General features: G+C 59.9%; 55 protein-coding genes (2 of these 55 cut by a window edge). 29 read left to right on the plus strand and 26 right to left on the minus strand.

Features of this window, described 5'->3' with window-relative positions:
* On the plus strand, positions 1-910 hold the 3' portion of the coding sequence (locus APH41_RS15125) for a phage late control D family protein (RefSeq protein WP_054919902.1). It extends 362 nt beyond the left edge of the window; 910 of the gene's 1,272 nt are visible here — the last part of the coding sequence; its start codon lies beyond the left edge, outside the window; it ends in the stop codon at positions 908-910.
* 32 nt (positions 911-942) lie between these two features.
* Here APH41_RS15125 and APH41_RS28840 read toward each other — a convergent pair whose 3' ends face one another.
* The 3 genes from APH41_RS28840 to APH41_RS15135 all read right to left on the minus strand — a co-directional run bounded on the left by APH41_RS28840 (position 943) and on the right by APH41_RS15135 (position 2,465).
* Positions 943-1,107, minus strand: coding sequence for a hypothetical protein (locus tag APH41_RS28840; RefSeq protein WP_156359058.1), 165 nt, complete (start codon positions 1,105-1,107; stop codon positions 943-945).
* A gap of 135 nt (positions 1,108-1,242) precedes the next feature.
* On the minus strand, positions 1,243-2,037 hold the full coding sequence (locus tag APH41_RS15130; RefSeq protein ID WP_054919905.1) for a hypothetical protein: 795 nt from the start codon (positions 2,035-2,037) through the stop codon (positions 1,243-1,245).
* 80 nt (positions 2,038-2,117) lie between these two features.
* The gene (locus APH41_RS15135; RefSeq protein WP_054919907.1) at positions 2,118-2,465 is read right to left on the minus strand and encodes a helix-turn-helix domain-containing protein; all 348 of its coding nucleotides are present in this window, start codon (positions 2,463-2,465) and stop codon (positions 2,118-2,120) included.
* 85 nt (positions 2,466-2,550) lie between these two features.
* On the opposite strand from APH41_RS15135, the gene APH41_RS15140 reads away from it, so the two are divergent.
* The 11 genes from APH41_RS15140 to APH41_RS15190 all read left to right on the plus strand — a co-directional run bounded on the left by APH41_RS15140 (position 2,551) and on the right by APH41_RS15190 (position 10,794).
* Positions 2,551-2,766: a DNA-binding protein gene (locus tag APH41_RS15140; RefSeq protein WP_020302912.1), complete on the plus strand. Its 216-nt coding sequence runs from the start codon at positions 2,551-2,553 to the stop codon at positions 2,764-2,766.
* Between the two features lie 29 nt (positions 2,767-2,795).
* The gene (locus tag APH41_RS15145) at positions 2,796-3,269 is read left to right on the plus strand and encodes a YmfL family putative regulatory protein (RefSeq protein ID WP_014717543.1); all 474 of its coding nucleotides are present in this window, start codon (positions 2,796-2,798) and stop codon (positions 3,267-3,269) included.
* Positions 3,266-3,568: an ogr/Delta-like zinc finger family protein gene (locus APH41_RS15150; protein WP_054919910.1), complete on the plus strand. Its 303-nt coding sequence runs from the start codon at positions 3,266-3,268 to the stop codon at positions 3,566-3,568. Before APH41_RS15145 ends, APH41_RS15150 begins: the two co-directional genes overlap by 4 nt.
* The gene (locus APH41_RS15155) at positions 3,565-3,939 is read left to right on the plus strand and encodes a hypothetical protein (protein ID WP_054919913.1); all 375 of its coding nucleotides are present in this window, start codon (positions 3,565-3,567) and stop codon (positions 3,937-3,939) included. The genes APH41_RS15150 and APH41_RS15155 overlap by 4 nt, the downstream gene beginning before the upstream one ends.
* Before the next feature lie 70 nt (positions 3,940-4,009).
* Positions 4,010-4,255, plus strand: coding sequence for a hypothetical protein (locus APH41_RS15160; protein ID WP_054919916.1), 246 nt, complete (start codon positions 4,010-4,012; stop codon positions 4,253-4,255).
* An 11-nt stretch (positions 4,256-4,266) separates the two neighbouring features.
* Complete coding sequence (locus APH41_RS15165; RefSeq protein ID WP_177333571.1) at positions 4,267-7,065, plus strand: toprim domain-containing protein; 2,799 nt, start codon at positions 4,267-4,269, stop codon at positions 7,063-7,065.
* Positions 7,066-7,127: 62 nt separating this feature from the next.
* A complete protein-coding gene (locus APH41_RS15170; protein WP_054919921.1) occupies positions 7,128-7,439 on the plus strand; it encodes a hypothetical protein in 312 nt (103 codons plus the stop codon).
* A gap of 58 nt (positions 7,440-7,497) precedes the next feature.
* On the plus strand, positions 7,498-7,761 hold the full coding sequence (locus tag APH41_RS15175) for a hypothetical protein (protein WP_054919923.1): 264 nt from the start codon (positions 7,498-7,500) through the stop codon (positions 7,759-7,761).
* Positions 7,762-8,045: 284 nt separating this feature from the next.
* Entirely contained in the window at positions 8,046-10,037 is a 1,992-nt protein-coding gene (locus APH41_RS15180; protein WP_054919926.1) for a DNA cytosine methyltransferase, read from the plus strand.
* Complete coding sequence (locus APH41_RS15185; protein ID WP_054919928.1) at positions 10,034-10,522, plus strand: hypothetical protein; 489 nt, start codon at positions 10,034-10,036, stop codon at positions 10,520-10,522. Before APH41_RS15180 ends, APH41_RS15185 begins: the two co-directional genes overlap by 4 nt.
* Positions 10,519-10,794 carry a pyocin activator PrtN family protein gene (locus APH41_RS15190; RefSeq protein WP_054919930.1) on the plus strand — a complete coding sequence of 92 codons (276 nt, stop codon included), beginning with the start codon at positions 10,519-10,521 and terminating at the stop codon, positions 10,792-10,794. Before APH41_RS15185 ends, APH41_RS15190 begins: the two co-directional genes overlap by 4 nt.
* On the opposite strand, the gene APH41_RS15195 is transcribed toward APH41_RS15190, so the two are convergent.
* Positions 10,769-11,920, minus strand: coding sequence for a site-specific integrase (locus APH41_RS15195; protein ID WP_054919932.1), 1,152 nt, complete (start codon positions 11,918-11,920; stop codon positions 10,769-10,771). The genes APH41_RS15190 and APH41_RS15195 overlap by 26 nt on opposite strands.
* Before the next feature lie 103 nt (positions 11,921-12,023).
* On the opposite strand from APH41_RS15195, the gene dusA reads away from it, so the two are divergent.
* Entirely contained in the window at positions 12,024-13,034 is a 1,011-nt protein-coding gene (gene dusA / locus APH41_RS15200) for a tRNA dihydrouridine(20/20a) synthase DusA (RefSeq protein ID WP_054919935.1), read from the plus strand.
* Between the two features lie 194 nt (positions 13,035-13,228).
* On the opposite strand, the gene APH41_RS15205 is transcribed toward dusA, so the two are convergent.
* On the minus strand, positions 13,229-13,975 hold the full coding sequence (locus APH41_RS15205) for a hypothetical protein (protein WP_054919936.1): 747 nt from the start codon (positions 13,973-13,975) through the stop codon (positions 13,229-13,231).
* 412 nt (positions 13,976-14,387) lie between these two features.
* Between APH41_RS15205 and tal the strand changes: the two genes are divergently transcribed.
* On the plus strand, positions 14,388-15,314 hold the full coding sequence (gene tal, locus APH41_RS15210) for a transaldolase (RefSeq protein WP_019818234.1): 927 nt from the start codon (positions 14,388-14,390) through the stop codon (positions 15,312-15,314).
* A 196-nt stretch (positions 15,315-15,510) separates the two neighbouring features.
* Here the strand turns inward: tal and rssC are convergent, their stop codons facing one another.
* On the minus strand, positions 15,511-15,993 hold the full coding sequence (gene rssC, locus APH41_RS15215; RefSeq protein ID WP_003172602.1) for an anti-sigma factor antagonist RssC: 483 nt from the start codon (positions 15,991-15,993) through the stop codon (positions 15,511-15,513).
* Positions 15,993-17,174 (minus strand): two-component system response regulator RssB, encoded by a 1,182-nt coding sequence (rssB, locus tag APH41_RS15220; protein WP_014717527.1) that lies wholly within the window; start codon positions 17,172-17,174, stop codon positions 15,993-15,995. Before rssB ends, rssC begins: the two co-directional genes overlap by 1 nt.
* A gap of 276 nt (positions 17,175-17,450) precedes the next feature.
* Between rssB and APH41_RS15225 the strand changes: the two genes are divergently transcribed.
* Positions 17,451-17,747: a PilZ domain-containing protein gene (locus APH41_RS15225; protein WP_003189689.1), complete on the plus strand. Its 297-nt coding sequence runs from the start codon at positions 17,451-17,453 to the stop codon at positions 17,745-17,747.
* Between the two features lie 137 nt (positions 17,748-17,884).
* On the opposite strand, the gene APH41_RS15230 is transcribed toward APH41_RS15225, so the two are convergent.
* On the minus strand, positions 17,885-18,574 hold the full coding sequence (locus tag APH41_RS15230) for a VacJ family lipoprotein (RefSeq protein ID WP_003189688.1): 690 nt from the start codon (positions 18,572-18,574) through the stop codon (positions 17,885-17,887).
* Positions 18,575-18,769: 195 nt separating this feature from the next.
* Between APH41_RS15230 and APH41_RS15235 the strand changes: the two genes are divergently transcribed.
* Both APH41_RS15235 and APH41_RS15240 read left to right on the plus strand, forming a co-directional pair.
* On the plus strand, positions 18,770-19,378 hold the full coding sequence (locus tag APH41_RS15235; RefSeq protein ID WP_034126658.1) for a hypothetical protein: 609 nt from the start codon (positions 18,770-18,772) through the stop codon (positions 19,376-19,378).
* A gap of 111 nt (positions 19,379-19,489) precedes the next feature.
* Positions 19,490-19,756 (plus strand): DUF4404 family protein, encoded by a 267-nt coding sequence (locus APH41_RS15240; protein WP_014717525.1) that lies wholly within the window; start codon positions 19,490-19,492, stop codon positions 19,754-19,756.
* Between the two features lie 135 nt (positions 19,757-19,891).
* Here the strand turns inward: APH41_RS15240 and queF are convergent, their stop codons facing one another.
* Entirely contained in the window at positions 19,892-20,722 is an 831-nt protein-coding gene (gene queF / locus APH41_RS15245) for an NADPH-dependent 7-cyano-7-deazaguanine reductase QueF (RefSeq protein ID WP_034126657.1), read from the minus strand.
* Positions 20,723-20,788: 66 nt separating this feature from the next.
* The gene (locus APH41_RS15250) at positions 20,789-21,310 is read right to left on the minus strand and encodes a plastocyanin/azurin family copper-binding protein (RefSeq protein WP_054899085.1); all 522 of its coding nucleotides are present in this window, start codon (positions 21,308-21,310) and stop codon (positions 20,789-20,791) included.
* A 261-nt stretch (positions 21,311-21,571) separates the two neighbouring features.
* Between APH41_RS15250 and APH41_RS15255 the strand changes: the two genes are divergently transcribed.
* Positions 21,572-22,252 (plus strand): heavy metal response regulator transcription factor, encoded by a 681-nt coding sequence (locus APH41_RS15255; protein ID WP_054919938.1) that lies wholly within the window; start codon positions 21,572-21,574, stop codon positions 22,250-22,252.
* Entirely contained in the window at positions 22,249-23,598 is a 1,350-nt protein-coding gene (locus APH41_RS15260) for a heavy metal sensor histidine kinase (RefSeq protein ID WP_054919941.1), read from the plus strand. Before APH41_RS15255 ends, APH41_RS15260 begins: the two co-directional genes overlap by 4 nt.
* Before the next feature lie 128 nt (positions 23,599-23,726).
* On the opposite strand, the gene APH41_RS15265 is transcribed toward APH41_RS15260, so the two are convergent.
* From APH41_RS15265 to APH41_RS15275, 3 genes are read right to left on the minus strand one after another with little or no spacing between them, the layout of a single operon-like run.
* Complete coding sequence (locus APH41_RS15265; RefSeq protein WP_014717521.1) at positions 23,727-24,971, minus strand: lipoprotein-releasing ABC transporter permease subunit; 1,245 nt, start codon at positions 24,969-24,971, stop codon at positions 23,727-23,729.
* A 60-nt stretch (positions 24,972-25,031) separates the two neighbouring features.
* The gene (gene lolD, locus APH41_RS15270) at positions 25,032-25,715 is read right to left on the minus strand and encodes a lipoprotein-releasing ABC transporter ATP-binding protein LolD (protein WP_019818240.1); all 684 of its coding nucleotides are present in this window, start codon (positions 25,713-25,715) and stop codon (positions 25,032-25,034) included.
* A 7-nt stretch (positions 25,716-25,722) separates the two neighbouring features.
* Complete coding sequence (locus APH41_RS15275) at positions 25,723-26,973, minus strand: lipoprotein-releasing ABC transporter permease subunit (protein ID WP_034126653.1); 1,251 nt, start codon at positions 26,971-26,973, stop codon at positions 25,723-25,725.
* A gap of 94 nt (positions 26,974-27,067) precedes the next feature.
* Between APH41_RS15275 and APH41_RS15280 the strand changes: the two genes are divergently transcribed.
* Both APH41_RS15280 and APH41_RS15285 read left to right on the plus strand, forming a co-directional pair.
* The gene (locus APH41_RS15280; protein ID WP_054899069.1) at positions 27,068-27,646 is read left to right on the plus strand and encodes a PilZ domain-containing protein; all 579 of its coding nucleotides are present in this window, start codon (positions 27,068-27,070) and stop codon (positions 27,644-27,646) included.
* Between the two features lie 44 nt (positions 27,647-27,690).
* Complete coding sequence (locus APH41_RS15285; protein WP_054919943.1) at positions 27,691-28,413, plus strand: glycerophosphodiester phosphodiesterase family protein; 723 nt, start codon at positions 27,691-27,693, stop codon at positions 28,411-28,413.
* A 42-nt stretch (positions 28,414-28,455) separates the two neighbouring features.
* Here the strand turns inward: APH41_RS15285 and sthA are convergent, their stop codons facing one another.
* Positions 28,456-29,850, minus strand: a complete 1,395-nt coding sequence (gene sthA, locus APH41_RS15290; RefSeq protein ID WP_003189670.1) for a Si-specific NAD(P)(+) transhydrogenase — start codon at positions 29,848-29,850, stop codon at positions 28,456-28,458.
* 214 nt (positions 29,851-30,064) lie between these two features.
* Between sthA and APH41_RS15295 the strand changes: the two genes are divergently transcribed.
* The gene (locus APH41_RS15295) at positions 30,065-30,598 is read left to right on the plus strand and encodes a chalcone isomerase family protein (RefSeq protein ID WP_054899070.1); all 534 of its coding nucleotides are present in this window, start codon (positions 30,065-30,067) and stop codon (positions 30,596-30,598) included.
* A gap of 171 nt (positions 30,599-30,769) precedes the next feature.
* Here the strand turns inward: APH41_RS15295 and APH41_RS15300 are convergent, their stop codons facing one another.
* On the minus strand, positions 30,770-32,233 hold the full coding sequence (locus APH41_RS15300; RefSeq protein WP_032873405.1) for a glyceraldehyde-3-phosphate dehydrogenase: 1,464 nt from the start codon (positions 32,231-32,233) through the stop codon (positions 30,770-30,772).
* A gap of 340 nt (positions 32,234-32,573) precedes the next feature.
* Between APH41_RS15300 and mfd the strand changes: the two genes are divergently transcribed.
* The 3 genes from mfd to APH41_RS15315 are packed head-to-tail and all read left to right on the plus strand — an operon-like array spanning position 32,574 to position 39,300.
* Entirely contained in the window at positions 32,574-36,023 is a 3,450-nt protein-coding gene (mfd, locus tag APH41_RS15305) for a transcription-repair coupling factor (protein WP_054919946.1), read from the plus strand.
* Positions 36,024-36,033: 10 nt separating this feature from the next.
* On the plus strand, positions 36,034-36,600 hold the full coding sequence (locus APH41_RS15310) for a CsiV family protein (protein WP_054919950.1): 567 nt from the start codon (positions 36,034-36,036) through the stop codon (positions 36,598-36,600).
* Between the two features lie 9 nt (positions 36,601-36,609).
* Entirely contained in the window at positions 36,610-39,300 is a 2,691-nt protein-coding gene (locus APH41_RS15315; protein ID WP_054919952.1) for a DEAD/DEAH box helicase, read from the plus strand.
* Positions 39,301-39,401: 101 nt separating this feature from the next.
* On the opposite strand, the gene nagZ is transcribed toward APH41_RS15315, so the two are convergent.
* Positions 39,402-40,412 (minus strand): beta-N-acetylhexosaminidase, encoded by a 1,011-nt coding sequence (gene nagZ / locus APH41_RS15320; RefSeq protein ID WP_019818244.1) that lies wholly within the window; start codon positions 40,410-40,412, stop codon positions 39,402-39,404.
* A gap of 135 nt (positions 40,413-40,547) precedes the next feature.
* Positions 40,548-41,255 (minus strand): TetR/AcrR family transcriptional regulator, encoded by a 708-nt coding sequence (locus tag APH41_RS15325; RefSeq protein ID WP_034126647.1) that lies wholly within the window; start codon positions 41,253-41,255, stop codon positions 40,548-40,550.
* 263 nt (positions 41,256-41,518) lie between these two features.
* On the opposite strand from APH41_RS15325, the gene lexA reads away from it, so the two are divergent.
* Complete coding sequence (gene lexA / locus APH41_RS15330) at positions 41,519-42,127, plus strand: transcriptional repressor LexA (protein WP_003172575.1); 609 nt, start codon at positions 41,519-41,521, stop codon at positions 42,125-42,127.
* Positions 42,128-42,137: 10 nt separating this feature from the next.
* Positions 42,138-42,611: an SOS-induced cell division inhibitor SulA gene (sulA, locus tag APH41_RS15335; RefSeq protein WP_054919954.1), complete on the plus strand. Its 474-nt coding sequence runs from the start codon at positions 42,138-42,140 to the stop codon at positions 42,609-42,611.
* A gap of 37 nt (positions 42,612-42,648) precedes the next feature.
* Here sulA and APH41_RS15340 read toward each other — a convergent pair whose 3' ends face one another.
* From APH41_RS15340 to APH41_RS15370, 7 genes are all read right to left on the minus strand, one after another.
* On the minus strand, positions 42,649-42,882 hold the full coding sequence (locus APH41_RS15340) for a hypothetical protein (RefSeq protein WP_003189656.1): 234 nt from the start codon (positions 42,880-42,882) through the stop codon (positions 42,649-42,651).
* A 794-nt stretch (positions 42,883-43,676) separates the two neighbouring features.
* Entirely contained in the window at positions 43,677-44,198 is a 522-nt protein-coding gene (locus APH41_RS15345) for a DUF6586 family protein (RefSeq protein ID WP_054898792.1), read from the minus strand.
* 219 nt (positions 44,199-44,417) lie between these two features.
* Positions 44,418-47,039, minus strand: a complete 2,622-nt coding sequence (gene topA, locus APH41_RS15350) for a type I DNA topoisomerase (protein ID WP_003189652.1) — start codon at positions 47,037-47,039, stop codon at positions 44,418-44,420.
* Positions 47,040-47,153: 114 nt separating this feature from the next.
* Positions 47,154-47,390: a DUF1653 domain-containing protein gene (locus APH41_RS15355; protein WP_003189651.1), complete on the minus strand. Its 237-nt coding sequence runs from the start codon at positions 47,388-47,390 to the stop codon at positions 47,154-47,156.
* Between the two features lie 98 nt (positions 47,391-47,488).
* Positions 47,489-48,664, minus strand: a complete 1,176-nt coding sequence (gene fadA, locus APH41_RS15360; protein ID WP_003189650.1) for an acetyl-CoA C-acyltransferase FadA — start codon at positions 48,662-48,664, stop codon at positions 47,489-47,491.
* Positions 48,665-48,693: 29 nt separating this feature from the next.
* On the minus strand, positions 48,694-50,841 hold the full coding sequence (fadB, locus tag APH41_RS15365; RefSeq protein ID WP_003189649.1) for a fatty acid oxidation complex subunit alpha FadB: 2,148 nt from the start codon (positions 50,839-50,841) through the stop codon (positions 48,694-48,696).
* A gap of 558 nt (positions 50,842-51,399) precedes the next feature.
* Entirely contained in the window at positions 51,400-51,837 is a 438-nt protein-coding gene (locus APH41_RS15370) for a hypothetical protein (protein WP_034126644.1), read from the minus strand.
* A gap of 105 nt (positions 51,838-51,942) precedes the next feature.
* Here APH41_RS15370 and APH41_RS15375 point away from each other — a divergent pair, with 105 nt between their 5' ends.
* Complete coding sequence (locus APH41_RS15375) at positions 51,943-52,383, plus strand: universal stress protein (RefSeq protein ID WP_034126643.1); 441 nt, start codon at positions 51,943-51,945, stop codon at positions 52,381-52,383.
* Between the two features lie 182 nt (positions 52,384-52,565).
* Here APH41_RS15375 and APH41_RS15380 read toward each other — a convergent pair whose 3' ends face one another.
* The gene (locus APH41_RS15380) at positions 52,566-54,488 is read right to left on the minus strand and encodes an ATP-binding cassette domain-containing protein (RefSeq protein WP_034126642.1); all 1,923 of its coding nucleotides are present in this window, start codon (positions 54,486-54,488) and stop codon (positions 52,566-52,568) included.
* A 213-nt stretch (positions 54,489-54,701) separates the two neighbouring features.
* Here APH41_RS15380 and APH41_RS15385 point away from each other — a divergent pair, with 213 nt between their 5' ends.
* Complete coding sequence (locus APH41_RS15385) at positions 54,702-56,630, plus strand: transglycosylase SLT domain-containing protein (protein ID WP_054919957.1); 1,929 nt, start codon at positions 54,702-54,704, stop codon at positions 56,628-56,630.
* Between the two features lie 65 nt (positions 56,631-56,695).
* Here APH41_RS15385 and APH41_RS15390 read toward each other — a convergent pair whose 3' ends face one another.
* On the minus strand, positions 56,696-57,238 hold the 3' end of the coding sequence (locus APH41_RS15390; protein ID WP_164919347.1) for an ABC transporter ATP-binding protein/permease. It continues 1,284 nt past the right edge of the window; the window shows 543 of its 1,827 coding nt (coding positions 1,285-1,827); the start codon falls outside the window, past its right edge; it ends in the stop codon at positions 56,696-56,698.

The following is a 57,238-nucleotide window of genomic DNA, read 5'->3' on the forward strand; positions in this document are numbered from 1 at the left end:
AGCAGACCTGCGCAAAGGGCTGAAGACCAAGCGCGAGCGGAGCTGGAGCAACACCACGCTGGGCAAAGTCATCGGCGATATCGCCATGGGAAACAACCTCACCTCGACCGTGGCCGGCGCGCTCGGGGCGTTGCCGATCCTACAGCTTGACCAGGCCAACGAATCGGACGCCAACCTGATCACGCGCCTGGGCGAAGAATTCGATGCGGTGGCCAGCGTGAAGGCAGGGTGTTTGCTGTGCATCCCTGCAGGCGGCGGCAAGACCGCCAGTGGGCTTCCCCTGCCCCACATTACCCTCACACGCGCCGACGGCGATCAACACCGCTACCTGCAGGCGGATCGCGACAGCTACGACGGCGTGCGCGCGTATTTCTACGACGTGCACAGCGCCAGGAAACAGGAGGCGATTGCCGGCGGCGGCGACAACCTCAAAGACCTGCGTCATACCTACAGCGACCAGCAGTCAGCGCTGAGGGCTGCAAGGGCCGAGTTTCGACGCCTGCAACGCGGCAGTGCCACGCTCAGCTACACGCTCGCGATGGGCCGGCCGGATCTGATCCCCGAACTGACCTATACGCTCCAGGGCGTTAAAGCAGAAATCGACGAGATCATCTGGTACGGCGGCAACGTGCAGCACAACCTGAGCCCGGATGGCGGCTATACCGTCAGCTTGGAGCTGGAGAGCAAGTTGCCGGAGGACAACGTGGAAGATCTGGCAGAAGAGAATAAGGGTGATTACACGGGGATAATCGCTTACTACCGCGACCAGAAAACCGGGAAGGAAAAGACGGTTACAGCGGGGGATCAGACGAAGCCGAGGCGGTTGCGTTGGCTGTATGCGAGCGAAAAGACAGCCAAACGAGCGGTAGATCGGGAATGGAAAAAAGCTCAAGCCGATGAGCGTGTATAAACCCCGGAACTTGTCCGGGGCCCGCTAGCTAGTTATTCAGGTGCTTGGGCGAATACCTCCAACAGCCGCAGCACATCTTTCTGCCGTTGATGACTGATCGCTCTGAACATCGCCAGCAACATCACCTCCCGTTCGCTAAGGCCGTTCGCATCTACGACTGACACTTGCTTTTCCAATACACCGCTGTTCTCCATCATGCGAATACTCCTTTCACACTTAACGGAGGACTCGGTGCCTACATAGCACCGGTAAAGTCCCCCAGGGAACAGCTAATTTCCATCACGTTTTGCTGTGTCATCGGGCGGCGGACAAAAAATATGTGTTTCGTTACGTCACTGAACCGGCTTGAACGGAGGGAGCGTCATATACACACCGTTCTCTCCCCAGCCTTGCAAGTTGCCCTTGGCATCGACTACGTAATGTTCATCAAAGCCGCTTTCAGGATCGTCGAGGCGCAACCCGCCATCTGGCAGTTTTTTGCCAACGTAGTGTTCTGTATTTTTCCCACCGCTGGGGAAGACAGCGTCGATCAGATATTTGTCACCCTGCTTGTACAACACCATCACATGACCCAGCGCGCCGTCACGCAGCCAACTACCTATGCGGTCCGTGTAGGCCATGAGATCTAGCGCTTTCAACGTCTCGTAGTCTTCCACACTAAGGCCATACAGTGAGGTCTTGACGTCTGGATCAAAACTCACGTTAGCCCAGTAAGTACTCTCCGATTGCCCTTCGACACGGAAGCCAATGAAGGTTCTGTCAGCCTTGATTTTCGTATTGGCACGAATGGCTTCAGCTACTTCAACCAGGTCTGCTTGATTTAATCGCTTTGGAAGCATGACCTCGACTTTACGTGGTCTACCTTCCCGAAAATCATCTTTGGTGATTGAGTAGGTGGGTGGCGAAACAGTAGTTGGGGCGGCTTGCTTCGCCGTCTTTTCAGAAGGGCTTTTATTACTCGCTATCGAACACATCGAAACGACCACAGCGATAATAAGTAGCAATGTCGCCAGACGAAATACTTTCTGACCCGTACTCAGTCCGGGGTTATTGGTGCCACAGTTGGGACAGGTTTTTGCGGTGGTATCCACAGTATGTTTACAAGTCTTACAGGGCCTCAGCGCCATTCCTCTACTCCTTCAACGTCCATGAAAAAACCGACCTTCTTGGTCGGCGTAAAAAGTCCTCGGCTTCGTTTGATTATCTATTAGTCGCAGTCTCCCTTGTCCTCTATACCTGCTGCGTTCGCAAAAGCCGAAACCATGCGAAACAGGACTTCACGGTCGGCCTCTCTGACGCGCTGATACGCCTTCAAAAACTCCGCAACCTCCGCGCTAATGCTGTCTGTTGGCACAGGTTTCCGCTCACCAGTCACCAGGTACAGGATATCGACCCCCAACGATGCTGCCTGGGCTAAATAGGCCGTATCGGGGTTCCTATCACCCTTCTCATATGCAAGCTGAGTATTTTTGGTTACTCCGCATTTTTCCGCCAACACAGTCTGGTTCACACCAATCCGTTGGCGTTCTTCTTTCAGGCGCTCGCCCATAGTCATAAAAGTTGTACCTTAGGCGTTGACAATCCCAATATTCAGGGACAAAATCACCACATCATCACGCGAAATCACACGAATCCGAACTATGCACGCCACCTACGCACCCGAGCAAGCATGCCAGGCCGCTAGAACACGTCTGGAACTGAGGGGCATGTCCGTCAAGGACTTTGCCGTTCAGTACGGCCTTCATCCCTCAACTGTCTATGCCGTCCTGAACGGGCAAAAGAAATGCCTGCGCGGTGAGGCCCATCGCGCAGCTGTTTTGCTTGGCATCAAGAAAGACGGCGTGATTACAAATTAGGGCCTCTGGCTCCAAGGGGAAACCAGAAGATGAAACGCCCAGTTCTAGCGACCAAGCGCCAGGTAATGAGCGCAGTGATCAACGACTACGAAGGTGGCCGTGAATGCGCTGCAGCCCGCCTTGGATACGAACTCAAGAAGTTCGATAACCACATCTACGAAAACGCCGGCAGTCGGCCCCTGAGCGATGAACAGATCCATCTGTTAGAGCAGGACATGGGCACCACCTACCTGCCGGAATACATCGCGGCGATGTACGGCGGCATGTTCGTCCCCCTCGCCAAGCCTGAAACACTGGACAACGTGGACCTCTACAACCGTTCAGTGCGTGCTGCAGCCAAGCGTGGTGTGGTCGACCAGATCATTGCGAAGGCACTGGACGACGGCGTCATCGAGCGGGACGAAGCCGAGGCGATTTTGCGCGCTCACAGCCACTACATGGCGGCTCGTCACTCCGAAGTCCTGGCAACGATTCTGCTGCACAGCCGGGGGCCAAAGCATTGAGCACCTACAAGCTGGTCTGTCCCTGCTGCGGCAGCTCGATGCGCATTCGTACCTCCGAAGGGCAGACGCCTTGCTTCCGTTCAATGTATTCGGAATGCACCAACCTGCTGTGCGGCGCCACGTTTTCCGGCTCTTTGGTTTGGGAATACCAGCTGAGCCCATCAGGCATCGAGCGCCCCCTTACCGTTCTGCCCATGGCGCCCACCAAAGTGCGCCTCCTTGCTCGACAGAACCTCACGGCAAAGACCGATCAACCCGATTTGCTGGATCAACTGGAAATGGAGGCCGCACCTGTATGAACACCATCGCACTGACTACCAACCCCGCAAGCGATTACCGTGCCGCGATGCAACAAGCGGCCGTGGCCTATCTGTACCGCCACCGTTGCGAGCATCTTGCCGGCGACAGTCAGCTTTTAGAGAACTGCACCCGGTACTTGACCCAGTCGCTTGAGGTACCCACGCACCTGGTGCAGCGCATCGCTGAACTGGCGGTGGCCGAGTTCGAAAGCATGACCTGCAAGCGTGTGGCCTGGCTGGGTATTCATCCCACCAGCGGCCCTTTCCGCCCGGTGATCTTGCTGCTCGACAACTGCACCCAGCAGCGACATCCCGTTTCAGCACGCTTGCTCCCCACACGCCTGCTGCTGACTCGCAACCTCCCGCACTAATCCAAAACCCTCCCTGTTAGATGCCCGCACCGCGTGGGTAGGGGAAATTTGCAACTTACTGGTGGCCGAAATGAGCAAAATCACCATAAAACTGGAGCTGGACGAGCAACAGGCGCAGCACTACCTGTTGTGGTTGACCAGTCAGTACGAAGTCACCATGGCTGATATTTGGTACTCCGACCGCTACCGGAATGTGCCGAGTGGTCAGCGGGCGCCCAAGGTGCTTGAGGACTTGCCCTACCTGGCAGGCATCTGCAAGACACGCAGCGAGCTGAAAAAGCAGCTCGTTGTTGCTGTCGCGGAGCATGTGCAGTGATTCGCAAGCCCATGGAAGACAAGATCCGCGCTGATGTACTTCAACGCCTGGAATCTGATTACGGCCTTCAGCACATGAAAGGCACGCATTACATGCGTAAGGGCACCTGCCCGCAGTGCAATCAGAAACGTTTATTTTCGCGCCACGATGAGCCCTGGTTCATCCGCTGTGGCCGCGAGAAAAACTGCCGGTACATGGCTCCGACCAAAGAGCTGTACCCGGACCTGTTCGACGACTGGAGCAAGCGCGCCCCGGCCACCCGTGACGAACCTGCCGCCAGCGCAAAAGCGTACCTGACGTTTGCCCGAGGTTTCCGCGTTGAGCTGATAGAAGGCTGGTACACCCAGGAGAGCTACTTTGATCGCGACCTGAATATTGGCTCTGCCACCGTGCGCTTCCCCCTGGAGCACGGTGGGTACTGGGAGCGCTTGATTGATCAACCATCACGGTTCGGTAAGAAGAAGGCCCGCTTCCAACCCCTCAAGAGCTACAGGGGACACTGGTGGTGCCCGCCGTGCGTGGATCTGCTGGAAGTAAATGAGCTGTGGATCGTTGAAGGCATCTTCGACGCCATAGCCCTCATTCAAAACGGTATCTCTGCGGTTGCGGCGCTGTCCTCAAACGCCTTCCCAGAGGAATCACTCAAGGCCCTGATCACCGCTCGCGGCGGTAAAACCCCGAAGCTGGTTTGGGCTCTGGATAACGAGCCAGGCGCTCACAAGTACACCCGTATGTGGGTCAACCGTGCCCGCGAACTCGGTTTTACCTGCGAGGCTGCTCAGCTGTCCCAGCCTGACGCCCGCAAAGTTGACTGGAACGATCTGCATCAACGCTGGGCGTTTATCGACGACGAAAAAGCCCGCGCTGATCGCATCGAAAGTGACTTGAAAGAAGCCCGCCACCAGGGCGCCCTGCTGATCGCAGAAAGTGCCAGCGACAAGGCATTGCTCATGTACCAGTGGCGTGAACGGGAGGAATTCCACTTCTGTTTCGACTCCCGCCTGTACTGGTGGAAGTTGGACCTGGCGAAATACAACAACGCCAAGCAGGCCCTCGAAAAGAGCGATGGTCACGAAGCCCAAACACTCAATGAAAAGCAGCTGCGGGAGAAGGCACTGAACGTCGCCGGCTGCGTCGTCGAGATCGCCAACTGCTACCCCAAAGCCCTTTATTTCCAGCGCAACGAGATTACCGACGAGTCCTGGTACTTCTTCCGCGTCGACTTCCCGCACGACGGCGGCTCAGTGAAAAACACCTTCACGGGCGGACAGGTCGCCGCTGCGAGCGAATTCAAAAAAAGACTTCTCGGCATGGGTGCCGGAGCCGTGTTCACCGGCAGTGGACAGCAATTGGACAAACTCATGAAAGACCAGCTTTTCGGCATCAAGACGGTTCAGACCATCGACTACGTGGGCTACAGCAAGGAATACCACTGCTACGTGTTCAACGACGTCGCCATCCGTGAAGGCCAGGTGATCCACATCAACGAGGAAGAGTTTTTTGAGATGGGCAAGTTGAAACTCAAGACTCTGCAAAAGGGTGTGAAGATCGATCTTGAAAAGGATGGCAAAAAATACGATGACCAGTGGCTAGGGCTTCTGTGGCAGTGCTTTGGTGCCCAGGGCATCGTGGCGTTGACCTTCTGGTTTGGCTCGCTGTTCGCCGAACAGATCCGCGGCCGATACCAGTCGTTTCCTTTCCTTGAGGCCACTGGCGAGGCCGGCGCCGGCAAGACCACGTTGCTCACGCTGCTATGGAAACTCGCGGGCCGCGACGGATACGAAGGGTTTGACCCGTCCAAATCCACCAAGGCCGGCCGCAGCCGCTTGATGGGCCAGGTCTCCGGCATGCCCATCGTACTACTGGAATCAGACCGTAGCGGCGACGACAAGGCCCACGCCAAAACCTTCGAATGGGACGAACTCAAGGATTACTACGGCGGCGGCACCCTGGCGACGAAGGGCGTTAAAACCGCCGGTAACGAAACCTACGAACCGCCGTTTCGCGGCACCATCGCCATCAGCCAGAACGCCCCTGTAGTGGCTTCAGAGGCGATCATGACCCGCATCGTCAAACTGCACTTCGTGCGCCCCAGCGTCACCGCTGAAAGCCGTGCGGCGGCGGATCGGCTCAACGCGCTAGAAGGTTCGACACTCAGCAACTTTGTGCTGCAGGCCGTGCGTAAAGAACTGGAGGTGATGGATCTGTTCGCCCAGCGGGTTGCGGGCTACGAGGCGAAGTTGCGCAACCTGCACTCCCATTGCTTTGCCTGCGACACCCCATTCAAAGACGAGCATGGCGAATGTAGCCACTGTGGCAACAAGCTGCGCGGCTACATCCGCGTGGAGCGGATCAACAAGAACCACGCCCAAATGCTCACCCTGCTGGACTGCCTGTGCATGGTGGTGCCGCTCACCAGCGCACAGGTCGAGCACACCCGCTCGCAGATCATCCGCATGGCAATTGAGCGCCAGGCCTCGATCAGCTCCGACCATCCGGTGGTGGCTGAATTCTGGGAAGTTTACGAATACCTGGAAGGCCTGGACGCCGATGGCCCGGTGGTCAACCACAGCAAGAAAGACCACGTGATCGCCATCAACCTCAACGACTTCGTGAAGTGCGCGGCAGAAAACCGGCAAAAAATCGCCGACGTCAGCGAGCTGCGCGAGCGCCTGAAGGACTCCCGCTCGCGGAAGCTGCTCGACGTCAACAAGGCGACCGACAGCGCGGTACGGGCTCACCAGGCCAGCAAGACCAATGCTGTCGTCACGAAGCAACCCATCGTGAAGTGCTGGCACTTCCAGGCCTGATTCATCAACGGCAATACCTGCCAGGCGCTGCAACGTCTGACACCACCCAAAGGAGAAGCACCATGCACGTACAAGTGATCACCGCCGAGGGCCGCCAGGGGCAACCCAACCACATGCGGTACCTGAAGGAGCTGAAGGCATGGTTTAACGAGGCCGGGAAAACTGTTCACGCCGAAGCCTACGACCCAGCCGGGCTGGTCGCAATCTTGGAAGTTCTGGCTGTAAGCGACAAAGAAGTCCTGGTGCTGGAGTGCAGCTGGGACCAGATCCAGGCAGTGCTGGAATGGCAATCAGCGACAGATGACGCTACCGAGTTTGAAAGCCTGCAACTGCACCTGGTGCGGAAGCAAAACCCAACCGGCGAAAGCCAGTAAGAAGGTGGTGCCGAGGGGCTGCAACCCCTCGACACCGACCACCCAAAGGAGAAGCACCATGCAAGTGAATCAACCCCAAGGCGGCATCGCAGAGGCTACCACAACCCCGCTGGCAATCGGCGACACGGTCAGCTACGTCGTAATGAGCGGCGGTGGCCGGGAATATCGGCTCAGCGCCCGTACAGGTGTGATCCTAGGGATCGAAGGCAACGTTGCCACCCTGCGCGCGGCCAACGGCCGCAGCGTTACGCAGCCCCTCGATAAGCTGACGCCCGAAGGCCAGCCCAATGCACTGACACGCATGGTTATGGGAGGGCTGTGACCAATGCCTGAGCACGTTGGCCCTGAACGCGAGCGTCCGACCATGGCAAGTCATCGGCTTGACCTGCCCAGCCGCTGCGATATCTGCGGCAAAGCACGCTCCACCCGCAAACACCAGGCATGTAGCCGTATTCGCCAACAGACCAAAACGGCGGAATGGGCGGCTTTCATGGCTGAGAGAGAAGCGGCCAGACAGAACAAACCGCGTCGATACGCGCACTGATACACAACACAGGCGGGTCTCGGGGAGCTGCAACTCCCCCACTGCTTGAAAGGAGAAGCACCATGCTTAAACGTACACTCACCCACTTCCACCTCTGCTGCGGGCTCGGCAGCGGGGCGGCCGGCTTCAGCGACTCCAAACCCGTCCTGGGCCCCGTGCAGGCTGAATGGCGCTGCCTGGGTGGCGTCGACGTCGACCCCGCCGGCTTGCGCGACTTCCAGATGATGACCGGTGTGCCTGGCACGCTGATGGACCTGTTCACACGCGAACAATACGCGGCGTTCCACGGTCAGCAGCCGCCCGCCGGTTGGATCGAGGCCACCGCCGAGGATCTGCGCCGCGCCGCCGGCAACGAAGACCCGGACGCGGTGTTCATCAGCAGCCCCTGCAAGGGCGCATCCGGTCTGCTTTCCGAGACAATGAGCCAAACACCGAAGTACCGGGCGCTCAACGAGCTGACGTTGCGGTGCGTATGGCTGATGTGCGAAGCCTGGAAACACAAACCGGTGAAATTGATCGTGTTCGAAAACGTGCCGCGCCTGGCGCCCCGTGGCCGCTACCTGCTGGACCAGATCACCAAGCTGCTCCGCCATTACGGCTACGCGGTGGCGGAAACTACCCACGATTGTGGCGAAATCGGCGGGTTGGCACAGAGTCGCAAGCGTTTCTTGCTGGTGGCCAGGCACGTCGAGCAGGTTCCAGCATTCCTGTATGAACCTGAAAAACGCAGCCTGCGCGCTGTCGGTGATGTGCTGAGCCGCATGCCGCTGGCTGGCGATATCGATCAGGCAGGGCCGATGCATCGGGTACCGGCGTTGCAATGGAAAACCTGGGTGCGCCTCGCCCTGGTTGAAGCCGGGAAGGATTGGCGCAGCCTGAGCCGATTTGCGATTGAGGACGGTCACCTTCGTGACTTCGTAATCGTGCCGGAATATCACAACGGCGTACTCGGGGTTGTCGACTGGGACGACACAGCCGGCGTGGTTGCAGGTGCGAGCCGGCCTATGAACGGCAAGTTTTCCGTGGCAGATCCGCGTCCGACAAGCAAATTCGAATACACACAATATGGCGTTCTGCCTTACAACCGGCATTGCGGCGTAGTCACCGGCCAACGCAGCCCAGGGCAAGGGACGTTTAGCGTTGCTGACCCGCGCATGAGCGGCGAGCGGCACAACAACGTATTCCGGGTGGTTCGCAACGACCAAGCCGCCGGCACTGTCACCGCAGGGCACGGCCCCAGCTCCGGCGGGCAGGCTGTAGCCGACCCTCGGCAACCGTCCAAGGGCTTCGGCAAGTACCTGGTCACCGACTACAGTAAGCCGGCCGGCACCGTCATCGCCGGCAGCACCACCGGACAAGGCGCTTTCGCTGTCGCAGATCCCGCGTACAAAAACTGGCACCCGAACGCCAGTACGCAAAAGCTGCGGATCACGCCATGGAGTGAAAGCGCCAAGACAGTCACTGGTTCGCAGCAGGTTGCAAGCGGGGCGTTATCTATCGCAGATCCTCGCCCCGGCATGTCACGCACTAAGGGCGACGCCTACCTGACCGGCGGACATTACGGCGTAGTCGACTACAACACCCCGGCCGGCGCCGTTTCCGCCAGTGCATGCCACGACAACGGCCGGTGGTCGGTCGCAGATCAGCGCATGCCGGCGCCCAACGACCGGTTGACCTGCATGATTACCAGCCTCGACGGTACCTGGCACCGACCGTTTACCACCCTGGAGCTGGCTGCGCTTCAATCGCTGTTTGATCCGGAGGAATACTGGTCAACCGATCCTCAGACGGCCCAGGAAATCCAGCGGATGCAGCGCGTACGCAGGATTGCGCATGCGGGTATTTTCCGCCTTGACGGTATTAACGACGGCAACCACCGAGAACGCATCGGCAATGCGGTACCACGCGCGGCGGCAAGGGCAATGGCGGATGTTTTCGGCATGACGCTGCTGCTTTCCGAGGCAGGAGAAACGTTCATGCTCAGCAACGTGTCGATTTGGGTTCAACCGGTGGCGATTGCCCTGAGCGTGGCTCAGCAGGAGGTTCAGCTATGAGCACCGTTGCAGAAAATGCTCGTAAAGACTTCGAGGCCTATGTCGCATCGACGCTTGGGTTACCGATAGCAATGATTAGCGCGCATTGGAATGGCGAAAGATACAACGACACGTCAGATCTGGAGCCTTACTGGCGGTGCTGGACCGCCGCGCAGCAAGCCATCCTTCGATATTTCAGCGAGCCGATTGCGTGGGCAATCTTTTCCGGCCGGCACATCGATGATCAAACTACGGATATGGAGCTTGCCGCGTATTGGCGCGCGTATTGGCACGAAATCGGACACGATATGACGGCGCATTGCCGCCCCTTGACTGCAGATGAGGCTGCAGCCCAGCGGAAAGAGGGAATTAATGGCTTGGTAAAAGTCTTGAATCCGTTTGTCGGTGCTTGCCTGACCATCACGCAAAGCGCTGAAGCGCTGTACGACGCGGGTTATCGCAAGCTGATAGATATGACCGCCGCTCAGTTGGAGCAACAACCATGAACACAGCCTTTATCCTGATGGCTCAGTACGACGGCCAGGCGGTCATTCCGTTGGAGCTGGTCTGCCGGGACTACTTCACGCATCTGACGCCGGACATGTTCCAGCGCAAGGTGATGAGCGGTCAGATCAAGTTGCCCATCACCCGCCTGGAACCGAGCCAGAAGTCGGCCAAGGGCATCCACCTCACCGACCTGGCCGCGTACCTGGACCTACAGCGCGCAGCCGCGGTTAAAGAGCACAACCAGCTCAACGGGATAAAACACGCCGTTTAAGCCACTTCTGCGATGCGGCGCCCAATTGGACGGGCGCCCTCAGAATCTTTTCGTGCCACTCCCAGCCCAGATAGCGGTCGCCCCGACCGCGAAGGTGGGTGTAACGCCTCATTGAATTCCAATCCCGGTGGCCGGAAACGCTCGCCACACGCGGAATATCCCAGTCCATTTCGAACAAGCGGCTGACACCTTCGTGCCGGAGGTCGTGGAAGTGCAGATCCGCGATGGACAAGAACTTGCAGGCCTTCGTCCAGGACGTGGAGATCGACTCAGGGCTGTAGGGGAAGATGTCTTCGCCGGCCTTCGGCATCGTCTGGAGGATATGCCACGCCTCGTCCGGCAGGTAACACCAAACATCGTTGCCGATCTTCTGCCCTGGGTTTTTCATGTCGCGCACCAGCACCCGCTGGCCAGCCTCGTCTACGTCTGCCCAGCGAATTCGGGTTATTTCATCGAGCCGGCGCGTGGAGAACAGGGCGAAGCCCACGACCTTCAGCATATTTATGACGGTCGGGCGCCTCACTTGCATGGACTGGTAGTGCGTCAGCACCCGTCCCAGCTCATCCAATGTCGGTCGGCGGTCACGCTCACGACTTTTCAAGTTGTAGCCCAGCTTGCGTAACACACGCCGCGCACCGCCCATGGCGAGCGGATCGACCTGATAGCCCCACGCGTCTTTGGCAATTGCCAGCACTGCACCGAGGTGCGCCAGGTCATTGCCGGCGGTTTGTGGCTGAACGCCACCGCCCTCACCGCTCATTCGCCAAAGTGCATAATCGACCAAGCACTGGCTGTTGATATCCGTATCGGTCAACTTGCCCAGGTAAGTTTCGCCAATCGCATTGAGTGTGGCGCGCTTGGTCTTGCCCAGCGGCTTGGCTTTCTCAACTTCGACCAGGTAGCGATCGGTCATATCTTTCAGCGTGGCGCCCTTGCGGTTTGCGCGCTCGATCGCACCAGGCTCATCCAGCTCCGACCCGCGCTTGCGTGCCCAAGCCTGAGCAGCCTGTTTTCGGGCGAAGGTCTGGCTCTCTTGGTAGACTTGCACTCCGTCGCGCTTGATGCGGATCTGTGCGGTGTAGCTCACAGTCCCATCCGCCAGTTTTCTTGCCCTGATAGTCGCCATATTGAAAGTGGTACGCGTCAGTTTTGAAGTGGTACATCGTACCACCGAGCCTTTAAAAACGCCTGAAAACGCCCCAAAACACGCCAAGAACACGTTGAGTAAAATGCTAGATAAACAGACCTTTAGCCCCGTAAACGCAAGGCCCACGCTGTCTCGGCGCTTTAGTGTTGCCCCCATGATGGACTGGACCGACCGCCACTGCCGGTTCTTCCTACGCCTGCTCTCCAAACACGCCCTGCTCTACACCGAGATGGTCACCACCGGTGCTATCCTCCATGGCGATCACGACCGCTTCCTGCGCCACAACGAAGCCGAGCACCCGCTGGCGCTGCAGTTGGGCGGCAGTGTTCCGGCTGATCTGGCCGCCTGCGCCCGAATGGCCGAGGCCGCCGGTTACGACGAAGTGAACCTGAACGTCGGTTGCCCCAGCGACCGGGTGCAGAACAACATGATCGGCGCGATCCTCATGGCGCACCCTGCCCTTGTGGCGGACTGTGTGAAGGCCATGCGCGATGCGGTGTCGATTCCGGTGACGGTGAAGCACCGTATCGGCATCAATGGTCGGGACAGTTATGCCGAGTTGTGTGACTTCGTCGGGACGGTGAAGAACGCCGGTTGCACCAGTTTTACCGTGCATGCGCGGATTGCGATTCTGGAGGGGTTGTCGCCCAAGGAGAACCGGGACATTCCGCCGTTGCGTTATGACGTGGCGGCGCAGTTGAAGCGGGATTTTCCGGAGTTGGAGATTAATCTCAATGGTGGGATCAAGACGCTGGAGCAGTGCCAGGAGCATTTGCAGACGTTTGATGGGGTGATGCTGGGGCGGGAGGCTTATCACAATCCGTATCTGTTGGCGGAGGTGGACCAGCGGTTGTTTGGCAGTGAGGCGCCGGTGATTAGCCGGGCGGAGGCGTTGGCGCAGTTGCGGCCTTATATTGCTGAGCATTTGGCCAGTGGTGGGACGATGCATCACATTACTCGGCATGTGTTGGGGTTGGGCACGGGGTTTCCAGGGGCGCGCAAGTTCAGGCAGTTGTTGTCGGTGGATATTCATAAGGCGGCGGATCCGTTGGCGTTGCTGGATCAGGCGGGGACGTTGTTGGAGGGGCGGTGATTGGTCGAGTGTCAGGTAGATGCTCATTGGGCGTACCGACGTTATCGCAGGCAAGCCAGCTCCCACATTTTTTCCTGGTGAGTGTCAGGTAAGTGCTCACTGGGTGTACCGGCGCTATCGCAGGCCAGCTCCCACATATTTAGCGGTGATTGCAAGGGCGCGGCAGGTGCTGCCGGCCCTTGCTGCACTGTTGCTTAGTTTTCCGGCACTGTTCCTTTGGGCACAGTTACCCATTGGTCGGTGTCGCGGTTGTACCTTTTCCAATCTTTATCGGTCCTGACTTTTCGGTAAAGCGTGTTGAATGTGGTGCCGCCGAGTATTTGAAATTGAACTTCACCGCCTGGCGTTTTGCAGTTAACCAACCCCAGAATGGGTGAGTTCGGGTTTACTTGCAGTGCATACACGGCGTCTCCAAAGGTTCCTGTGGTGGCGTAGTCCAGTGCAAAACTCACGAACTGACTTTTCGGGGTGTCGCTGGACTGTAAGGCGAGCAGTCGCATTGTCGTGTAGGTGGCACCGATAAAACCCAGCGCGTGTAGGTCAGGCCCATCGATGGCCCAGTATTTTTCGGGTGTACCACCGTCCCTGAGGTATTTGTCCAGGTCGTTCTGCGCTTTGGAGTAGATCACCCCGGCCTTGAGTTTCTGGACGTGCCAATTGTTGGTGTCCGCGCTCTCATACGCGCGGTACACCCAGGTGGCAGGCGCAGTCACTCTGGTATCGGTGATCTTGCCGCCGTAGGATGAGGTCAGTTCGTTTTCCTTTTCCAGGGTGCGGCTCCCCATGGGTTTACCTGCCTTGGCAGTGTCAATGATGCCACGCATTTCCTGGGTATCGTAACAACCGGCGCTGAGGGCCTGCTGTACCGTCACATCGGCAAATACCGTTGTTGAACAAATAAAACCCAGGGCGGCGAATAGTGTTGATATATTCCGTTTCATTACATCTCTCCTTTGCTTTCAAACTAACGAACCAGCAGATTTTAATGCACAGACGCACACACTTCGCCGCGGACAGTTATGTCATCAGAGTTTTTATCGGCCCAAGTTAGCGCTTGCCAGTCAGGTATAGCACAAGTAAAAACGGCAACAACTAAAGAGCTGGAAAATAAACTTTTCACAACTTCAAAACATTGATATTGCCTCTATCAACTGGCTTGAAACCAGTGGCGCAGGACGGGTGGAATCCAGTTGAACCTAGCTGCGATTTTGCCCTCCAATTGAGCACCACGGCCGGTGATTCAAACGGCCGTTTCCAGGTTATTGCCCTCGCAAACGACCTAACGCATTTGCGCCCTTGAGCGCCTGCCAGCGCTCGGGTAATGTCACTAGACCCACAGGACAGAGCACGCCCATGACTTCCAAGCTGGAACAACTCAAGCAATTCACCACCGTCGTAGCCGATACCGGCGATTTTTCCACCCTCGCCAAGCTCAAGCCGCAAGACGCGACCACCAACCCTTCCCTGCTGCTCAAGGCTGCGTCGATTCCTGGCTATGCCAAGCTGCTGGATGAGTGCGTGCAGGACTGCAACGGCGATGTGGGCCTGGCCAGTGACCGCTTTGCGGTGGCGGTGGGTCAAGAGATTCTCAAAGTCGTGCCGGGCCGTATTTCCACTGAGGTGGATGCGCGTCTGTCGTTCGACGAGGCCGCGATTCTCAAGCGTGCGCACCGTCTGATCGACCTGTACGACAAGGCTGGGGTTGGCCGTGACCGCGTGCTGATCAAGATCGCCTCCACCTGGGAAGGCATCCGCGCCGCGGAGAAGCTGGAAAAAGAAGGCATCCAGACCAACCTGACGCTGCTGTTCTCGTTTGCCCAGGCCGTGGCTTGTGCTGAAGCGGGTGTGTTTTTGATTTCGCCGTTCGTGGGCCGTATCTACGATTGGTACAAGAAGGCCAACGGCAACGACTACACCGGCTCCGATGACCCGGGCGTGCAGTCGGTGACGCGCATCTATAACTACTACAAGGCTAACGGCTACAAAACAGTAGTGATGGGTGCGAGCTTCCGTAACCTCAGCCAGATCGAGGAACTGGCCGGTTGTGATCGCCTGACCATCAGCCCGGACCTGTTGGAGAAGCTGGCAGCCGATGAAGGCAAGCTGGAGCGCAAATTGGCGCCAGGCCATGCCGGTGAGGCCCGTGTGCATATGACTGAAGCGCAGTTCCGTTGGGAGTCCAACGAGGACGCGATGGCGACTGAGAAGCTGGCGGAGGGGATTCGTCAGTTTGCTCGGGACCAGGAGAAACTGGAGGCGTTGTTGTCGGCCAAGCTGTAAAAGCAGATAGCAGCAAAAAGGGCGGCACCTGTGAGGGTGTCGCCCTTTTTTGTGCGTCGGTGTCACCGCCGTCCGATGTGGGAGCTGGCTTGCCTGCGATAGCGGTGGGCCAGCCAACACTTCATCGACTGACACTGCGTAATCGCAGGCAAGCCAGCTCCCACATTGGACTGTGTGTGTTTGGGCAGGGAGGCCGTCAGTGCCGCTCGAGGGCGTTGACGAGGTCGTGGAAGGCTTCGCGGTTGGACTCATTCAAGCCCATCAGGATTTTGTGCGCTTCCAGCACCTTGACCCGCACCACTTCCTCGGACTGGTCCTGGGACGGCAGGTCGGTCAGGCACTCAGGGCACGGGATGGGGCGGTCAACGATGTTGAACACCTGGTCAAAGCCCATGGATTGCAACAGACGGGTGATGTCTTCGTGGGTGGTGACCACGGTCGGCAATAGGCCGACCTTCTGCCGAGACAGAATGGACAATTTGGCCAACAGGCCCAGGGTGGTGCTATCGATGCTGCGCGTTTCGGTCAGGTCGATCACGATCGCCGAGAAGTTCAGCGCAGTGAAGATCCGCTCGATCGTCGCATCCAGGGCCGAACACAAGGTCAGGCGCACTTCACCGACAAATTTCAGGACGAAGGTCCCGTCTTGCTCGGCGAATTGGATTCTTCCGGTACTCATCAAAGATTCCTGCTCAACACCAATAGGGCGATATCATCCGGCATCTCCCCTAGCGTGGCCAATCCAAAAACCTGCCGCAGGCCATCCAGGCTGCCGCCCGCCGACTTGACCTTTTGGGGCAAGGCGGCTTCTTTCTCTTTGAGTGTAGGCTCTGGAAGAAGGTCCAGAATACCGTCAGACATCAGCGTCAGGCTGAAGGTCGGCGGCAGTTCCAGGATGTGGTCTTCGTAGGTGGCTTCGTTAAACAAGCCTACGGGCAGGCCACGCCCTTCCAGATAGCGCACACTGTCAGGAGTGTACAAAACAGGCATCGGCAGGTGGCCGCCAATGCTGTAGGTCAAAAGACCGGTTTCTTCGTCGATCACGCCGCCGACCATCGTCACGTGCTTGCCCAGCTTGCAGCTGATCAGGCCCCGGTTGATGTGGCCCAGCACCTCGGAGGGGGTGAACTCCGGCAAGGTGCCGTTGCGCTTGGACTCGAACAACAGCCGTGTGGTCATGAACTTCAACAACACGGTAACAAAGGCAGAAGACGCGCCGTGGCCGGAAACGTCGGCCAGGTAGAACGCCACGCGGCGCTCATCGACACGGAAATAGTCGACAAAATCACCCGACAGGTACAACGACGGGATGATCTGGTGGGCAAACTTGAACTCGTCAATCGTCCAGGGGCTCACCGGCAGCATGTTCATCTGCACCTGGCGCCCGGCGTTCTGGTCTTCCTGCAGCAGGTTCAAGCTGGCTTCGAGCTCGCGGTTGGCGGTCTCGAGCTTTTCGCGGTAGCGCTGGTTTTCCAGGAGCAGGCGTGCACGGTCCAGGGCGCGGCGCACCGAGTGCTCCAGCACGGCCAGGTCTTCCAGGGGCTTGATCAGGTAATCGGCGGCGCCCAGGCGCAAGGCTTCAACGGCATCGTTCATGACACCGGCACCGGACACGACAATCACCGGCGTTTGCGGGGCAAGGTCGGTCACCTGGCGAATCAGCTCCAGGCCGCCCATCTGGGGCATGCGCAGGTCGCAGATCACAAGGTCGGGCTTGTCGCGCTCGAATACCTGGAGACCCTGTTGGCCATTACTGGCCTGCAGGACGCTGAAGCCACTGTCTTCCAAGTAGGCCGCGAGGCTCGCGCGCACTACTTCGTCGTCATCGATAATCAGCAGCGTGGCACTGGTTTTTTGCATGTGGGCAAACGGCGCCAGAATTAGGTTGGCGTAGGCGGCTCGGCAATGGCCGGGCTCACGTACTGGATTCGCTTTCTAGCCTCTCTGTCCTACAAAGCAATGGGATTTGGCCCATGCACAACGGTAAAGCAGAGGTGCCCTTCTAAGGCGCAGACGGTACTCCCATCCGTGAGGGGTTTCAAGCTCATGCCGATGGTCGCCGGGCGTCTTTACACCGCAAATCACCCGGAGTTATAAGAACCCTCACAACCACAACGCAAAGTAAGGATGGATGCTGTGAGCGAACACGAGCGCGACTACGCCGAAAAACGCGATTTCATCCGCATGCGAATAGATGCCGATGTGTCTTTGATCCATGCCGGGCAGGAGATTGCCGGCACCTGCGTGGACCTCTCCAGTTCCGGCATGCAGGTGCAGGCACCTCGCCAGTTCACTGTGGGCGACCTGCTGACCGTGCGCATTGATTCAGAGCACGCCGCGCTCAGGGGTCTTGAGGCGGATACCGAGGTGGTGTGGACCAAGGCGGTAGGCGATGACCAGCATCTGGGCCTCAAGATTCTGAAAATGCGCTAACGCAACATCCCGCCCCTGCGCAAAGGTGACGCGGAGCGTCACGGGATGCATTCCCACGCGGAGCGGGGGGAACGATCAGCGCGCACAAAAAAGGCGACCCTATAAAGGTCGCCTTTTTCATTTCAAAACGTCACAGCTTAAAAGTCGTCGACGACCTTGCCGTCCTTGACCTTGAACTCGCGGTTCTGCAGGTAAGCGTTACGAATGAAGGTGTACTTGTCGCCGCTGATCAGCTTCTCGCTGTCGAGCAGGCTGGCGCGTACGTCGACAACGTTGAGGCCGAAGGTGCTGTTACGCCAGCCGATGTCGTTCATGTAGCGGTACGGTTGGGTGTAGCTGTCGACGTATTTGGACGGCGCATCACGCAAGGTGCTTGGGCCCAGCAACGGGATCATCACGTACGGGCCACTGCCCACGCCCCAGTAGCCCAGGGTCTGGCCGAAGTCTTCGTCGCTGCGCTGCAGCCCCATTTTGGTGCCGACGTCGATAAAGCCCAGTACGCCAAATGTGGTGTTGACCAACAGGCGGGCGGTGTCGACGCCTGCATTGTGCGGCTTGAGTTGCAGCACGTTGTTGGCCAGGTTGCCGACATCACCGATGTTGCGGAAGAAGTTGTGAACGCCGTCCTGCACAAATTGTGGGGTGACGAACTGATAGCCCTGGGCGATTGGCTTGAGGGCATAAGTATCAACGGTATCGTTGAAGGTGAAGATGGGGCGGTTGACGCTTTCCCATGGGTCATCTTCCGAGGCCGCCTGGGCAGCGAAAGGTGCCAACAGGATGGTGGCACACACCGATAGCTGAGCGAAGTACTGGCTCCAGCGCATAGCTTTTGCTCCTTGAATGGTCTGTCATGGGCGCTATGCCCTGAATAAGGCTGTCAGTATATGACGGAAGTGTCGATTTAGGCAGCTACCTAGAATCGTCTTAGGGAAAATGCACAAAATTCCTACAAATACCGACAGTGTCATCCCCTTGTCATGCCGCCCCGATAGCGTGGCAGCTATTTCAGGGACGTTCAGATGCCACACGCCGAGATTGCCGTCGCCGCCGCCCCCTCATTGACCGCCGTGTTATTTGGCCTGAGTGGCTGCCTGGTGGATTTTGGTTCCCTGGCGCGCACCGACTCACCTTGCGCCGACGCCGAGGCCACGCCAGGCGCATTGAAAATCCTGCGCAGTCTCAAAGAACAAGGCGTGCCCTGCGCCTGGCTGGACGAACTGCCTCCCGCCGTGACCGCGCCACTCTGCGCCGGCCTGCCGGGCTGGCTCAAGGCCGCCTCGCCCTCCTCCATTCGCTGGCCTGCGCCCCACGCCTGCTGGCAAGCGCTGATGGAGTTGAACATCGAACGTCTGGAAGGCTGCGTACTGGTCAGCGGCGAGCCGCGTCTGCTGCAATCGGGCCTGAATGCCGGTTTGTGGACCATCGGCCTGGCCTCCTGCGGTTCGCTCTGCGGCCTGTCGCCCCGGCAATGGCAGGCACTGACCGAGCAGCAACGCGAACACAAGCGCGGCAAGGCCACGGTGGCGCTCTATGGCCTGGGCGTGCACTCGGTGATCGACCATCTCGGCGAACTCGGCACCTGCCTGGCCGACATCCGCCTGCGCCAGCTCAAGGGCGAGAAGCCCTGATCGAGATCATGCACAGTTGACCCCAGTGGATTAATCTACAGGTCAGCCCGTAGACCTTTCGCCGTGCGCCGTGGTCTATGCCAGTGCCTATCGATAAAAGGAAAGAACGTCATGCCTGATCGCGAGAAGTTACAACAGCAGGCCGATATTGTGCGTGAGCAACTGGAGAACCATCCCGAGTTGCCCGCCGAGAAACGTCAAGCATTGGAAGAGTTGATCGCCAAGTTCGAAGTCCAGTTGGAAATGGAACCGGCCACCCAGACGCCCAGCATCGCTGACGATGTGAACCGGGCAGTGGAAGGTTTTGAACTGGACCATCCAGGCATTGCCGGGACGTTGCGCAATATCGTGCTGACCCTTGGCAATATCGGCATCTAACCCGAGCCCAAGCCAAACACAAAACCAAATGTGGGAGCTGGCTTGCCTGCGATAGCGGCGTATCAGTCACTTGATGAATGACTGAAAGATCGCAATCGCAGGCAAGCCAGCTCCCACAGTTTTTTGTATGAAGGCTTACTGACGCGCCAGCCGCACGTTCAGGAACTGGGTGTTCTCAGTGCTGCGATACGGATTGATATCCAACCCACCCCGACGCACATACCGTGCATACACGGTCAATTTCTCCGGCTTGAGCAAGCGCTGCAAGTCCAGGAAGATCCGCTCCACACACTGTTCATGAAAGTCCGAGTGCTGGCGAAAGCTGACGATATATTCCAGCAGGCTGGCGTGATCCAGCGCCGCACCACGGTATTCCACCACCACGCTGCCCCAGTCAGGCTGGCTGGTCACCGGGCAATTGGATTTGAGCAGGTGGCTGTGCACGCTCTCCTCCACCACGCGCGAATCATCGCAACGCAGCAGTTCCGGGCGCGGGTGTTCGTAGCTGCTGACGTTGATATCCAGGCCGTCAATGCACACGCCCGGCAACGCCATCACGCCTTCTGCCTCGATGTCGGCCAGGCTGCGAATGCGCACGCTCACTGGCTTGCCGGCCGCAGAGCTGAGGTCGGTGCGCAAGGTGGCTTCAAGGCTTTGCGTATCGGCAAACGCGGTCTGGTTCAGCGAGTTGAGGTACAGCTTGAACGACTTGGACTCGATGATGTTCGGCGAGTCGGCCGGAATGCTGAACTCACCGATGGCCACCACCGGCTTGCCCGAGGGCAACAACCAGGACAGTTCGAAGCAGTTCCAGAAATCCACGCCCTTGTACGGCAGGGTCTCGGCGCTCAGGCCCAGCTCGGCCCACTTGGCGGCGCGTGGAATCGGAAACAGCAACGAAGGCGTGTAGGTGCTGATGTATTCACTGGACTTGCCCAGCGGCGAATGTTCGGCTGCGGGATGCATGGCGGAAACCTGGCTAAATAAACCGCGCCAGTCTACCAGCCTTTGCTCGCCCCCTTAACAAACGCCTCACTCAACGGTCAGTTTACCGACCATGCCCGCCTGGTAATGCCCGGGCAGGTTGCAGGCGAACTCAAGGCCTGTGGCCTGCTTGAACGTCCAGGTCAGTTCGGCCGTCTTGCCCGGCTCCACCAACACACTGTTGGGATCGTCGTGCTTCATGCCGCCCATGTCGCCGTGGCCCATGGCGCTGTGATCCATCTTGCCCATGCCGGTAGCGGTGAGCATTCCACTGGCTTGCATCTGCAACATCTCTTTCTGGTGGGCGGCATGCATGGCCGCGTCTCCCAGGTTGAACTCATGCAGCAACTGGCCTTTGTTGACCAGCACAAAGCGCACAGTTTCACCGGCCTTGACGTCCAGGGACTTGGGCTCAAAGGCAATGTCCCGCAGCGTGACTTCAACGGTGCGCGTGGCTTTATCCGCCGGGGCCGGCTGGCCGAACGCGTAGGTGTGAGTCGCATCTGCCAGGGCATTGAAACTCAACGCCATCAGGCAGCCTGCCAATAACAGAGGTGTACGCAACGCCATCTTTCACTCTCCAAAATAGGTATCCAGCTTGGGCAACACTTTAAGATGGCCTCGCTGCCAGCCAGCTGACTGCTAGATTACAACTTTGTCAGCTTGCGCCCATCCCCTGACGAGCACGGTATAAAGCCCAATGTTTTTTTGTAGGAGCGAGCTTGCTCGCGAAGGGCTTAAGCACAACGCGTCAAGCCTGACAGCCCGCGTTACCGTTGGCGTTTTTCGCGAGCACGCTCGCTCCTACATAGCCCCTATCAAGAGCCCGATATGAAACTGCTGATCGTCGAAGACCAACCCAAAACCGGTCATTACCTGCGCCAGGGCCTGGCCGAAGCGGGCTTTACCACCGAACTGGTGGCCGACGGCACCAGTGGCCAGCAATTGGCGCTGACGGGCGACTATGACTTATTGATCCTCGATGTGATGCTGCCCGGCCGCGATGGCTGGCAAATCCTGCAGGCGGTGCGCAGTGCCGGCCTGGACATCCCGGTGCTGTTCCTCACCGCTCGCGATGCCGTAGAAGACCGAGTACATGGCCTGGAGCTGGGCGCCGACGATTACCTGGTCAAGCCCTTCGCCTTTTCCGAACTGCTGGCGCGGGTGCGCACCTTGTTGCGCCGTGGCAGCAGCACGCCGCAGGAGACCACGCTGCAACTGGCCGACCTGAGCCTGGACTTGATCCGCCGCCGCGTCGAGCGCAGCGGCCAGCGCATCGACCTCACCGCCAAGGAGTTCGCCCTGCTGGAGCTGCTGCTACGCCGCCAGGGCGAAGTGCTGCCCAAGACGCTGATCGCCTCCCAGGTGTGGGACATGAATTTCGACAGCGACACCAACATCATCGAAGTCGCCATTCGCCGCCTGCGCCTGAAAGTCGACGACAATTTCCCCAATAAGCTGATCCACACCGTGCGCGGCATGGGTTACGTGCTGGAGGAACGGTTCACGTGATCAAGCGCCTGTCCCTGACCAGCCGCCTGGCGCTGCTGTTTGCCGCCTGCACGGCGGTGGTCTCGTTGATCGCCGGAGTGTTGTTCAACCGGGCCAGCGAGGCGCACTTCATGGAGCTGGACCAGCAACAGCTCGAAAGCAAACTGGTAGCCCTGCGCAGCACCTTGCAAGGTGTCGCCTCACCGGAAGACCTCGCCCGGCGAACCCCTCAACTGCGCGCCGAACTCGATCACCAGCCCGACCTCACCTTGCGCATCACCGGGGCGGGTCAACGTTGGCTGGACGGCGCGCCACACCTTCCCTTGCCCCAAGCACCCGGCCTGCACAGCCTGCAATACGCAGGCACCGACTATCGCGTATTCATCGCGCCCTTGACGCCCAGCCAACTGGATTCGCCACAACTGACCCTGATCCTCGACATCACCCACCACCAGCACTTTCTGCAACGCATGCAACGCTTGATCTGGCTGACCGTCGGCCTCTCGGCCCTGGCCACTGCCCTGCTCGGCGCCTGGGCTGCGCGCAGTGGCTTGCGACCGCTGCGGCGCATGGGCGAAGTGGCCGCCAGCGTCTCCGCCCACTCCCTCACGCAACGCTTACCTCAAGAACAAATGCCGGTGGAGCTCGCGGAACTGGCCCAAGCCGTCAACGCCATGCTGGCGCGCCTGGATGACGCGTTCCAGCGCCTGTCTGCCTTCAGCGCAGATATCGCCCACGAACTGCGCACACCGCTGTCCAACCTGTTGACCCAGACCCAAGTCATCCTCACCCAACCGCGCCCGCTGGAGGATTACCGCGAGGCGCTGCACAGCAATCTGGAAGAGCTGCAATGGATGGCGCAACTGGTCAACGACATGCTGTACCTGGCCAAAGCTGACCACGGCTTGCTGATGCCCAGCCGAGAAGCTCTGGATTTGGGCGATGAGGTCGACGCACTGTTGGAGTTCTTTACCCTGCTGGCGGAGGACGCACAGGTGACGCTGGTGCGCGAAGGCACCGCCCAGACGATGGGCGATCGCGGTATGTTGCGCCGGGCCTTGTCGAATCTGCTGGATAACGCGCTGCGGTTTACCCCACCGGGCGGTGAAGTGCGGGTGCGGATCGAGAGTGGCGTGACACTGACGGTTGAGAACAGCGGGGAAGGCATTCCTGCGTCGTTACTGCCGAGGCTGTTTGACCGGTTCTACCGAGCCGACCCGTCGAGGCGAGCAGGCAGCAGTGAACATGCGGGGCTGGGGTTGGCGATTACCCAGTCGATTGTACGCGCGCATGGCGGGAGGATTTATTGTGAGTCGCAGGCGGGCTGGACAAGGTTTGTGATTGAGTTGCCCAAGGGCGACTGCTGATCGTTCCCACGCTTTGCTGATCGTTCCCACGCTCCGCGTGGGAACGCATTCCGGGACGCTCTGCGTCCCAACAGCGAACGCGGAGCGTCCGGTGAGGCATTCCCACGCGGAGCGTGGGAACGAGCAGGTTACGAATACCTGAGGGCGTGCGCCGGCTCAATCTTCGCCGCCCGATACGCCGGGTAAATCGTCGCCAAGAAGCTCAACACAAACCCCGCCGAGCAAATCAGCAACACATCCCCACCTTGCAGCTCCGAAGGCAGGTTGCTGACAAAATACACATCCGAACTGAAGATATGCTGCCCGCTCACCCGCTCCAGCCAGCCCACCAGCTCACTCACGTTCAGCGCCGCAATCACCCCCAGCACGCCGCCGATCAAGGTGCCGACCACGCCAATCACGGTGCCCTGCACCATGAAGATCGCCATGATCTGCCGAGGTGTAGCGCCGATGGTACGCAGGATGGCGATGTCCGCGCCCTTGTCGTTCACCACCATGATCAAGGTGGCGATGATGTTGAACGCGGCCACGGCGACGATCATCAGCAACAGCAGGCCGATCATGGTCTTTTCCATTTTCATCGCGCTGAACAGGCTGCCCTGGGTGTGGGTCCAGTCATCCGGCTTATAAGCCGCGCCCAGGCTGGCGGCGATATCTGCCGAGACTTTGGGCGCTGCATACAGGTCCTTCACCGCCAGGCGCACGCTTTGCACCTGGTTGGGCTGCCAATGCTGGATTTCAGCGGCGTCGGCCATGTGGATCAGGGCCATGGAGCCATCCAGTTCGGCGCCGACCTTGAAGATGCCCACCACATTCAGGCGCTGCATGCGCGGGGTGATACCGCCCGGGGCGCTGCTGAGTTCCGGCACGATCAGGGTCAGTTTGTCGCCCACGTTCAGGCGAAAACGCCGTGCAGTGATATCACCGACCACCACCCCGAACTCGCCGGGCTTGAGGTCGTCGAGTTTGCCGCGCACGATGTGCTGGGCCACGATCGACACCTTGCCTTCCTGAGCCGGGTCGACGCCGCTGATCTCGATGGGCTGCATCGCGCCCTTATAGGAAAACATGCCATCCATCTGGGTGAAGGGCACAGCGGCGGTGACTTGCGGATTCTTCATCGCGGCCGCGGCCACCGGCTGCCAATCATCAATCGGCTTTACGCCGACGATGGTGGCGTGGGGCACCATGCCGAGGATGCGTGAGCTCATTTCACGCTGAAAGCCGTTCATCACCGAAAGCACTACGATCATCGCCAATACGCCCAGGGCGAGGCCGATCATCGAGGTCATCGAGATAAACGAGACAAAACGGTTGCGGCGCTTGGCGCGGGTATAGCGCGTGCCGATAAAAATCGATAACGGTCTGAACATTCGCGGGCACCGTTGGAAAAATGAAAAAGCCCGACCTCAAAAAACCGGGCTTGCAACAGGTCAGATAGCGACCAGATGACCTTCCTGCAAATGCAGTACGCGGTCCATCTGCCGGGCCATGCTCATGTCATGGGTCACCACCAGGAACGCGGTGCGCATCTGGGTGCTCAGTTCCAGCATCAAGTCCTTGATGCCCTGGGCGGTGTGGGAGTCGAGGTTGCCGGTCGGCTCGTCGAGCATCACCAGGCCGGGGTTGTTCACCAGGGCACGGGCAATCGCCACGCGCTGGCGCTCACCACCGGACAACTCCGCTGGCTTGTGCTCCAGGCGGTGGCCGAGGCCGACGCGCTCGAGCAAGGCCGTGGCACGCTGACGCGCTTCAGGAATCGCGGTCTTGCCAATCAACAGCGGCATGCACACGTTTTCCAGGGCGGTGAATTCCGGCAGCAAGTGGTGGAACTGGTACACAAAGCCCAACGAGCGGTTGCGCAGTTGGCCGCGGGCCTTTTCATTCAAGGCCGAGAGTTCTTCACCGGCCAGCCATACGCTGCCCTGGGACGGCGTGTCGAGGCCGCCCAACAGGTTGAGCAAGGTACTCTTGCCGGAACCGGAACTGCCGACGATCGCCACACGCTCGCCAGGGTGCAGTTCAAGCTGCAGGTTGGACAGCACCACCACCGACTCCGGGCCTTCCTCGTAGGATTTGCCCAGGTTGCGGCAGCTCAGGATTGCTTTTTCACTCATGCCCGATTCACTCATAACGTAATGCCTGTGCTGGCTGGGTACGTGCCGCGCGCCAGGCTGGATACAGGGTGGCAAGGAAGCTCAGGACCAACGCAGCGCCGCCCACCATCAGCACGTCCTGGGTTTGCACCTGGGACGGCAAGTAATCGATGAAGTAGACGTCGGCGTTGAGAAACTTGTGGCCGATCACCTTTTCAAGCAGGGCGATGGCGGCGCTGACGTTCAGCGCGGCCAAAATGCCCACCGCCGTGCCGATCAAGGTGCCAACCACGCCGATCACGGTGCCCTGCACCATGAAGATCGCCATGATCTGCCCCGGCGTGGCGCCCAACGTACGCAGAATGGCGATGTCGCCCTTCTTGTCGTTCACCACCATCACCAGCGTGGAGATAATGTTGAAGGCCGCCACGGCGACGATCAGCAACAACAACAGGCCGATCATGGCTTTTTCCATGCGGATGGCCTGATACAGGTTGCCGTGGGTGCGGGTCCAGTCGCGGGCGTAGTACTCGGTCTCACCCAGGTGCTGGGCAATTTCCCAGGCACCGCGCGGCGCATCGAACAGGTCGTTGAATTTCAGGCGCAGGCCCTGCACCTGGTCGGGCTGCCAGCGATGCAGGCGGGCCAGGTCAGTGAGGTTGGTCAGGCCGATGTAACCGTCGATCTCACCAGCGCCGACGTGGAAAGTGCCCACCACGGTAAAGCGCTTCATGCGCGGGAACATGCCGGCCGGGGTCACGGTGACTTCCGGGGCGACGAAGGTCAGCTTGTCGCCAACCCCCACGCCCAGCTTGGCCGCGGCCTTGTCACCGATGACGATGCCAAAGCTGCCCGGCGACAGCTCGTCGAGCTTACCTTGCAGCATGAACTTGTCGATGATCGAGACGTTGCGCTCCTGGGCCGGGTCGATGCCGTTGAGCAGGATCTTCTGCACTTTGCCGTCATTGGTCAGCAACCCCTGCATCTGGGTAAACGGCGCTACCGCCACCACCTTGGGGTTCTGCTGGACCTTGGCGGCCAGGCTTTGCCAGTCGTTGATGGGCGCATCGCCCTCGATGGTCGCGTGGGGCACCATGCCCAGCACGCGGGTGCGCATCTCATGATCGAAGCCATTCATCACCGACAGCACCACGATCATCACGACCACGCCCAGGGCGAGACCGATCATCGAGGTCAAGGAAATGAACGACACAAAATGATTGCGACGCTTTGCACGGGTATAACGCGTGCCGATAAATACGAAGAGAGGTCTGAACATGTCGGGGCTTGTTCGGAGGAAAAGAAGACGTCCCGGTGGCGGGGTCTGGTCAGCAGCTTTACACTCAGACCATTACCGTTACCTGGGGTTCGCCATGTCGACATTAGATGAAGAAGAGCGCCGCGAATACTACCGTATCGACGACATGATCGCACTTCAAATCAAACCCCTGTCGGGCCCCGACGCGGCGAGCAAGGAAGTGTTGCTGGATGATTCACCGCTGTTCAATCTGCTCAGCGAGCTGCACTTGAGCGAATTCGAAGCCCAGCACCTGCTGCGCCAGATCAGCGAGAAAGACCGCAGCCTGGCGGCCTTCCTCAAAGTGCAGAACAAACGCCTGGATCTGCTCAGCCAGGTCATGGCTCGCGGTTTGCTGAACGAGGTGGGTGCGCCGCAACCGGTGATCCTCTCCGAGGGCGGCATCGACTTCCAGCACCCGACACCGCTGGCCGCCGACACTCACCTGGCGGTCAAGCTGGTGCTGATGCCCCAGGCGCTCGGCCTGTTGCTGCGCGCGCGGGTGACCCATTGCGACCCCAAGGGCGACGGCTTTGATGTGGGCACGGAGTTCGAGTCCATGACCGACGCCCAACGCCAACTGCTGGCGCGCTATATCCTGCAGAAACAGGCCCAGGAACGCCGCCTGGCGCGAGAACAAAGCGAAGACCTCTGAATGCGTATTCACGACGCCAGCCATCCTGGCGCAAAGGAGCAACTGTGACCCTGATTTACGGCCACCGCGGTGCCAAAGGCGAAGCACCGGAAAATACCCTGACCAGTTTTCAGGAATGTCTCAAACACGGCGTACGTCGTTGCGAACTGGACTTGCACCTGTCCATGGACGGCGAGTTGATGGTCATCCACGACCCGACCCTCAAGCGCACCACCGACCGGCGCGGCAAGGTCGTCGAGTACTCGGCGGCTGATTTGGTCAAGATGGACGCGCGCAAAGGCGGCCCAGGCTGGGTAAGCCCCTGCCCGATTCCACGCCTGGAGGAGTTGTTCGAACAGTGCGACTTCGATCACTGGCAACTGGAAGTCAAAAGCGCCTCGCGCACCCGTGCCGCAACCACTGTGCTGGCGATTCGCGAAATGGCTGTGCGCTTTGGCTTGATGGACAAGGTCACGGTCACGTCAAGCTCGCGGGAAGTGCTCAAGGCCGCCGTGGAACTCACCCCGGACCTGTCACGCGGGCTGGTCGCCGAATATGCCTGGCTCGACCCGCTGAAGGTCGCGCAGAACTACGGCTGTGAGTATTTGGCATTGAACTGGACGCTGTGCACCCCCGAGCGGCTGGAAAAAGCCCAGCGCCAGGGCTTGCATGTGTCCGTGTGGACAGTCAACGAACCTGCGCTGATGCGCAGGCTCGCCGACTTCGGCGTAGATAGCCTGATTACAGACTTTCCCGGTTTGGCCACTGCCACTCTCGGGAATTACTGAAATCGGTCTCCCCGGCCGGCTCAGGCCACCGGCCGGAGCCGCTCAAAAAAGCCGGTTGAGGCCGTCGTAGGCCGCTACCCGATAGGCTTCGGCCATGGTCGGGTAGTTGAAGGTGGTGTTGACGAAATACTTGAGGGTATTTTGCTCACCTGGCTGGTTCATGATCGCCTGGCCGATGTGCACGATCTCCGAGGCCTGGTAGCCGAAGCAATGCACGCCGAGTACTTCCAGGGTTTCGCGGTGGAACAGGATTTTCAGCATGCCTTGCGGCTCACCGGCAATCTGCGCACGCGCCATGCTCTTGAAGAACGCCTTGCCCACTTCGTAAGGCACCTTGGCCTTGGTCAGTTCGTGCTCGTTCTTGCCGATCGAGCTGATCTCGGGAATCGTGTAGATCCCGGTCGGCACGTCGTTCACGTAGCGCCAGCTGCCATTGTCGACAATGCTGCCAGCGGCCGAGCGGCCCTGGTCATGGGCGGCACTGGCCAGGCTTGGCCAGCCGATCACGTCACCGGCGCCGTAGATGTTCGGCACGCAGGTGCGGTAGTTCTCATCCACTTCGATCTGGCCACGGCTGTTGACCTTGACCCCGATGTTTTCCATGCCCAGCTTGTCGGTGTTGCCGGTACGGCCGTTGCACCACAGCAAGGCGTCGGCCTTGATCTTCTTGCCGGACTTGAGGTGCAGGATCACCCCATTGTCCAGGCCTTCGACCCGCTCGTACTCTTCGTTGTGGCGCACGGTGATGTTGTTGTTGCTGAAGTGGTAGCTCAACGCCTGGGAGATTTCCGAGTCGAGGAAGCTGAGCAACTGGTCGCGGTTGTCCACCAGCTCGACCAGTACACCCAGGCCACTGAAGATCGAGGCGTATTCACAGCCGATCACGCCGGCGCCGTAGATGATCAGTTTGCGCGGGGTATGGCCCAGGCTCAGGATGGTATCGCTATCGTAGATACGCGGGTGGTGGAAATCGATGTCCGCCGGGCGATACGGGCGCGAACCGGTGGCGATGATGATGTGCTTGGCCACCAGTTTCTCGACCACGCCATTGGCGCAGACCACTTCGACGGTTTGCTCATCGGCAAAACTGCCGGTGCCGAAGAACAGGTCGACGCGGTTACGGGCGTAGTAGCCGGTACGCGAGGCGACTTGCTTGGAGATGACTTTTTCAGCGCTTTTCAGTACGTCCGGGAACGAGAACCAGCGCGGCTCACCAATGGCCCGGAACATCGGGTTGGTATTGAACTGCATGATCTGCCGTACCGAGTGACGCAACGCCTTGGACGGGATGGTACCCAGGTGGGTGCAGTTACCGCCGACCTGGCGACGGCTATCAACCATCGCCACCTTGCGCCCTGCTTTGGCAGCGTTCATCGCCGCACCTTCTCCAGCTGGGCCGGAACCCAGTACCACCACGTCGTAGTTGTAGACAGCCATGCGTACTCCTCAGAACAGGCCAGGCGTACGATTGGACGCCGGGCTAAATCATGCCGCGGCCAGCGAGCATGAAGGACAATTTGGCTCAAGTGTGTGAACCGGGGCACAGTCTATAGAAGGCCGAGCGCCGCGAACATTAACCCTTGGTCGCGTCGTAGGCCAGTGTTGCCATACTACAGGACGCACATCAGCGCCGAATTCAGGATGAGCCATTATGCGACAACTATTTTTCTGTTTGATGCTGATGGTGTCGCTCACGGCGCACGCCAACGACGCACAGCGGCTCAAGCAGGCAAGCTTCCCCGCACAGGTCGAGGGGCTGGCCCTGAAAAACCAGGCGGTGTTCAACTATCTCTGGGCGGAGGTGTATGCCGCCGCGCTGTATGCACCCGCTGACCTGCCGGCAAAGCAGGCCTGGGACCAGCAGAAGGCTGTGCGCCTGGCGCTGTATTACTTTCGCGACATTGACCGCGATGATGTGATCAAGGCGGCCACCGTCACCTTGGAGCGCCAGCAAGCCAATGCCGGGTTGAACCCAGAGATAGCCAAGCTGCACGCGCGCTTTCGGGATATTCGCAGCGGTGATCGCTACGCCCTGGATTTTCGTCCGGGGCGCGGGTTGAATCTGGAGATTAATGGGCAGGTGGTGTTCAGCAGCCCGGACGCTGAATTAGCGAAGGCCTACCTGGGTATCTGGCTGGCGCCCAAAGGGCTGTCGGACAGTTTGCGCAACACGCTATTCAAGTGATGGCGGCGTGGACGGTTCCATCGTCATCGCAGGCAAGCCAGCTCCCACAGGTAAATGCAGTTCAACTGTGGGAGCTGGCTTGCCTGCGATAAGGCCCTCCCAGACACCACAAAACCCACGGCCATAAAAAAGCCCCGAACCAGTCGGGGCTTCTTCATTCAGCGCAAAGGCTTAGCGCGGAAACGCAGGCGGGTTGACCCCAGCCATGTCTTCCATCACGCGAACCACTTGGCAGCTGTAGCCGAACTCGTTGTCGTACCACACGTACAGCACAACACGGTTGTCCTGGGTGATGGTCGCTTCCGCGTCCACCACACCAGCATGGCGCGAGCCAACGAAGTCGGTGGAGACCACTTCCTGGGAATTGACGAAGTCGATCTGCTTATGCAGGTCGGAGTGCAGCGCCATGTAGCGCAGGTACTCGTTCATCTCTTCGCGGGTGGCGGCTTTCTCAAGGTTGAGGTTGAGAATGGCCATCGAAACGTTCGGCGTCGGTACGCGGATCGCGTTACCGGTCAGCTTGCCGGCCAGCTCAGGCAGAGCCTTGGCAGCGGCAGTGGCAGCACCGGTCTCGGTGATCACCATGTTCAACGCGGCGCTACGGCCACGGCGATCGCCTTTGTGGAAGTTGTCGATCAGGTTCTGGTCGTTGGTGTACGAGTGAACGGTTTCAACGTGGCCGTTAACGATGCCGAACTTGTCATTCACAGCCTTGAGCACCGGCACGATGGCGTTGGTGGTGCAGGAAGCGGCGGACACGATCTTGTCGTCAGCGGTGATTTCAGCGTGGTTGATGCCGTGCACGATGTTCTTGAGCTTGCCCTTGCCAGGCGCGGTCAGCACAACGCGGTCGACACCCGGGCAAGCCAGGTGCTGGCCCAGGCCCTCGGCATCACGCCATACGCCAGTGTTGTCCACCAGCAAGGCGTTCTGGATGCCGTACTGGGTGTAATCCACCTCAGTCGGGTTCTTCGCGTAGATCACCTGGATCAGGTTACCGTTGGCGGTGATGGTGTTGTTTTCTTCGTCAATGGTGATGGTGCCATTGAACGAGCCGTGTACCGAATCGCGACGCAGCAGGCTGGCGCGCTTGGTCAGGTCGTTCTCGGCGCCTTTGCGCACCACGATGGCACGCAGGCGCAGGCCGTCGCCACCACCGGTTTTCTCGATCAGGATGCGCGCCAGCAGGCGGCCGATACGGCCAAAGCCGTACAACACCACATCGGTGCCTTTGCGGGCGGCAGCGTTTTGCTGGCCAACCACATCGGCCATTTCTTCACGTACGAACTGCTCGGCAGTGCGGCCGGCACCTTCTTTACGGAATTTGTAGGCCAACTTGCCCAGGTCTACCGAAGCCGCGCCGAGCTTGAGCTCGCTCATGGCTTTGAGCAGTGGGAATGTTTCGTGGACGGAGAGTTCGCTGTCGTCGGCGGAGCGATGGCGTGCAAAGCGGTGCGCTTTGAGAATCGCGATGACAGACTGGTTGATCAGGCTGCGGCCATAGATCGAGCTCACCACATTGTTATTGCGGTACAGCTGACCGATAAGCGGAATCATCGCTTCAGCGAGTGCTTCACGGTCGATCCATTCACCAAGACACTGGTCGGGCTTCTGAGTCACGGGAACCTTCCACATGTAGGGGCAGAAAAAAGGGGCTACATTATGTCGCCCGACTGAGCGTTGAGCAATGCGCGAAGGGCAACAAAAAGCCCTTGCAAAAAAATACCACCGCGCTACAGCCCAGGAAACACGCGGGTTCCAGAAGGCCACTAGTTTGGCGAGCAGGCCGACTTGTCCGTAACTCTCCTAAACATTCGCGCTTTTTGGCACTACATATTGAGTCAAAACCCGCCATTGTTTGTCTTAGCCACTACATTTCCTGCAAACCGTAATAGGCACAGTCAGCAACTGACAGGCGGCACCTGGGGCCGTTACAATTACCGACTTTGTCGCAACGCTTGGAGCTCAACCTTCCGTGCCCGTTCTGCGTCTACCGCTACTCCCTGCCGCGGCAGGTAAACAGCACTGGGGCAACCTGCCCGGTGCCGCCCTGAGCCTGGCCATTGCCGAGGCTGCCAGCGCAGCCAAGCGCTTTACCCTGCTGCTCACCGCCGACAGCCAAAGTGCCGAACGGTTGGAGCAGGAGCTGAGCTTCTTCGCCCCGGATTTGCCGGTGCTGCATTTTCCCGACTGGGAAACCCTGCCCTACGACCTGTTCTCGCCGCACCAGGACATCATCTCCCAGCGCATCGCCAGCCTGTACCGCTTGCCGGAACTGGCCCACGGCGTGCTGGTGGTGCCGATCACCACCGCCCTGCACCGCCTGGCACCGACCAAGTTCCTGCTCGGCAGCAGCCTGGTGCTGGACGTGGGCCAGAAGCTCGACGTCGAGCAGATGCGCACGCGCCTGGAAGCCAGCGGCTACCGCTGCGTCGACACGGTGTACGAGCACGGTGAGTTCGCGGTGCGCGGCGCTTTGATCGACCTGTTCCCGATGGGCAGCAAGTTGCCGTACCGCATCGACCTGTTCGATGACGAGATCGAGACGCTGCGCACCTTCGATCCGGAGAACCAGCGTTCCATCGACAAGGTCGACTCGATCAAGCTGCTGCCGGCGCGGGAATTCCCGTTGCAAAAAGACGCGGTAACACGCTTCAAGGCGCGCTTTCGTGAGCGCTTCGATGTCGACTTCCGTCGCTGCCCGATCTTCCAGGACTTGAGCAGCGGGATTACACCTGCCGGTATCGAGTACTACCTGCCGTTGTTCTTCGACGAAACCTCCACCCTCTTCGACTACCTGCCCCAGGACACCCAGGTGTTCTCGCTGCCGGGTATCGAACAGGCGGCGGAAAACTTCTGGAACGATGTGCGCAACCGCTACGAAGAACGCCGCGTCGATCCATCACGGCCTTTACTGCCGCCCGCTGAACTGTTCCTGCCAGTTGAAGACTGCTTCGCGCGCCTGAAAAACTGGCCGCGTGTGGTCGCCAGCCAGCAGGACGTGGACGCCGGCAGCGGCCGCGAGCGTTTCCCGGCGAGCGCGTTGCCCGATCTGGCGATCCAGGCCAAAGCCACGCAACCGCTGGAGGCGCTGTCTAACTTCCTCGGTGACTTCCCGGGCCGCGTGCTGTTCACCGCCGAATCCGCCGGGCGTCGCGAAGTGCTGCTGGAGCTGTTGGAACGCCTGAAGCTGCGGCCGAAAACCGTTGACAGCTGGCCTGACTTTGTCGCCAGCAAAGAGCGCCTGGCGATCACCATCGCGCCGCTGGACGAAGGGCTGCGGCTGGATGACCCGTCGCTGGCCTTGATCGCCGAAAGCCCGCTGTTCGGTCAGCGCGTGATGCAACGCCGTCGCCGGGAAAAACGCGCAGACGCCAACAACGACGCGGTGATCAAGAACCTCACTGAGCTGCGCGAAGGCGCGCCGGTGGTGCATATCGACCATGGCGTGGGCCGCTACCTGGGCCTGCAGACCCTGGAGATCGACAACCAGGCCGCCGAATTCCTCACCATGGAATACGCCGAGGGCGCCAAGCTCTACGTGCCGGTGGCCAACCTGCACCTGATCGCCCGCTACACCGGCAGCGACGACGCCTTGGCGCCGTTGCACCGACTGGGCTCGGAGACCTGGCAGAAAGCCAAGCGCAAGGCCGCCGAACAGGTGCGCGACGTGGCCGCCGAACTGCTCGACATCTATGCCCGCCGTGCTGCCCGCGAAGGTTATGCCTTCGCCGACCCGAAAGCCGACTACGCCACTTTCAGCGCCGGCTTCGCCTTCGAAGAAACCCCGGACCAGCAAACCACCATCGAAGCGGTGCGCGCCGACATGCTCGCGCCCAAGCCGATGGACCGCCTGGTGTGTGGCGACGTGGGCTTCGGCAAGACCGAAGTGGCCATGCGTGCAGCCTTTATTGCGGTGCACGGCGGTCGCCAGGTGGCGATCCTGGTGCCAACCACCCTGCTCGCCCAGCAGCACTACAACAGCTTCCGCGACCGCTTTGCCGACTGGCCGGTGACCGTGGAGGTGATGAGCCGCTTCAAGTCCGCCAAGGAAGTGAATGCCGCCGTGGCCGATCTGGCCGAGGGCAAGATCGACATCGTCATCGGTACGCACAAGCTGCTGTCGGACGATGTGAAGATCAAGAACCTGGGCCTGGTCATCATCGACGAAGAACACCGCTTTGGTGTGCGCCAGAAAGAACAGCTCAAGGCCCTGCGCAGTGAAGTCGACATCCTCACCCTCACCGCCACGCCAATTCCGCGCACGCTGAACATGGCGGTGTCGGGTATGCGCGACCTGTCGATCATCGCCACGCCACCGGCGCGTCGTTTGTCGGTGCGCACCTTCGTGATGGAGCAGAACAAGAGCACGGTCAAGGAAGCCCTGCTGCGCGAACTGCTGCGCGGCGGCCAGGTGTATTACCTGCACAACGATGTGAAAACCATCGAGAAATGCGCCGCCGACCTCGCCGAGCTGGTGCCGGAAGCCCGTATCGCCATTGGCCACGGCCAGATGCGCGAGCGCGAACTCGAACAGGTGATGAGCGACTTTTACCACAAGCGCTTCAACGTGCTGATCGCCTCGACCATCATCGAGACCGGCATCGACGTGCCGAGCGCCAACACCATCATCATCGAGCGTGCCGACAAGTTCGGCCTGGCGCAGCTGCACCAATTGCGCGGTCGCGTCGGGCGCAGTCACCACCAGGCCTATGCCTACCTGCTCACACCGCCGCGCCAGCAGATCACTTCCGATGCGGAAAAACGCCTGGAAGCGATCGCCAATACCCAGGACCTCGGGGCTGGCTTTGTATTGGCTACCAATGACCTGGAAATCCGGGGTGCCGGTGAGTTGCTCGGCGACGGCCAGAGCGGGCAGATCCAGGCGGTGGGTTTCACGCTGTATATGGAGATGCTTGAACGCGCGGTAAAAGCCATCCGCAAAGGCGAACAACCGAACCTCGACCAACCCTTGGGCGGCGGCCCGGAAATCAACCTGCGCTTGCCGGCGCTGATTCCCGAAGACTACCTGCCGGATGTGCATGCACGGTTGATCCTGTACAAGCGCATCGCCTCGGCGGCCGACGAAGAAGGCCTCAAGGACTTGCAGGTAGAGATGATCGACCGTTTCGGCCTGCTGCCGGAACCGACCAAGAACCTGGTGCGCCTGACCCTGCTCAAGTTGCAGGCCGAGCAGTTGGGCATCAAGAAAGTCGACGCCGGGCCGCAAGGCGGGCGTATCGAATTCGAAGCGCAGACACCGGTCGACCCGTTGGTGCTGATCAAGCTGATCCAGGGCCAGCCCAACCGCTACAAGTTCGAAGGGGCTACGCTGTTCAAGTTCATGGTGCCGATGGAACGTGCCGAAGAACGCTTCAACACCTTGGAGGCGCTGTTTGAACGCCTCATTCCGAAATCCGTTTAAGGACGCCCCCATGCGCGTGTTCCGCATTTTGAGCCTGTTGTTGGTGGTACTCGCACCTTCGGCCTTTGCCGACAGCCTGTATCAGGTGGAAATGATCCTGGTGCGCCAGAATGCAGAACCGGTGATCAGCAGCCGCGCCGCCCCGGAAGACTGGGATGCCGGAGCGCCGCGCCTGGGTGAGCGGATGAGCCCGCCGCGCCTGGGCAATATCGTCGACAAGCTGCACGCCGACACCAACTACACGGTGCTCGCCCACAAGGCCTGGGAACAGAACCTGGGCGAGCAAGCGGTGAAGGTGGCGATCACCGACGGTCAGGAGCAGTTCGGCCAGTTCCCTATCGAAGGGGTGTTGAGCCTGCAACTGGGGCGCTTTACCGATATCGACGCGGATTTCTGGATCAACCAGTTCGACGACAACGGCAGCGTGATCGCCAGCGAACACTTGAGCCAGAAAGACGTGCGCACCAAGAACAACCAGCTCAACTACCTGGACGGCGGCCACCTGGCGCTGCTGATCAAGATCACCTCGCTGACCGCCAAGCCACCCAGCGCACCACCGCCCGACCTTCAGGACTGATTGCGCGCCATGCCCCTGACGTCGTCGTTGACCAAACCCCTGGCCCCTTCGTGGGCCAATCGCTTCAAAGAGCAAAGCCTCGAGCGCGGGCGACGCTACGCCCTGGAGAACCGCGTGCGCATCGTCGAGTGCGGCGACAGCACCATCACCGCCAGTTGCGAAGGCTCGGGCGGTAATGTTTACCGCCAGACCATCTCACTGCGCGAATCGGCCAAGGGCCTGCTGATCCTGGTGGACAGCCGCTGCACGTGCCCGGTGCACACCAACTGCAAACACATCGCGGCGGTGCTGCTCAAGGTTCAGGAAACCCTGGCCTACCCGGCAGCGGCCCAGGATGCGCAACTGCTGGAAAAACTCCAGGCCGTGCTCGATAACCGCGTTGTCCTGCCGCAGGTGGTGATGGACGAAGTGCAGCCGGTGCCACGCCTGTGGCTGGCCAGCGTGGAATTCAGCGCGTTCGAGCCGCGCAACGGCAAGATGCAGCGCTATATCCAGCACCGTGCGGCGCTGTCGTTCAACTACCTGGGCAACTATGTCAGCGGGCAAAAAAATGCCGACATCATTGTGCGCCAGGAGACGCAGAGCCTGCGGATCAAGCGGCAACCCGAGCAAGAGCAGGCCTATCGCGAACACCTGCGCCTGCTTGGCTTCAAGATCGCCACGCGCCAGAGCAAGGCCCTGCCGGAAAGTGCCGGCGAGCTGTTCGAGATGGTCAATGACAGTGCCTGGCTGAACTTCACCCTCAATGTGTCGCCCACTTTGCGTGCCGAGGGTTGGGAGCTGCAGATCGATGAAGACTTCGGCTTTGACCTCAGCCCCGTCGATGACTGGTATGCCACGGTCGATGAAGGGCCGGAACGCGATTGGTTCGACCTGGAGCTGGGCATCATCGTCAACGGCGAACGCTTGAGCCTGCTGCCGATCCTGCTGAACCTGATGCGCTCTCATACCGAGATCCTCAACCCGGAGAAACTGGCGCGGCGCCGCGATGAAGAGCTGATCCTGGTGAACATCCCCGGCCTGCCCAACGGCCACGGCCCGCTGCAAGTGGCGCTGCCCTACGGCCGCTTGAAGCCGGTGCTGGCAACCCTCGGCGAGTTTTACCTGCAGGAAGCCGGCACCACCGCGCTGCGCTTGGCCAAGGCCGACGCCATACGCCTCAACCCGCTGGAAGACCTGCCTCTGCAATGGGAAGGCGGCGAGAAGATCCGCAACTTCGCCCAGCGTCTGCGCGATATCAAGGATTTCACCTGCGTGGCGCCCGAAGGTCTGAATGCGACCTTGCGCCCCTACCAGCTGGAAGGTCTGAGCTGGATGCAGTCGCTGCGCCAACTGGAGGTGGGTGGGATACTCGCGGATGACATGGGCCTGGGCAAAACCTTGCAGACCCTGGCGCACATCCTCACCGAAAAAAACGCAGGGCGCCTTGATCGGCCGTGCATGGTCGTGATGCCTACCAGCCTGATTCCGAATTGGCTCGATGAGGCGGCGCACTTCACCCCGCAGCTGAGAGTGCAGGCACTTTATGGCGCAGGACGTAAGAAACATTTCGCCAACCTGAATGACTACGACCTGTTGCTGACCACCTACGCCCTGCTGCCCAAGGACATTGAACAGCTCGCCGCCCTGCCCTTGCACGTCTTGATCCTCGATGAAGCGCAGTACATCAAGAACCCGTCCAGCAAGGCGGCCCAGGCCGCACGCGAGCTGAATGCCCGCCAGCGCCTGTGCCTGAGCGGCACGCCTTTGGAAAACCACTTGGGCGAACTGTGGTCGCTGTTCCACTTCCTGTTGCCGGGTTGGCTGGGCGACGTGAAGAGCTTCAACCGTGATTACCGCGTGCCGATTGAAAAACGTGCCAGCGAGGTGCGATTGCAGCACCTAAACGGTCGGATCAAACCCTTCCTGCTACGCCGCACCAAGGAACAAGTGGCAACCGAACTGCCACCCAAGACCGAAATCATCCACTGGGTCGACCTCAACGAGGCCCAGCGCGACGTGTACGAAACCATGCGCCTGGCCATGGATAAAAAGGTCCGCGACGAGATCACCCGCAAGGGCGTGGCTCGCAGCCAGATCATCATCCTCGAAGCCCTGCTCAAACTGCGCCAGGTATGCTGTGACCTGCGCCTTGTCAACGACGCCACCCTGCCCGCGCGTGGCAGCAGCTCGGGCAAGCTCGACAGCCTGATGGACATGCTCGACGAGCTGTTTGCCGAAGGCCGCCGGATCCTGCTGTTCTCACAGTTCACCTCGATGCTGAGCCTGATCGAGGCCGAACTGAAAAAGCGCGGCATTGCCTATGCCCTGCTGACCGGCCAGACCCGGGATCGACGTACACCAGTGAAGGATTTCCAGAGCGGCAAGCTGCAGATCTTTTTGATCAGCCTGAAGGCCGGCGGCGTCGGCTTGAACCTGACCGAAGCCGATACGGTTATCCACTATGACCCCTGGTGGAACCCGGCCACGGAAAACCAGGCCACCGACCGTGCGTACCGCATCGGGCAGGAAAAGCCGGTGTTCGTGTACAAGATGATTGCCCGGGGCACAGTGGAGGAGAAAATCCAGCATTTGCAGAAGGAGAAGTCCGATCTGGCTGCGGGCGTGCTGGATGGGCGAACCACGGGGGATTGGCAGTTGGGCAATGACGAGATTGAAGCGTTGTTTGCGCCGTTGCCCAACAAGCAAGAGAAGCGCTGACTGTTCGGCCGCCTTCGCGAGCAAGCCCGCTCCCACACCTGACTGTATTCACAAATCAAAATGTGGGAGCTGGCTTGCCTGCGATGGCCGCGCTTCGGTTTTCAGTCGATCAACTGCGCATCGCGCAACGCAGTAAGCGCTGTCAGCCAACGCGGATCCTGTTTGTAATCAGTCGACGCAACCGCCTGCCCACGCATACGCGCAATCCGCGCCGATGGCGTGACCTTCATCCGCTGTGCTGCACTGAGCGCCAGCTCGGCCGCCGCACGGTCATTGCACACCAAGCCCATGTCACAACCGGCGGTCAGCGCCGCTTCGATACGACTGGCCGCATCGCCGACCACATGGGCCCCGGCCATGGACAGGTCATCGCTGAAGATCACCCCGTCGAACTGCAACTCACCGCGCAGGATGTCCTGCAACCAGCGACGCGAAAAACCAGCAGGCTGGGCATCGACCTGCGGGTAGATGACGTGCGCCGGCATCACGGCGGCTAATTGCTTGCTCAGGCGTGCGAAAGGCACCAGGTCGTTGGCGCGAATCTGCTCCAGGCTGCGCTCGTCATTGGGAATGGCGACGTGGGAATCGGCCTCGGCCCAACCATGGCCAGGGAAGTGCTTGCCGGTGGCGGCCATGCCGGCGCTGTTCATGCCACGGATAAAGGCACCCGCGAGCACGGCAGCGCGCTCGGGGTCGCCTTCGAAAGCACGGGTACCGACCACGGCGCTGCGTTGGTAGTCGAGGTCCAGCACGGGGGCAAAACTCAGGTCCAGGCCCACCGCCAGCACCTCGGTGGCCATGATCCAGCCGCACTGCTCAGCCAGGTATTCAGCGTTGGGGTTATCCGCCAGCGCACGCATGGCCGGCAGGCGCACGAAGCCTTGGCGCAGACGCTGTACGCGGCCGCCTTCCTGATCCACAGCCAGCAGCAGGTCCGGGCGCACTGCGCGAATGGCTGCGCTCAATTCGCGAACCTGACGCGGGTGCTCGATATTGCGCGCAAAAATGATCAGGCCGCCCACTTCCGGTTGGCGCAACAGATGACGATCCTCGGCCGTGAGCCAGGTACCGGCGACGTCGACCATCAAAGAACCTTGCAGGGCAGCAGTCATAAACCTTCCTTAAATAACGCACACAACCCGTGGTCCCTACCAGGCAGGGCAAGGACGACGGGTTGTGAATAAATAGCTGAAATCGGCATGGCGGCTAGCTTAGCGGATGCAAGCGACCGCGCCCACCCGCAGCGATCAAACCTTGGCGGCGACCGGTACGGTTTTACTGCGCGGGCGCAACTGGGCGGTGGCCATGGCCGGGTCGGTGACGCCGGTTTCGGCGCGCATGCCAGCGGCAAGGAACGGCACCATCAGGCGCATGACTTGCTCGATGGACGTGTTCACACCGAAATCGGTCTCGGCAATTGCCCGCAACGCCTTGATACCCGACATGCTGAAAGCTGCGGCACCGAGCATGAAATGCACACGCCAGAACAGTTCGATAGGCGGAATACGCGGCGCCGCTTCGTTGACCAGCAGCATATAGCGGCGGAACACCTTGCCGTACATGTCTTCCAGATAACGGCGCAAGTGGCCCTGGCTCTGGCTGAACGCCAGGCCAAGCAGGCGCATGAAGATCGATAAATCGTTGCCGCTACGGGGCTGCACGACCAACGCTTGCTCCACGAGGATTTCCAGCAGCTCTTCCAGGCTGGGCTTGTGATCGGCCTTGGCCTGGCGGCGTTCCAGCTCACGGTCGAGGCTTGCGCAGAACGGGCCCAGAAAGCGTGAGAACACCGCCTGGATCAGAGCCTTTTTCGAGCCGAAGTGGTAATTCACGGCGGCCAGGTTGACCCCAGCCTTGCTGGTGATCAGACGCAATGAAGTTTCAGCAAATCCTTTTTCCGCGAACAATTGCTCGGCAGCATCGAGAATGCGTTCAACGGTTTCCGACTGGGCCATGGCTACTCCGCCTGACAAACACTTGTTTGAAACATACGTTTCAGAGTGTGTCTTGTCAAGCCTGCGGGTCCGCTTTGCGGCTGGTCGGTCATCTGTTTCACCGCTATTTAATCATATCCTCGCAGCTCTGTAGGCAGCGCCGCTTCTGCTCTGTAGGACGGCTGACGGATGACCGTCCAGCGGAGCCGCCAAAAAGGATGATTGCCAAGCGCAGTTCACTGTATATAATCCCAGTCACTGTATAAAAAGACAGAGCGATCAACATGCTAAAACTGACGCCACGCCAAGCTGAGATTCTGGCTTTTATCAAGCGCTGCCTTGATGACAATGGTTACCCGCCTACCCGTGCGGAGATTGCCCTGGAATTGGGGTTCAAGTCCCCGAACGCCGCCGAGGAACACCTCAAGGCACTCGCTCGCAAAGGTGCGATCGAGATGACCCCCGGTGCTTCGCGGGGTATTCGCATCCCTGGCTTCGAAGCCAAGGCAGACGAGTCGACATTGCCGATCATCGGTCGCGTCGCCGCAGGTGCGCCGATCCTGGCGCAGCAGCACGTCGAGGAATCCTGCAACATCAACCCGACCTTCTTCCATCCGCGTGCCGACTACCTGTTGCGTGTGCACGGCATGAGCATGAAGGACGTGGGCATCTTCGACGGTGACCTGCTGGCCGTGCATACCACCCGCGAAGCCCGCAATGGCCAGATCGTCGTTGCCCGTATCGGCGACGAGGTCACGGTCAAACGCTTCAAGCGCGAAGGCAGCAAGGTCTGGCTCCTGGCCGAAAACCCTGAGTTTGCCCCGATCGAAGTCAACCTGAAAGACCAGGACCTGGTGATCGAAGGCTTGAGTGTCGGCGTCATTCGCCGTTAAAGGAGGCATCATGCAGCTCGTGCGCACCCCACAACACACACAACTGTCGCTGTTCGAGGCCTTCATGGCCCAGCCCCTTGCGCCAATCCTCAAGGAAACGGTCGAAGCCCCCTGGGGCGGCGAACCTGAGGCGTTCAGTGAATTGTCGTTGCGCGGTGCGGCTGAGAGCTGCCTGAACCTGCTGGCACCTATCCTGCGCGAATTGAGCGAAGATCAGGACGCCCGCTGGCTGACCTTGATCGCCCCGCCCGCCAGCCTCACCCAGGCCTGGCTGCGGGACGCCGGACTCAACCGCGAGCGTATCCTGTTGCTGCAACCACGCGGCGCACAAAGCGCCCAGCAACTAACCTGCGAAGCCTTGCGCCTGGGCCGTAGCCATACGGTGGTGAGCTGGTTGAACCCGCTGAATGCCAGCGCCAAGCAGCAACTGATCAGCGCTGCGCGCACGGGTGATGCACAGAGTTTGAATATTCGATTGGGGTAATGATGGGCGCGCCACAGAAGCAGCCTTCACGAAGGACTCAGTGAAGAACGCGCGGCCCTTCTTCTTTCTCCGGCTCGCCTTCGGCAAGGCGACCTGCCATCTGCACACCCACGCTCAACATGGCTTTAGCCACTTCGACGTGCTGGCCTTGCAGGAAGACTTTGGCGTCTTCGGAGAAATCCAGAATAACCAGAGAACCCTCGTCCTCCGCCCGGCGCAGTTCGATTCGGCCGTCAGGCAGTTCAACAATTTCCAGAAAGGACGTTGGCATAAAAGTCTGTTCTCCACGAAAGGCCTGGGATTATATCAGTCATCCACCCAGCCTCGCAGGAGATATGGACAGGTTTGTTGACGGCTTGATGAATGGTGCCCTGGCAAAACGCTAATCAATGTGGGAGCTGGCTTGCCTGCGATGGCGGTGGGTCAGTTATCTCAGGGCTTTTCTGACTCGCCTCTATCTCAGCATGGGCATCACAGAACTTTGCAAGCTGTAGCAGCCAACGGTAACCACGATGCGAAGCGAGCCGCTCTTGATCTTGATCTGCTTGTGATCTTGATCTGGCTTTAGACGCCCCGTTAAACCACGCTGGCCGTACGCAGGCTTGAATTCGTGGGTAACCCGGCAGGACGCCGGGTTAGCCGCCCCGCGCCATGGATGGCGCGTGGCGGCGGCCCACGGATTCAAGGCTGTGTTCGGGCACACCGAGCCTAAGCGAGGTGCCGAGTGGTGGGGCAAGAGCGCTTTGGTTACTTTCGCGCTTTTCGAAAGTGACCCCACGTCAGGCGGAACCCTAAGTGGCCGTTACCGCAGGAATGGATATGTACTCGGTATAACAGGGTCGCCTGTCAGGCCGCCATCGCAGGCAAGCCAGCTCCCACAGTTTGATCGCAGGGAATCAGGTAGATAGGTGTCGCCTGGCAGGCCGCCATCGCAGGCAAGCCAGCTCCCACATTTGGATCCTAGGGCGTCAGGTAGATAAGCGTCGGCCGTCCGGCCGTCGCGGGAGCAAGCTCCATCGCCACAGGTTCAGCGTCGCTGCGCAGCCAGCCCCCTCATTTACTCCTTCAACACTCGTTGAGCCCTTCACGAAAGCGCAGCGCCATCTTCTTCAACTCCTGGCGCCAGCCTTCCAACTCTTCGCGGCTCAAAGGCTTGGGCTCATCCTGTTCCAAGGCCACGGCGACGATCAGCGGCTGGGTGACATCCCCCTTGGGCACATGGGGAATACGCGGCGGCTGAAACATATCCGCATGTGCTTTGAGCAGCCGCGCCACCCAACTGTCGGGGCTCTGGGCCATTTCCACCAGTTCGGCCAACTCGGGGATCGCCATGGCGTCCAGCACTTCACGATTCATGATCATTTCTGCACGCGGCGCACCGGCCTGGGGTAGGCGGTAGAACCCGGCGATTTCATGGCACAGCCCCAGCAAGGCACCGTACAGGTGGAACAACGCCGCTTCGCGCCCCGCCTGTACCAGCGCGATGGCGTTCATCTCTTTCCCTTCCTCGGCACGGCCAAGGGCCTCCAGGGATAAACCCGCGAAGTAAATTTTCTGATTGGTACGGGTATAGAGTTCGTTGGCCATGACGGCAATCTCCACAACGAATAGGCGTGATGCTGACTGCGTAGGAGCGAGCTTGCTGTGGCGAGGGAGCTTGCTCCCGCTCGACTGCGTAGCAGTCGCCAGCTATTGGGGGCGCTTCGCACCCCAGCGCAAGCAAGCTTGCTCGCCACAACAAACTCAATCCTACAGTAAGCAAAAGCCGTCTATACAGACGGCTTTTGGCGTTAACAGACTAGCGGATCAAGCGCCCTGGCGCTTGTCCTCGACCTTCCACTTGCCGCCGTCGTAGAACGCTTTCCAGCCAGTAGGCTTGCCGTCCACTTCGGTCTGCACGTACTGCTCCTTGGTCTTGCGGCTGTAGCGGATCACGGCTGGACGACCATCCGGGTCCTTCTTCGGCGCTTCACACAGGAAGTGGTACTTCGGATCGATCTCGTCCTTGTGCGGCACGATCTCCATCACCAGTGGCGCACGGGTCTCGCGGTTTTTCGGGAACTGGCTCGCAGCCAGGAACAGCCCCGAAGCGCCGTCACGCAGGATGTAGGTGTCGTTGACCTTCTCGCACTTGAGCTCGGGCATTTTCACCGGGTCCATCTTCGGCGGCGCCGCATCACCGCTTTTCAGCAGTTTGCGGGTGTTCTTGCAGGTTGGGTTGGTGCACCCGAAGAACTTGCCGAAACGGCCAGTCTTGAGCTGCATCTCGCTGCCGCACTTGTCGCATTCCAGGCTCGGGCCTTCATAGCCCTTGATGCGATAGGTGCCCTCTTCGATCTCGTAGCCGTTGCAATCCGGGTTGTTACCACAAATATGCAGCTTGTGCTTCTCGTCCAGCAGGTAGGCGTCCATCGCCGTGCTGCAGATTGGGCAACGGTGCTTGCCACGCAGTACCAGCGACTCGGACTCACCCTCGTCGTCAGCCGCGATTTCATCGCCCGGCACCAGGTTGACGGTCGCCTTGCAGCGCTCTTTGGGCGGCAGGCTGTAGCCCGAGCAACCGAGGAACACGCCAGTGGAGGCGGTACGGATCTGCATGGGGCGACCGCAGGTGGTACACGGAATATCCGTCATCACCGGCTGGTTGGCGCGCATACCGTTTTCAGGGTTCTCAGCCACTTCGAGTTTTTTCTTGAAGTCGCCGTAGAACTCGTCCAGCACGTTTTTCCAGTCGCGTTCGCCCTGGGCCACGTCATCGAGGTTCTCTTCCATGCCGGCAGTGAAGCCGTAGTCCATCAGGTTGGAGAAGCTCTCCGACAGACGCTCGGTCACGATGTCACCCATCTTTTCCGAATAGAAACGACGGTTGTGCAACGCAACGTAGCCACGGTCCTGGATGGTGGAGATGATCGCCGCGTAGGTCGACGGACGACCGATACCGCGCTTCTCCATCTCTTTCACCAGGCTGGCTTCGGAATAACGCGCCGGTGGCTTGGTGAAGTGCTGGGACGGGTCGAGCTTGATCAGCTTCAGCGTGTCGCCCTGGGCCATGTCCGGCAGCACATCATCATCGCCAGGCTTGGCGATCTGCGGCATCACACGGGTGTAGCCGTCGAACTTGAGGATACGGCCCTTGGCACGCAACTCGAAATCGCCCGCGCCCACGCTGACGGTAGTAGACAGGTATTGCGCCGGCAGCATCTGGCAAGCCAGGAACTGGCGCCAGATCAGCTCGTAGAGGCGCTCAGCGTCGCGCTCCATGCCGCTCAGCTTGGCAGGCGTGGTGTTGGCGTCAGAAGGACGAATCGCTTCGTGAGCCTCTTGTGCGCCTTCCTTGCTGCTGTAGACGTTCGGCTTCTCCGGCAGGTAGGTCTTGCCGAATTCGCTTTCAATATAGGTACGCGCCATCGCCACCGCGTCTTGCGAGAGGTTGGTGGAGTCCGTACGCATATAGGTGATGTAGCCAGCCTCATACAGACGCTGGGCCATCATCATGGTCTTCTTCACCCCGAAGCCCAGGCGGTTGCTCGCGGCCTGTTGCAGGGTGGAGGTGATGAACGGCGCCGACGGCTTGCTGCTGGTCGGTTTGTCTTCACGCTTGACGATGCTGTAGCTGGAAGCCTTGAGCTTCTCCAGCGCGGCCATGGCCTGGGCTTCGTTCAGCGGTTTGAAGGCCTCGCCTTTCTCACGGGCCACTTCAAAGCGCACATTGGCGCCCTTGGCAGTGCCGAGGTCGGCGTGGACTTCCCAGTATTCTTCAGGAATGAACGCACGGATCTCGCGCTCACGTTCCACCACCAGCTTCACCGCAACCGATTGCACACGGCCGGCGGACAGGCCACGAGCGATCTTCGCCCACAGCAGTGGCGAGACCATGTAGCCGACGACGCGGTCGAGGAAGCGACGGGCCTGCTGGGCGTTGACACGGTCGATGTCCAGCTCGCCCGGCTTGGAGAAGGCTTCCTGAATGGCTTTCTTGGTGATTTCGTTGAACACCACGCGCTTGTAGCGGCTGTCATCACCGCCGATGGCTTCGCGCAGGTGCCAGGCAATGGCTTCCCCTTCGCGGTCCAAGTCCGTCGCGAGATAGATGGTGTCAGCATCTTTGGCGAGCCGGCGCAGCTCTTCGATGACCTTTTCCTTGCCCGGAAGGATTTCGTACTTGGCCTTCCAGCCATGGTCCGGGTCCACACCCATGCGCGAAACCAGTTGCTTGCGCGCTTTTTCTTTAGGCGTGAGTACCGGACCCTCGCCCGCGGCGGCCTTGCCGCGCTTGGCGGCAGGCTCCTTGCTGGCGCTAGCCGAACCGCTGGTGGGCAGGTCTCGGATATGGCCGATACTCGACTTCACCACGTACTCGTTGCCCAAGTACTTGTTGATGGTCTTGGCCTTAGCCGGGGATTCCACAATGACCAGCGATTTGCCCATGGATCGGAAAATTCCTGAATTCGAGAAGTGAAAGGCAGTTGGCGCCTGACGCGGCAACGCTATATATAGTGGCAACCGGATGAGGTCAAGCGCAGCATTCTGCGCGACCTGCCGTTATTGCCCTGTAAAAAGACTGGGTTCGGCCGTGACCAAAGCAAAGCGCGGGACCTGCTCGCCGTCAACTTCGACGGTCTCCAGGAACATGCTCAAAGGGCGCACCCAAAAGCCGTATTCGCCATACAGCGCTTGGTAAAACACCACTTCTTCTTCGGTTTCAGAGTGGCGCGCCACGCTGAAAACACGGTACTGCGGCCCCTTGTAATGCTGGTAGAGCCCTGGTTCGACTTTCATGCTCTGGCCCTCATGCAAAATTTGTTGAAAAAAAATATTTAAAAGTTCCAAAAAACAAAAACCGGGGCACTGGGCCCCGGCTTCCGTCAACCGAACGTTTAGACGCGTTCGAAGACGGTAGAGATGCCTTGGCCGAGACCAATGCACATGGTTGCAACCCCAAGGTTGCCGCCATTTTGCTTCATCACGTTAAGCAAAGTGCCAGAGATACGTGCACCGGAGCAACCGAATGGGTGGCCCAGGGCAATCGCACCGCCGTGCAGGTTAACCTTCTCGTTCATCTTGTCGAGTACTTTCAAATCTTTCAGCACTGGCAGGGCCTGTGCGGCGAAAGCTTCGTTGAGCTCGAAGAAGTCGATATCGGAGATGGAAAGGCCTGCGCGCTTCAAGGCTTTTTGTGTGGCCGGTACTGGACCATAGCCCATGATCGCCGGATCCACACCCGCCACTGCCATCGAACGAATCACCGCCAGCGGCTGGATACCCAGGTCCTGGGCACGCTGTGCCGACATCACGATCATGCACGAAGCACCATCGGTGATTTGCGAGGAAGTACCGGCTGTCACGGTGCCGCCCTTTGGATTGAAGGCTGGCTTGAGGGCCGCCAGGCTTTCCAGGGTAGTGTCCGGACGAATGGTTTCGTCGTAGTCGAACAGTTTCAGGAAGCCATTCTCGTCGTAGCCGTTCATCGGGATGATTTCATCCTTGAACTTGCCTTCCACAGTCGCCTTGTGGGCGAGCTGGTGGGAGCGCAGGCCGAAGGCGTCCTGGGCTTCACGGGTGATGCCGTGCATTTTGCCGAGCATTTCCGCGGTAAGGCCCATCATGCCCGAGGCTTTCGCCGCGTAGAGGGACATGTGCGGGTTAGGATCGACGCCGTGCATCATGCTGACGTGGCCCATGTGCTCCACGCCGCCGACCACGAATACATCGCCGTTGCCGGTCATGATCGCTTGCGCAGCGGTGTGCAGCGCGCTCATCGACGAACCACACAGACGGCTGACGGTCTGGCCGGCCGCGGTGTGCGGGATCTGGGTCATCAACGACGCCATGCGCGCGATGTTCCAGCCCTGCTCCAGGGTCTGGTTGACGCAGCCCCAGATCACGTCCTCGACTTCGTTCGGGTCGACCTTGGTGTTGCGCTCCAGCACTTTGCTGATCAGGTGCGCCGACATGTCTTCGGCGCGGGTGTTGCGGTGCATGCCGCCCTTGGAGCGGCCCATCGGCGTACGACCGAAGTCGACGATCACGACGTCTCTTGGATTCAAGCTCATAAATATTCTCGCTCTAGTCGTCTGGGCACTTAACCGAAGAAGCTCTGGCCATTCTTGGCCATTTCACGCAGCTTCGCGGTCGGGTGGTACAGCGGGCCCAGATCAGCGTACTGATCAGCCAGGGCAACGAACTGGGCCACACCGATGGAGTCGATGTAACGCAGCGCACCACCACGGAATGGAGGGAAACCAATGCCGTACACCAGGCCCATATCGGCTTCGGCGGCGGTTTCGACGATGCCGTCTTCCAGGCAACGCACGGTTTCCAGGCACAGGGCGATCATCATCCAGTTGATGATGTCCTCGTCGGACACCTCACGCTGTTCGTAGATGACCGGAGCGAGTACTTCGTGCACCGACGGGTCGGCCACTTTCTTCTGCTTGCCCTTCTTGTCGGTCTCGTAGGCGTAGAAGCCCTTGCCGTTCTTCTGGCCCAGGCGCTTGGCTTCGTAGAGTGCATCGACAGCCGAACGACGGTCGTCTTTCATGCGGTCCGGGAAGCCTTCAGCCATGACGTCGCGACCGTGGTGGCCGGTGTCGATGCCGACCACGTCCATCAGGTACGCCGGGCCCATGGGCCAGCCAAATTTTTCCATGACCTTGTCGATGCGCACAAAATCCACACCGGCGCTGACCAACTTGGCGAAACCGCCGAAGTACGGGAACAGCACGCGGTTGACCAAAAAGCCCGGGCAGTCATTGACCACGATCGGGTTCTTGCCCATTTTCTTGGCGTAGGCAACGGTGGTGGCAACGGCCAGCTCGCTGGACTTCTCGCCACGGATTACTTCCACCAGCGGCATCATGTGCACCGGGTTGAAGAAGTGCATGCCGACGAAGTTTTCCGGACGCTTGAGGGCCTTGGCCAGCAGCGAGATGGAAATGGTCGAGGTGTTGGAGGCCAGGATGGTGTCATCTTTGACCTGGGCTTCCACTTCAGCCAGTACGGCTTGCTTGACCTTCGGGTTTTCGACAACCGCTTCGACCACCAGGTCGACGTGGCCGAAATCGCCGTAGGACAGCGTAGGGCGAATGCCGTTAAGCACTTCAGCCATTTTTGCAGCGGTCATGCGACCTTTATCAACGCGGCCCACCAGCAGCTTGGCGGCTTCGGCCAGGCCCTGCTCGATACCGTGTTCGTTGATGTCTTTCATCAGGATCGGCGTGCCTTTGGACGCCGACTGATAGGCGATACCGCCGCCCATGATACCGGCGCCGAGTACGGCGGCCTGTTTCACGTCCTTGGCGATTTCGTCGTAGGCCTTGGCCTTTTTCTTCAGTTCCTGATCGTTCAGGAACAGGCCGATCAGGCTCTGGGCCGCCGAGGTTTTCGCCAGTTTGACGAAGCCTGCCGCTTCCACTTCCAGGGCTTTGTCGCGACCGAAGTTCGCGGCCTTCTGGATGGTCTTGATCGCTTCCACCGGCGCCGGGTAGTTCGGGCCGGCCTGGCCGGCCACGAAACCTTTGGCGGTTTCGAACGACATCATCTGTTCGATGGCGTTGAGCTTGAGTTTTTCCAGCTTCGGCTGACGCTTGGCCTTGTAGTCAAATTCGCCGCTGATGGCGCCCTTGATCAGGTTCAGCGCGGCTTCGGCCAATTTGTCCGGGGCAACCACAGCGTCGACAGCACCGACTTTCAGTGCATCTTCAGCTTTGTTTTCCTTGCCGGCGGCGATCCATTCGATCGCGTTGTCGGCACCGATCAGGCGCGGCAGGCGCACGGTACCGCCAAAGCCTGGGTAGATGCCCAGCTTGACTTCCGGCAGGCCGATCTTGGCCGTCGCAGACATCACGCGGAAGTCTGCCGCCAAGCACATTTCCAGGCCGCCGCCCAACGCGATGCCATTGATGGCAGCAACGGTCGGCACGTTGAGGTCTTCGAAATCGCTGAAGATCTTGTTGGCTTCGAGGTTGCCAGCCACCAGCTCGGCATCGGGCAGCTTGAAGTTGTCGACGAATTCGGTGATGTCAGCGCCGACGATAAACACGTCCTTGCCGCTGGAGACGATCACGCCCTTGACCGAAGCATCTGCTTTGATGGTGTCTACGGCCTGACGCAGTTCGTTCAGGGTTAGACGGTTGAACTTGTTGACGGACTCACCCTTGAGGTCGAATTTGAGTTCGACGATGCCACTTTCAAGAGCCTTAACCGTGATGGCTTTACCTTCGTAAATCATCAACTGATCTCCACGATATGGAAGCTGAACAGTACACACTGGACGCTGGTCTCTGGTTTGACATTGACAGTTGAATCAATGCTCACGCCAATCCGCCAGGCACACCCGCCAGTGCGATAGTCGGGTTTTGTATGAGTCGTCTGACAGGCAAACGCTCAATTCATACGCCCGTTTGATTTGGGTACGCCACCTTCATCCAATTCCGAGCAATTGTCAATCGCTCCAAAGGCTAGGAAAAACGCGACTTTCCGGTCATTTCAGAACCCGGCCCACAGGCTGGCCACCCGCCAATATTCAAATATTCACAGGATCAATAATAGAAAAGGTGTGGGAAAAAGCTGTACAGAACGCAATACACGGCTAGGCTAGCGGCAACCTACAGATTTACCGGCCTGCCTGGCCAGCTCCAGCCCGATGATGATGTCGGGCTTTTTATTGGCCGGGCTTTTCTGTAGGAGCGAGCTTGCTCGCGAAAACCTGGAGAGCGCCGCGTATAGCCTGATCATCCGCGTTATCGTTGGCGATTTTCGCGAGCAAGCTCGCTCCTACAGGTGTGGGTCAGGCCAGGGCCTTGAGCAGCGCATCGATGTCTTTCAGCACACTTGCTTCGCCCTTTTCGCCCCAATACAGGGCAATCATTTGTTTGTCGGCCTCGACCTTGTAGACGTTTGCCGGCAGCGTTGCAAAATGCGGCAACAACTTCTCATCCACACAGGGTTCACGCCACTGATTGACCCACAGCCCGGGCTCCAGCTGCCAGTAGCTCCAGGTTGCGGGCGCGTTGCCGCGTCGTGGCCGGCAATACTGCGCGCACGGGCTCGGCGGCTCCTGTTTGAGCCAGTGCGGCCACTCCTGGGGCGCCAACTGCATGGCCAGCCCGATGCGGCGTGCCTCCATGCGCAGGGCCATGCGCCCACTCTGCTGGCGCGAAGGGCGCAGCCATACCAGGGGGCTTAAAACCACCGCAAGGATTGACACCACTATCCAGACCGTCATATGTGTACTCCCGAATTTCTAGATGAGCGGATTTGATCTGCGGCAACCCCATCCGCTTGAAAGCAGCCATACTGAACTTATTGCAGCCCCCTGGAGGAACGCCTCATGCCCTACGAACATATTCTGGTCGCTGTCGACCTGACCGAAGAGTGCGATCCAGTGATCAAGCGCGCACAGGAATCCGCGATTGCCAATGGCGCCAAACTGTCGTTGGTACACATCGTCGAGCCCATGGCTATGGCCTTTGGTGGTGACGTGCCAATGGACCTTTCCCAACTGCAGCAGCAACAGTTCGACCAGGCCAAGGAGCGCCTTGACCGCTTGATTCTCAAGTATCCCAAGGTCAGCAAGGAAAATTCCCATCTTACCTACGGCCAACCGCGCCAGGAAATCCACCACTTGGCCAAAGAACAGGGTTGTGACCTGATCGTAGTGGGTAGTCATGGGCGACACGGTTTGGCACTGCTGCTGGGCTCGACCGCCAATGATGTATTGCACGGCGCACCGTGCGATGTACTGGCCGTCAAACTGGTAAAGAGTTCGTAAGACCGATGAAGGTCTAATGTGGGAGCTGGCTTGCCTGCGATAGCGGTGTATCAGCCACCCGATGCATCAACTGACAGACTGCTATCGCAGGCAAGCCAGCTCCCACAGTTGAATCGCATTTCATATTAAAAAGCCCGGCGCTCATAGAAGAGCGCCGGGCTTTTTTATTGCGGGTCGATCAGTCAGGCATCCAGCTCGGCCCAACGCTCAACCAACGCTTCCAGCTCCTGGTTCAGCGTCTCCAGAGAGGCGATGACCTTGGCGGTTTCTGCCGCAGGGCGCAGGTAGAAGCCGGCGTCAGCCATTTCCGCTTCGACCGCAGCGATCTGCTGTTCCTTGGCATCGATATCGCCTGGCAAGGCTTCCAGTTCACGCTGCAACTTGTAGCTGAGCTTTTTCTTGGCAGGCGCAGCTTCAGCAGCCGGTGCAGGCGTTTCGGCAGCGACCGGCGCCACCACCGCCGTGTTCAGGTCGGCCTTGCCCGACTTGCTCTCGGTCACGCCCAGCAGGCGCGGCGAGCCGCCCTGACGCAGCCAGTCCTGATAACCGCCCACGTATTCGCGCACCTTGCCTTCGCCTTCGAAAACCAGGGTGCTGGTGACCACGTTGTCGAGGAATTCCCGGTCGTGACTGACCATCAGCACGGTGCCGTTGAAGGTCAGCAAGACCTCTTCCAACAGTTCCAGGGTTTCCACGTCGAGGTCGTTGGTCGGTTCGTCGAGCACCAGCAGGTTGGCCGGCTTGCTGAACAGCTTGGCCAGCAGCAGGCGCGCGCGCTCACCACCAGACAGAGCCTTGACCGGCGTGCGCGCACGTTGCGGGCTGAACAGGAAGTCGCCCAGGTAGCTGAGTACGTGGCGGCTCTGGCCGTCGATGTCGATAAAGTCGCGACCTTCGGCGACGTTGTCGATCACGGTCTTTTCCAGGTCCAACTGGTGGCGCAACTGGTCAAAGTAGGCCACGTCGATGCGAGTGCCCTCTTCTACCTTGCCGCTGGTCGGTTGCAGACCGCTGAGCATCAGCTTGAGCAAGGTGGTCTTGCCGGTACCGTTGGCGCCCAGCAGGCCGATACGATCGCCACGCTGCAGGACCATGGAGAAGTCCTTGATCAGGAACGGGCCGTCCGGGTGATGGAAGCTGACGTTCTCCAGCACCATCACTTGCTTGCCCGACTTGTCGGCAGTATCGAGCTGGATATTGGCCTTGCCGGTACGCTCGCGGCGCTCACTGCGCTCGACGCGCAAGGCTTTCAAGGCACGCACGCGGCCTTCGTTACGGGTGCGACGGGCCTTGATGCCCTGGCGGATCCAGACTTCTTCCTGGGCCAGCTTCTTGTCGAACAGCGCGTTGGCGGTTTCTTCAGCCGCCAGGGCGGCTTCCTTGTGCACCAGGAAGCTGGCGTAGTCGCCGTTCCAGTCGATCAGGCCGCCACGGTCCAGCTCGAGGATGCGCGTGGCCAGGCTCTGCAGGAATGCACGGTCGTGCGTGATAAACAGCACGGCGCCCTGGAAGTCCTTGATGGCTTCTTCAAGCCAGGCGATGGCGCCGATGTCCAGGTGGTTGGTCGGTTCGTCGAGCAGCAGCAGGTCCGGCTCGGACACCAGGGCCTGGGCCAGCAGCACGCGACGACGCCAGCCGCCGGACAATTCGGCGAGGGTCTTGTCGGCCGGCAGTTGCAGGCGGCTCAGGGTGCTGTCCACCAGTTGCTGCAAGCGCCAGCCATCACGGGCTTCGAGGTCTTGCTGGACGTGCATCAGTTTGTCCAGGTCTTCTTCGGTGACGCAGTTCTGTGCCAGGTGATGGTATTGCGCGAGCAACTCGCCTACGCCGTCCAGGCCTTCGGCTACCACGTCGAACACTGTCCGTCCGTCGGCCACCGGCAATTCTTGCGGCAATTCGCCGATCTTGAGGCCCGGGGCACGCCAGACAGAGCCGTCATCGGGCTTCTGGTCGCCTTTTACCAGCTTCATCATGCTGGACTTGCCGGTGCCGTTGCGGCCGATGATGCACACCCGCTCACCACGGGCGATCTGCCAGGACACCTTGTCCAACAACGGCATGGCGCCGAAAGCAAGGGACACATCGCTGAATTTGAGCAGGGTCATACGCTTCTCCAAAAACTGGGCGCGCATTCTACCTGAGTTGAAGGTGGGATGCGGTCGGGATTTTCTGTATAGACACGTTCTGTAGGACATTTCCGGCGAACTTGAACGAACCAGCCGGCAAAGCTTTCGCGGGCCGCTGGCAAAAGGCTAAGCTAGGGGCAATCAGTGTCGGCGGTGCCGGTGCTAGTCGTGATTTCTCTGCACGGACGTCTCATGCGCAGTCGCCTTTTCAACTTTTTGTCTTGTCTGCTTCTTTCCGCCACTGCCGTTCAATCCGCCCAGGCGGTGGATCTCACCACTCAACGCCAGTATTACGATCAAGCCAAACGCGCCCTGGCCAAGGGCGACACCGGCCCTTACATGCAATACAGCCAGGCCCTGGCCGACTACCCGCTCACGCCCTATCTGGCCTATGACGAGTTGACCGCGCGCCTGAAAACCGCAAGTAACGAGGAAATCGAACAATTCCTCGCCAAACACGGCGACCTGCCCCAGGCCAACTGGATGAAACTGCGTTGGCTGCGCTGGCTGGCCGAACGCGGCGATTGGCAGACTTTTGAAAAGTACTACGACACCAAGCTCAATTTCGTCGAGCTGGACTGCCTGCATGGCCAATACCAGCTCAGCCACAACCTGAAGGCCGAAGGCTACAAGACCGCCGAAAAACTGTGGATGACCGGCAAATCCCAGCCAGCCGCCTGTGACGTCACGTTTGGCCAATGGGCCGCTGCCGGCCAACTCACCGAGCAGAAGATCTGGGACCGCGCCAAGCTCGCCGCCGAAGCGCGTAACTACGCACTGGCCAACAGCCTGGTGAAAACCCTGCCGACCCTTGGCGCCCAGGGCCGCCTGATGGTGGATGTGGCGCAAAAGCCGGACATGCTCAGCGACCCGTCACGCTTCCAGCCGGCCACCGAGGCCATGTCTGACGCCGTGGGCCTGGGCCTGCGTCGCCTGGCGCGCCAGGATCCGGACAAAGCCATGTCGCTGCTCGATGGCTACGCCAGCAGCATGCACTTCTCCCGTGACGAAAAGGTGTCGATTGCCCGCGAGATCGGCTTGACCCTGGCCAAGCGCTTCGACCCGCGTGCGCTGGAGGTCATGACCAAGTACGACCCCGAGTTGCGCGACAATACGGTTTCCGAGTGGCGCCTGCGCCTGCTGTTGCGCCTTGCGCGTTGGGAAGACGCCTACCAGTTGACCCGCAAACTCCCACAGGACCTGGCCACCACCAACCGTTGGCGCTACTGGCAGGCACGCAGCCTGGAGCTGGCCGAGCCGAAAAACCCGCAGGCTTTGGTGCTGTACAAAAACGTGGCCAAGGAGCGGGACTTCTACGGTTTCCTCGCCGCTGACCGCTCCAAAGCCCCTTACCAGTTGAACAACAAGCCGCTGGTGATGAGCCAGGCGCTGGTCAACAAGGTGCGCAATACCCCTGGGGTGCGGCGTGCCCTGGAGTTCTACGCCCGTGGCCAGATCGTCGACGGTCGCCGCGAGTGGTACCACGTCAGCCGTCATTTCAACCGTGACGAGATGGTCGCCCAGGCCAAGTTGGCCTACGACATGAAGTGGTACTTTCCGGCCATCCGCACCATCAGCCAGGCGCAGTACTGGGACGACCTGGACATCCGCTTCCCGATGGCCCACCGCGACACCCTGGTGCGCGAAGCCAAGGTACGCGGCCTGCACTCCAGCTGGATCTTTGCCATCACCCGCCAGGAAAGCGCGTTCATGGACGATGCCCGCTCCGGCGTCGGCGCCAGCGGCCTGATGCAACTGATGCCCGGCACCGCCAAGGAAACCGCACGCAAGTTCAGCATCCCCCTGGCCTCCCCGGCCCAGGTGCTGGACCCGGATAAAAACATCCAGCTCGGCGCTGCTTACCTGAGCCAGGTGCACAGCCAGTTCAACGGCAACCGCGTGCTCGCCTCCGCTGCCTACAACGCCGGCCCAGGCCGCGTGCGCCAATGGCTGCGCGGCGCAGACCACCTGAGTTTCGACGTGTGGGTGGAAAGCATCCCCTTCGACGAAACCCGCCAGTATGTGCAGAACGTGCTGTCTTATTCGGTGATCTACGGGCAGAAGCTCAACTCACCGCAGCCGTTGGTGGATTGGCATGAGCGGTACTTCGACGACCAATAAGGCTCTGAACCTGCTTCTAATGTGGGAGGGGGCTTGCCCCCGATTGCAGGCTGTCAGTCACACGTCTATTGCTGATCCGCCGCTATCGGGGGCAAGCCCCCTCTCACAGGGTCCGCACTGAACTGCAACGCCGCCAACCGCGCATACAGCGGATTGCTCGCAATCAACTGCTGATGCGTGCCCACCGCCACCAGCTTTCCCTGGTCCATCACCGCAATGCGGTCGGCATTCTTCACCGTGGCCAAACGGTGGGCGATCACCAGCGTGGTGCGCCCCTGCATCAGCTGCGGCAGCGCTTGCTGGATAAGGTGTTCACTCTGGGCGTCGAGGGCGCTGGTGGCTTCGTCCAGCAGCAGGATCGGCGCGTCGACCAGCAAGGCGCGAGCGATGGCCAGGCGTTGGCGCTGGCCGCCGGAAAGGCCCTGGCCACTTTCACCTAAGTGGGTCTGGTAGCCGTCGGGCATTTTCAGGATGAAGTCGTGGGCGTGGGCGATTCGGGCGGCGGCTTCCACCTGGGCGGTGGTGGCGGACGGGTTGCCGTAGCGGATGTTGTCCTCGACGCTGCCGAAGAACAAAGCCGGGCTCTGGGACACCAGAGCGAAATGGCG

The organism is Pseudomonas sp. NBRC 111138, assembly GCF_001320835.1.
Lineage (GTDB): Bacteria > Pseudomonadota > Gammaproteobacteria > Pseudomonadales > Pseudomonadaceae > Aquipseudomonas > Aquipseudomonas paracarnis.

Coding starts and splice junctions, on each gene's coding strand:
- APH41_RS28840 (WP_156359058.1), bottom strand. CDS start 1,107: ATGATGGAGAACAGCGGTGTATTGGAAAAGCAAGTGTCAGTCGTAGAT.
- APH41_RS15130 (WP_054919905.1), bottom strand. CDS start 2,037: ATGGCGCTGAGGCCCTGTAAGACTTGTAAACATACTGTGGATACCACC.
- APH41_RS15135 (WP_054919907.1), bottom strand. CDS start 2,465: ATGACTATGGGCGAGCGCCTGAAAGAAGAACGCCAACGGATTGGTGTG.
- APH41_RS15140 (WP_020302912.1), top strand. CDS start 2,551: ATGCACGCCACCTACGCACCCGAGCAAGCATGCCAGGCCGCTAGAACA.
- APH41_RS15145 (WP_014717543.1), top strand. CDS start 2,796: ATGAAACGCCCAGTTCTAGCGACCAAGCGCCAGGTAATGAGCGCAGTG.
- APH41_RS15155 (WP_054919913.1), top strand. CDS start 3,565: ATGAACACCATCGCACTGACTACCAACCCCGCAAGCGATTACCGTGCC.
- APH41_RS15160 (WP_054919916.1), top strand. CDS start 4,010: ATGAGCAAAATCACCATAAAACTGGAGCTGGACGAGCAACAGGCGCAG.
- APH41_RS15165 (WP_177333571.1), top strand. CDS start 4,267: ATGGAAGACAAGATCCGCGCTGATGTACTTCAACGCCTGGAATCTGAT.
- APH41_RS15170 (WP_054919921.1), top strand. CDS start 7,128: ATGCACGTACAAGTGATCACCGCCGAGGGCCGCCAGGGGCAACCCAAC.
- APH41_RS15175 (WP_054919923.1), top strand. CDS start 7,498: ATGCAAGTGAATCAACCCCAAGGCGGCATCGCAGAGGCTACCACAACC.
- APH41_RS15180 (WP_054919926.1), top strand. CDS start 8,046: ATGCTTAAACGTACACTCACCCACTTCCACCTCTGCTGCGGGCTCGGC.
- APH41_RS15185 (WP_054919928.1), top strand. CDS start 10,034: ATGAGCACCGTTGCAGAAAATGCTCGTAAAGACTTCGAGGCCTATGTC.
- APH41_RS15190 (WP_054919930.1), top strand. CDS start 10,519: ATGAACACAGCCTTTATCCTGATGGCTCAGTACGACGGCCAGGCGGTC.
- APH41_RS15195 (WP_054919932.1), bottom strand. CDS start 11,920: ATGGCGACTATCAGGGCAAGAAAACTGGCGGATGGGACTGTGAGCTAC.
- dusA (WP_054919935.1), top strand. CDS start 12,024: ATGCTAGATAAACAGACCTTTAGCCCCGTAAACGCAAGGCCCACGCTG.
- APH41_RS15205 (WP_054919936.1), bottom strand. CDS start 13,975: ATGAAACGGAATATATCAACACTATTCGCCGCCCTGGGTTTTATTTGT.
- tal (WP_019818234.1), top strand. CDS start 14,388: ATGACTTCCAAGCTGGAACAACTCAAGCAATTCACCACCGTCGTAGCC.
- rssC (WP_003172602.1), bottom strand. CDS start 15,993: ATGAGTACCGGAAGAATCCAATTCGCCGAGCAAGACGGGACCTTCGTC.
- rssB (WP_014717527.1), bottom strand. CDS start 17,174: ATGCAAAAAACCAGTGCCACGCTGCTGATTATCGATGACGACGAAGTA.
- APH41_RS15230 (WP_003189688.1), bottom strand. CDS start 18,574: ATGCGCTGGAGCCAGTACTTCGCTCAGCTATCGGTGTGTGCCACCATC.
- APH41_RS15235 (WP_034126658.1), top strand. CDS start 18,770: ATGCCACACGCCGAGATTGCCGTCGCCGCCGCCCCCTCATTGACCGCC.
- APH41_RS15240 (WP_014717525.1), top strand. CDS start 19,490: ATGCCTGATCGCGAGAAGTTACAACAGCAGGCCGATATTGTGCGTGAG.
- queF (WP_034126657.1), bottom strand. CDS start 20,722: ATGCATCCCGCAGCCGAACATTCGCCGCTGGGCAAGTCCAGTGAATAC.
- APH41_RS15250 (WP_054899085.1), bottom strand. CDS start 21,310: ATGGCGTTGCGTACACCTCTGTTATTGGCAGGCTGCCTGATGGCGTTG.
- APH41_RS15255 (WP_054919938.1), top strand. CDS start 21,572: ATGAAACTGCTGATCGTCGAAGACCAACCCAAAACCGGTCATTACCTG.
- APH41_RS15265 (WP_014717521.1), bottom strand. CDS start 24,971: ATGTTCAGACCGTTATCGATTTTTATCGGCACGCGCTATACCCGCGCC.
- lolD (WP_019818240.1), bottom strand. CDS start 25,715: ATGAGTGAAAAAGCAATCCTGAGCTGCCGCAACCTGGGCAAATCCTAC.
- APH41_RS15275 (WP_034126653.1), bottom strand. CDS start 26,973: ATGTTCAGACCTCTCTTCGTATTTATCGGCACGCGTTATACCCGTGCA.
- APH41_RS15280 (WP_054899069.1), top strand. CDS start 27,068: ATGTCGACATTAGATGAAGAAGAGCGCCGCGAATACTACCGTATCGAC.
- sthA (WP_003189670.1), bottom strand. CDS start 29,850: ATGGCTGTCTACAACTACGACGTGGTGGTACTGGGTTCCGGCCCAGCT.
- APH41_RS15295 (WP_054899070.1), top strand. CDS start 30,065: ATGCGACAACTATTTTTCTGTTTGATGCTGATGGTGTCGCTCACGGCG.
- APH41_RS15300 (WP_032873405.1), bottom strand. CDS start 32,233: ATGTGGAAGGTTCCCGTGACTCAGAAGCCCGACCAGTGTCTTGGTGAA.
- APH41_RS15310 (WP_054919950.1), top strand. CDS start 36,034: ATGCGCGTGTTCCGCATTTTGAGCCTGTTGTTGGTGGTACTCGCACCT.
- APH41_RS15315 (WP_054919952.1), top strand. CDS start 36,610: ATGCCCCTGACGTCGTCGTTGACCAAACCCCTGGCCCCTTCGTGGGCC.
- nagZ (WP_019818244.1), bottom strand. CDS start 40,412: ATGACTGCTGCCCTGCAAGGTTCTTTGATGGTCGACGTCGCCGGTACC.
- APH41_RS15325 (WP_034126647.1), bottom strand. CDS start 41,255: ATGGCCCAGTCGGAAACCGTTGAACGCATTCTCGATGCTGCCGAGCAA.
- lexA (WP_003172575.1), top strand. CDS start 41,519: ATGCTAAAACTGACGCCACGCCAAGCTGAGATTCTGGCTTTTATCAAG.
- sulA (WP_054919954.1), top strand. CDS start 42,138: ATGCAGCTCGTGCGCACCCCACAACACACACAACTGTCGCTGTTCGAG.
- APH41_RS15340 (WP_003189656.1), bottom strand. CDS start 42,882: ATGCCAACGTCCTTTCTGGAAATTGTTGAACTGCCTGACGGCCGAATC.
- APH41_RS15345 (WP_054898792.1), bottom strand. CDS start 44,198: ATGGCCAACGAACTCTATACCCGTACCAATCAGAAAATTTACTTCGCG.
- topA (WP_003189652.1), bottom strand. CDS start 47,039: ATGGGCAAATCGCTGGTCATTGTGGAATCCCCGGCTAAGGCCAAGACC.
- APH41_RS15355 (WP_003189651.1), bottom strand. CDS start 47,390: ATGAAAGTCGAACCAGGGCTCTACCAGCATTACAAGGGGCCGCAGTAC.
- fadA (WP_003189650.1), bottom strand. CDS start 48,664: ATGAGCTTGAATCCAAGAGACGTCGTGATCGTCGACTTCGGTCGTACG.
- fadB (WP_003189649.1), bottom strand. CDS start 50,841: ATGATTTACGAAGGTAAAGCCATCACGGTTAAGGCTCTTGAAAGTGGC.
- APH41_RS15370 (WP_034126644.1), bottom strand. CDS start 51,837: ATGACGGTCTGGATAGTGGTGTCAATCCTTGCGGTGGTTTTAAGCCCC.
- APH41_RS15375 (WP_034126643.1), top strand. CDS start 51,943: ATGCCCTACGAACATATTCTGGTCGCTGTCGACCTGACCGAAGAGTGC.
- APH41_RS15380 (WP_034126642.1), bottom strand. CDS start 54,488: ATGACCCTGCTCAAATTCAGCGATGTGTCCCTTGCTTTCGGCGCCATG.
- APH41_RS15385 (WP_054919957.1), top strand. CDS start 54,702: ATGCGCAGTCGCCTTTTCAACTTTTTGTCTTGTCTGCTTCTTTCCGCC.